Source organism: Candidatus Pyrohabitans sp., from assembly GCF_054014795.1.
Genome location: NZ_JBPMGE010000093.1, coordinates 1 through 53,909, shown reverse-complemented (window position 1 = coordinate 53,909; position 53,909 = coordinate 1). Strand labels below are relative to the sequence as shown.

Below are 53,909 nucleotides of genomic sequence, written 5' to 3'. Positions count from 1 at the left end.
CCCTGGCGTGGCTGCATGTAGTGTGCCTACAATTGCAACATAGACTACCAAAATGCAGAGATTCTTCGGCGCCATTATATAAGGAAGCTATGAGAGGATGGAATTTATAGTTTATTTTCACAGATGTGTTTCACTTTTTGAAAGATAATAAATAAATTCTGCGGATACTCCTCTTGTACCATGAGAACAGCTGTGATTCTGGTCCTGATTTTTATTTATTCCCTCGCTTCGGCGGTGGTAATGTATGCCGTGGAGGACGGGACAAAGGCAAGGCTTATGACCACCCTGGAGGTGGTCTCAGTGAACAGTACCCATGTGATTGTCAACAACACAGGCAACAACACCGCAAGTATGCTGACCTCCACACCCAGCGCCACCTTTACGCCTCCCACAATAGGGCCTGGTGAGACGGCAGTGGGCAGATTTAACTCCTCCATCCACAGCTACACCACAATTCGCATAGAGAGCAAGGAGGGTTCTTCTGTGGTCTACACCTACAGGGAGGATTAGCTTTTACTTTTCGGGATACTCCACATCCTCGAGGTAGGCTTTAATCTGCTCAATAACTTCGCTGAAATCAACGCCTTCGGCCAGCGAGAGGAGGGAGCCCAGCTCAGCGTAGAACTCCTTAAATAATGGCTTTGACTCCTCTGCAAGGTCAACCATAGCTAGGACGCAGTCCAGTGCTCTGCCTATCTCGTCAGCATTCTGTGCCACCCTGCGAATAAGCCTTACAAGCGCTTCCCTCTCCTCCTCATCCAGTGAGGATAGAGCCTCATCCAGCAGCGAGAGTACCTCCGTGTTATGCATCCCTCATCACCTCTGTATACGGGAAATCTTCACCTCGAAGCCATAGGTGCCAGTAGAACCACCTTGCAAGGTGCTTGGCTATGTGGTTGGTTTTTGTTGTCCTGTTCAGTGAGATGGGGCCTAGCAGGGGCAGAGGAACCCTGCCATGATAGAGCTTTCTCTTATAGTCGAAGCCTACCACCAGTGCCTCGCTGAATCCGGTGAGTATAAAGCAGAAAGCCTCACCGCCGTAATCTGCCTTTATATTGGAGCCCGCAATATCCTCGGCCAGGTTATTTGCCACCACCTTCGCCTGCAAGTGGGTGCTCGACGCTGCCTTTGAGGTTGGCAGGTTTGCGGCATCTCCCAGAGCATAGGTGTTCTGAAAATCTACAGCATTGAGGTGGTGCCTGTCCATACAAACATAGCCCAGAGCGTCGCCCATCCCCGAATTTACAACCGCCTCTGAACCCTGGTGGGGTGGCGTCACCACGAGCAGGTCATAGGGGATTTTCTTTCCTGTGGGGCTCTTTATTTGCTTTGAGGTTGGGTCCACCTCAGCGATGGGGAAGTCAGGGATTATCTCAATGTCCCTCTCCTCTGCCAGGGCTTCCAGGGTTTTAGCAACCCTTGGTTTTGAGAAAGCCTCCGGCTCGCTCGTCGTGAACTTTATCTCAACATTTTTCCTCACACCGCGTCTGCGGAGAAACTCCTCCACAAGAAAGGCGAAGCTGAGGGGCGCTCCCGGGCACTTTATTGGCATACCTGCGATGCTTACCACAAGCTTGCCGGAGGTAAAGCCGCGGAGCACCTGCATCAGCCTTTTTGCACCTTCCAGGGTGTAGAACTCGTGTGCACTCCTGTAGAGCGCTCCGGCGAGGCCTCTAACCTCCTCAAAAGCAGGTCTGCACCCTGTGGCAATCACAAGCCAGTCGTAGCTCAGGACTCTGCCTCCCGCTGTAACTTCCCTCTTCTCGGGGTCTATCCTCTCAATCTCGCCCTGATAAAGGGCTACTCCCTTGGGCAGAAAATTTGCCAGGGGCTTAATGCACCCCTGTGCGGAGTATATCCCAAAGGGTATCAAGGTAAACCCGGGCTGGTATACATGCCTCCTGCTTCGGTCTAGGAGGCTTATCCTTACACTCTCTCCCACCTGTTTTGCAAGCTTGTTGGCGAGAATAAGCCCCCCTGTGCCCGCACCCAGTATTAAAACTTCCTCCATCTCTGATTCTTCTCTAATTCAGAGAAGATAAACTTATCGCTATTTGTACAAAAATTAAAAAGAAGAGGGGGAAAGTTCACTGCATTACAGCAGGAAGCTCATGGCACTTGGTGCAGAATGTCTGGACACTGTGGCAATCCTTACAGAGGTTCTTGTGCCCCTCGAACTTTTCGAAGGCTTCCTTGTGCAACCCTGTGCGCATATCAGCGAATGTAGGGGCATCGTGGCACTGGTCGCACTTGCCCTTACCGTGGATCTCAGCAACCTCCGCATAGCCCGGAGCCTCCTCTCCCACAGGCTCCTTGGGGGCCTCTGTTGCTGGAGGCTGTGTAGTTGCAGGTGCCTTTGTCTCGCCCCCTCCTCCGGTGCAGCCGGCGAAGGCAAGCACCAGCAGCAGAATCCCTGCGACAATTACAAACTTTTTCATGTTTTTCTCCTCCAAATGTTTCGTTCCAACATGGCGAACTTTCCATATAAATAAGTTTCGTGGAATTGCCTTTCTCAATGTTCCATCACAAAATTCCATATTCCACAAACTATATATAGAAGTTCAAAAACACAGGTAACGGAAAAGTTACTTGATGTGACTTTAACCCTTTTATGGGTAAACTAGGAGGTGAAGAAATGGTAGCACAGTTAGGCGGACAGCCTGTTTTGATACTCTCTGACAAGGCGCAGAGAACCTACGGCAGAGATGCGCAGCGCACCAACATACTTGCGGCGCGTATAATTGCCGAGATAGTGAAATCCACGCTTGGTCCGAGAGGAATGGACAAGATGCTCGTGGACAGCATAGGTGACGTCGTGGTTACCAATGACGGCGTAACCATACTCAAGGAGATGGAGGTCGAGCACCCCGCGGCCAAGATGATGGTTGAGGTGGCAAAGACCCAGGAAGATGAGGTTGGCGATGGCACAACCACAAGCGTTGTAATTGCCGGCGAACTTCTCAAGAGGGCTGAGGAACTCTTAGACCAGGATGTGCATCCAACAGTCATAGCCAAGGGCTATAGGATGGCGGCAGAGAAGGCAGAGGAGATTCTGCAGAGCATGGCGGCAGATATCGACATAAACGACGATGAGCTTCTGAAGAAGGTCGCGGAGACGGCGATGACAGGCAAAGGCGCTGAGAAGGCTAAGGACTACCTGGCAGAGCTGGTTGTAAAGGCGGTTAAGGCGGTTGCCGAGGAGATGAACGGCGAGATCAGCATCAACGCCGACCATGTCAAAATTGAGAAGAAGGTGGGCGGAGGAATAGAGGATACACAGCTCATACAGGGTGTGATTATCGACAAGGAGCGCGTTCATCCCGGGATGCCCCGAAGTGTTAAGGATGCGAAGATTGCACTCATAAATGCTCCCATTGAGATTGAGAAGACGGAGTTCGACGCAGAGATTCGCATCACTGCACCTGATCAGCTTCAGGCCTTCCTCGATGAGGAGGAGCGCATGCTTCGTGATATGGTGGAGAAGGTCAAAGCCGCCGGGGCAAATGTGCTCTTCTGCCAGAAGGGTATAGACGACCTGGCGCAGCACTTCCTCGCAAAAGAGGGAATCTTCGCGGTGCGCAGGGTGAAGAAGAGCGATATGGAGAAGTTATCCCGTGCCACCGGGGCGAGGATAGTCACCAGCATCGATGACCTGAGCAGCGACGACCTGGGATATGCGGGCGTCGTTGAAGAGGTGAAGATAGGCGATGATGAGATGGTGTTTGTGCGCAAATGCCACGACCCGAAGTCTGTGAGCATCCTCATCCGCGGAGGAAGTGAGCACATAACCAGTGAGGTGGAGCGTGCCATTGAGGACTGCCTCGGTGTTGTGCCGGCGGCAATCAGGGACAAGAAGATAGTGCCTGGCGGCGGCGCACCAGAGATAGAGGTGGCGCGCGGGCTGCGCGACTACGCAAAGACCGTTGGCGGACGTGAGCAGCTTGCCATAGAGTCCTTTGCAGATGCCCTTGAAGTGGTGCCTCGTGCGTTAGCAGAGAACGCGGGTCTGGACCCAATCGATATGCTGGTTGAGCTGCGCTCAAAGCATGAGAAGGACGGCGCAAACTACGGGTTGAATGTCTATACCGGCGAGGCCGTGGACATGCTAAAAGATGGGGTTGTTGAGCCCCTGCGCGTCAAGACGCAGGCGATTGCCAGTGCCAGTGAGGTTGCGGTGATGATTCTCCGTATCGACGACGTTATCGCGGCCAAGGGACTGAGCAGCAGCGGAGAAGGCGCCGAAGGCGGTGAGATGGGAGGCATGCCCGGCGGAATGGGCGGAATGCCCATGATGTAGTTAGAGCAGTCCCTTATGCAGGGCTGTGCCCACAAGTAAACCGCTTATGCCGAGCTTTTTTAGCTCCGGCATGTCTTCTTTTTTTATTCCCCCGGCGGGATATACCCGCGTTTTTTCTTTTTTTTGCTTGAGCACCTGCTTCAGCGCCTCCCAGGGAGCGCTGCCAAGGGTGCCCACGCGGGAGATGTCGAGGTAGATTATATTCGTCGCGCCGACCTTTTCGAGTACTTTAAAGGCATCTATGGGCGAGGCTGGCAGAAAAGGGGAGAGCACCTCATTATCCTTAACGTCAAGGCTTGCAAATAGCTCCTCTCCCCACACCGCAACGCCCGCCTCAAAAACCTCCATGCTCTGCGCTGTCTCTGTGCCTATCACAGGGATGCATCCCAGCTGGGAGGCAAGTTCCAGCTCGTCCTCGCTTCTAACGCCGTAGTCGAGAAGCACCTTTTTCAGTGAGGCAAGCTTTTCAAGGACCTCGAGGTTTGGCGAGCGGTGCATTATTGCGTCCAGGTCTGCAACGTAGAGCTCCGGGTAGGGCAGGTTCCGGGCTATCTCAACGGGAGAGCTGCTCTCAGCGAAGATGCTTTTAAGCTCCCTGTAGCGGTGGCGCTCCCCCCGCACTGCGTGCACAGCCCTGCCTTGCATTATGTCGAGGACTGGGATTATTTTGAAGTTGCCTATTGGTCTCATATTAACCACATATTTGACCGTTTTAGATTTTTGGAATTTTATCGAGATATACATTACTAGAAAATTTTTTAAATCTGCATGCAAATTCTAAATGTATGAAATTAAAAGACAAGATACATGAAATATATCGACGATTACAGGATTATTTGTCAGAGATAAAGGAAAATAGCTTATTTATTTTGTACATTGTTTCAATTATTATTTTAACAATTTTTAGTTTTTTGTTAGCTACAAACTATTTTTATAATCCCCCTGAAAATCAAAACATAGAAAATGCTAGATATCTTCTAAGTGCAGTTATTCAAGGTTTAGCAGCAATTCTCGCAATAGTTATAACGATAACTTTTGTGTCCGTTCAGCTTGCTTCTCAAAATTATTCACCGAGAGTTGTCAGAATCTTTACCCATTCAAATAGTTTTTGGTATCTCCTATTGCTGTTTACGTTAACGATTTTAATAGCCTCATATTTGTTGACGTATCTTAATACAAAGATTGCTTTTTTAAGCTCATTATCTGTTATAACTCTCACAGCAAGTTGTTTTTTGGTACTTGGAGAATATATTCGATCTATTCCAAAACTACTTTCTTTAGAATTTTTATTACATGAGTCATTCAAAAAATTGATAGAAAATTTTTCGCATATATTACAAAAAGAAGCATAATGAAAAACGATGGAATTTTACTAAATATCCCTGAATCAAAAGATCCTTTTTTGTTATATTTTGATATAACAATTAATGCAATAGAACGAAAAAACTTAGCTGTACTAAGATCTTCAAATGTTCTTTTGAGAAAGGATATAGAACAAAAGATGCACAATAACATTATTAATAAAGATAACGAGAAATTCGTAGCTAGATATTACATGAATCATATTGGAAAAATTTTAGAGTTAGAATTAGATGCCAGAGATGAAAATGCAATAAGATATACATATGAAACAATAGAACATATCGGAAAAATTGCTTGCAAAAAAGGTTTTAAAGAATTTTTAGATGAGATCAGACAAACTATCGATTTTAATGAAAAATTTAATTTAGAAAAAGATAATCCACCAAATATTTGGGCAATAAATATTTTGGATTCAATTTTACATTGTATAATAACTAAAAGCTATTCTGATAATTTGATTTATGATTACATCAATGCAATATTTAATTTAACTTATGATGCTGGAGAAATGGATTGTTATCATTTTCCGTATGAGGGGATCTTGAAATTAAAAGAGATAAGATCTAAATTAACAGAAAAAAGTGAGATATCATCTCATATATTTAAAAAATTGGATCAATTCGTAGAAGAACTAACAGAGTTGGATAAAACATTGCGATAACAATATCTTCAATGACCTGCGCAAGGGTTTTTATCCCAGAAGATAAAACCTGTTTATGCGCACTGAGCAGCTCCTTGAGCATGGCCTGCCGAGGCAGGTGGTTGAGCTTCTGCGCGAGCAGGGTATAGAGCAGCTCTTCCCACCTCAGGAGGAGGCGATTCGCAGAGGGCTGCTCAGCCTGAAGAAAAATTTCGTCGTTGCGGTGCCCACTGCCAGTGGAAAAACGCTCATCGCCGAGCTTCTCATGCTGCGCAGCCTTCTGGAGCGCGGTGGCAAGTGTCTCTACATCGTCCCGCTGAAAGCTCTAGCGTCAGAGAAACTGGAGGAGTTCAGGAAGTATGAAAGGCTGGGGCTGAAGGTGGGCATTGCCACAGGCGACTACGACGCCAGCGATGAGTGGCTCGGGGGCTATGACATAATCGTCACCACAAGCGAGAAGGCGGACTCGCTGATACGCCATCGCAGCTCCTGGCTGGGTGAGATTCGCGTCGTGGTTGCCGACGAGGTGCACCTCATCCACGACCCCTCCCGCGGCCCAACCCTCGAGGTAACCCTCGCCAGGCTGCGCCATCTGTGCGACAATTTAATAATTCTCGCACTGAGTGCGACCATAAACAATGCAAACGAGATTGCCGCCTGGCTGAATGCGGAGCTTGTGGAGAGCAATTGGCGTCCTGTGAAGCTTCGCGAAGGGGTTTATTTCTCTGGTGAGATACTCTTCTCTGATTCCTCCAGGCGGGGCGTCGAGGCACAGTACGCCAATGAGGCGCTCAACCTCGCTCTGGATACGGTGAAGGAGGGTGGTCAGAGCCTGGTTTTTGTGAACACGCGACGGGGTGCTGAGCGCCTTGCCGTGGAGGCTGCGCCCAAGGTGAGGAGGCTGCTAAGCGAGGAAGAGAGGGCAGAGCTCAGAGCCATAGCGGAGCGCGTTCTTCATGTGCTTGCAGAGCCAACGCGCATATGCAGACGTCTTGGCAAAGCTGTGGCAGGAGGTGCGGCGTTTCACCACGCGGGTCTAGCGCCAGAGCAGCGCTCTCTAATTGAGCATGCCTTCAGACACAATTTGATTAAGGTTCTGACGGCAACACCTACGCTTGCCGCCGGTGTGAATCTGCCCGCGCGGAGGGTGGTGGTCCGCGACTACCGCCGCTACGACTCTTCGCTGGGCTATGTGGAGATACCTGTGCTGGAGATAAAGCAGATGTCAGGGCGAGCTGGAAGGCCGCGCTACGACGAGTACGGCGAGGCTGTGCTTGTGGCAAAGAGCGAGGAGGAGCGGGATTTTCTCCTTGAGCGCTATGTGCTCGCTGAACCCGAGCGGGTTTACTCAAAGCTCGCTGCCCTCCCTGCGCTTCGCATGCATGTGCTCGCAAGCATTGCCACGGGCTTTGCGAGCAGCTTCGCCGACCTGGTCAACTTCTTCTCAAAAACTTTCTACGGGTACCAGCAGGAGGCGTACACCCTTGAAAGCTCCCTCTTCAGTGTGCTCGAATTTCTTGAGAATGAGGGTTTCCTGAGGGAGGAAGAGGAGAAAATCCTGCCAACCCCCTTCGGAAAGCGGGTGAGCGAACTCTACATAGACCCACTCAGTGCTGTCACACTGCGCAGTGCTCTTGAGAGGGCAGAGAGCGTAGCTACTGAAGCGATTTCCTATCTTCATGCAATTGCCAGGTGCTCAGAACTTGGCACCCTGTACCTGAGGAAGGGGGAGTATGAGGAGTTCCTCCCAAGGCTTCTGGAGCAGGAGAGTTGCCTTCTATTTGAGCTTCCCTCTCAGTACCATTCGCCCTATGCCTTCGAACACTTCCTTGCAGAATTCAAGACAGCGCTCTTCCTTCAGGACTGGATTGAGGAGAGGAGCGAGGAATACCTGCTGGAGAGGTACAACCTTGCTCCCGGTGATATTCGCAGCAGGGTGGACATAGCCGAGTGGCTTCTCTATGCCATGGAGGAGATAGGCAGGCTCTTCAGATACAGGAAGGGAGGAGAGATTTCAAGGTTGAGGCTGAGGGTTAAGCATGGGATTCGCGAAGAGCTTCTGGAGCTGGTGAGCCTCAAGGGCATTGGAAGGGCAAGGGCGAGGAAGCTTTATGCGAGGGGATTTAAAACCCTCGAAGACCTGCGGAAAGCCGACCTGCAGGCGATTGCAAGGGTTAATGGGATCGGTGCAAAGCTTGCAGCAAAAATAAAGGAACAGCTGGGTGAGAGTGTAGAGGTGGAAGAGATAAGAGAAGGACAGAGAAGTTTGATGGATTTCCAGTAACTTTTTTATTTGGTTACTCTGATACCCCTATCATGCGCCTCGCAGCCTTATTTGCTATCCTTCTGCTGATAACAGTGGCGATGGTGAAGTATGAGGAAAAAAGTGAGGTTGTAGTAGTTCTAACATTTGATTATGAGGATTTAACTGATGATAATGGCACCAGGAATATTCCGCAGGTTTTAAGGCTGCTTGATAAGCACAATGCCCCCGCCACATTTTTTGTGCTGGGGAAGACGGCAAAAATGCATCCCGGGACAGTGAGGATGATTGCAGCTAAAAACCACTCAATAGGGATGCACACCTACTTCCACAATCTTCCGATTTTTTCCCCGGAAAATGCAGGGGTAGTTGGCGAGATATATGGTGTGGATGCAGAGACCGAGTGGAGGAGGAGCTTCAAAACAAAGGAAGCCTTTTTTGAAGACATTGAGAGAACCAAAAGGGAGCTGGAAGGCATTACGGGGATAACACCGCAATTATTTAGATGCCCCTCTCTGGTGGTTAACTGGGCGCCAGATGACGCATATTTTCAGGCACTTCAGGAGGCGGGTGTTGTGATTGACAGCAGCGTATATCAGGGCAACAGCCCCTGGTACAGTGTTGGCTCGGTTGTTGAGATTCCAATTACAGGCGGACATGAGGTGTTCAGCGATACAGAGAACTTCCTCAACGCTGTGGAGCGTCAAAGTAAACATAAACTTCCGCTGGTCATACTTATACATCCCGCAAAACTTGATGACATAGATTTGCTGCTTATTGATGAGGCTCTTACCATAGCAGAGGCCAGGCACAACGTGAGGTACGCAAAGATTGAGGAGATTCCCGGGCTCTTCAGGAAGTAGCAGCCCTGCTCAGCCACCTCACAAAGCGGCGCATCTTCTTCTCCCTGGAAAGCTCGGCATAGAGGTAAGCCTCATCCTTGGTTTCGGAGGCGATCAATATAACCACCTTACCAACATCGCTCCGTCCTGTTCTCCCACGACGCTGAATTGCCCGAATCTCGCTGGGCACTGGCTCGTAGAAGATTACCAGGTCGACGCTGGGTATGTCCAGGCCCTCTTCTGCGACGCTGCTGGCGACGAGCACACTGGCATCGCCCCGCCTGAAGCTCTCCAGCGCTTCGCTCTGGGTGCGCTGGTTCATCCCCTTCTCCTCTCCCCGCGAAGCCTGCCCCACGAAGCGCAGGCAGGCTATCCCCTCGCTGCGAAGCTTCTCGATTACTGTTGCTATCGTATCCCGGTACTGTACAAATACTATAATAAGCGAGTCCGGCTTCGCACGCAGCTGGCTTTTTATGAGTTCTACGAGGGCTTCGAGCTTTGGATGCGAGTCTTCGAAGTTGTGCAGTCTTTCCAGCGCCTCCCTCACCCTCCTGCTGGAGAGGAAATGCTTCTCCCCCCGCGAGAGTCTGGGCTTATTCCTCAGCCTGTCCACATATGCAAGCGCTGGCTTTACCCCCTGAGTCTCTATCAGCTCAAGGAGGTTAAAGGCGTGCAGCGCCTGGGTTTGCAGCGACAGTGCTGAGAAGAGATAACCCTTATTTCTGCTCTTGTTCAGCCTTGCCCTTATCTCACCGCCCATCTCGACTATATCCTTCTTTGAAACATAGCGCGCCTTTTTATAGCTCGCAAAACCCATCCGCTGGAGTTTTGTGACCTTATCTTCAAGCAGGGTTCTCAGGAGCTGTGTAGCTTCCTTCAGCTCCTGAGGCAGATCTACCCTGTACCACTGGATTTTTACATCCTTGACGTAGCTACGCACATCGCCATCGGTGGGTAAACGTGCCTCAACCTGTGTGATTTTGAGGTTTTTCAACACCTCCTTTATCTTCTCCCTGTCTCCGCCGGGCGAGGCGGTAAGTCCGAGGATTAGGCCATTGTAATGCCGGGCGATTTTAACATAGGCGTAGTCGCCCACGCTGCGATGCGCCTCGTCGAAGATGACCAGCGTCACATCGCTGAGGTCGTAGAGCTTTGCCTCAAGGTCGTTGCGCACACTCTGCGGGGTGGCGAAAACAACGCGTGCACACCTCCATGCCTGAGCGCGCTTCTTCGCCGTCTGTTCGCCGGTGAAGACCACCATCTCATCCTCGCGGAGCTTTGTGAAGCGCCTGAAGCTCTCATAGTGCTGCCTCACGAGAGGCTTTGTCGGCGCGAGGAAGAGCACCTTGCCCCTGGAGAGCGCATCCAAGGCAACCAGAAGCGCAATCACAGTCTTTCCGAGCCCCGTTGGGAGCACCACCAGGGTGTTGCCCCTCTTTGCCCTCTCGGTGATGGCAAGCTGATACTCCCTCGCCTGTATTGCGCGCTCTTTGAGGAGGGGGTGCTCTACGTAACCTTCTGCCTTCTTCTCGACCTCCTCCCTGGCCGCAAATCTATCAAGGCGAAGCTGGCGCATAGTATATACTCTGCCGCGGTAAATATAACCCTTGTTAGTCTTCTTTTATATGATGCCGAGCCGGAGGGCAGCCTACGCTCCTCCCTGCGAGGAGTGAGGAAACTCCGCCCATCTCCGCGGGACCCGGGGGGTGCAAGCCCCGCGCCGAGAGGCGCAGCTCTGGAGCAGAAACGATACGCCGTGCAGGCGCGCTGTGAGGCTGCGAAGCTGAGCATGCCCTGCATTGGCGGTGAAACGGCCATCTCCGGGGATGCAAGCCCAAATGGAGGCGCAACGCCCCGCGGCGTGCCTCAGGTAGGGCGCTCAGACGAATGCTGCCGTGGGAACCTGTTCCCATAACAGAAGGCGGGTTACTCCCGGCACGGCAACTTTTTATTTAACCATGCAAAATTACATTCATGGACATAAAGACCCTGAGGGAGGCCCTGCGAAAGGAGAAGATGTCCCCCTATCTTCAGGAGCTCGGCAGGGACTTCTACCACGAAGCCCAAAAGCTCTTTGAAGGAATGCTGGAGGATTATAAGGCTGCAAAGGACTCTGACCTGACGCAGCTATCCCTTATGCTCGCAGAGCTTGAAAACCTCAGGAACATAATAAACGACCTCTATGAAACCCGCGAACGCAAGATAGTGTCCAGTGCTCTTTATTATGTTAAGTCGGGTGAGGAGGTGGAGTTTGACAATCTAACAGAGGAAGAGGAAGCTCTCCTCAGGGAAATTATACGCGTTATCAAGGCCAGCAGGGAACGCGTCCTCAGCGGATTTGTGAAGGGAAAAGCTATCAGGGAAGAAAAAAAAGAAGAAAATCGAGAAGAAAAAGAAGAAAAGCGCGTGGATGTCCCTTTTATTACCGTTAGGGTTCTCAAGGACCTGCCCTCGCTTGTGGGTGTGGATGGTAAAATATACGGTGACTTCAAGGCCGAAGATGTGGCAACTCTACCCGAGCCCAATGCAAAGATTCTTATAAATCGCGGAGATGCTGAGCTGATCTCGCCTGACAGCTCCTGAGGCTCTTTTTATTTTTCAGGCAATCCGCAAACCGATAACTTTATATTTATCCCACATGAAAAATCATGACAAATGTTAATGTAGGCTTAAGCTATTGCTTGCGGTGATACCATGCAGGATGATGAGCTGGGCTATTTTCTCAAAGTGAAAGGAAGGGAGGTCTTCTTCAGACGCGAGTCTGCGCGGGAGACTAGGGAGCTTAGGTACACTGCCGAGGCGTGCATTGGTTGCGGGCTGTGCTACGAGGCGTGTCCTGTCAGGGCGATTAAGCTTGGTGCAACAGGAGCAATAACCCGCAGGTTAATGGATGCACCGCCCATTGAGATAGATGCAGAGCGCTGTGTGCTATGCGGCGTGTGCAGCGCCGTATGCATGTTCAACGCCATAGACGTTCTTGTGGACGACAGCCCTGTGAAGGGCAACCCTGAGTTTCCCAATTTTCTCAGCGCTTTTGTGTTCAACCAGGATGATTGTAAGATGAAGGATGAGGCTAATGGCATAGCCTGCGACGAGTGCAAGCGCGCCTGTCCCAGAGAGGCGATAACCTTCGCCGGTATCGTCGAGAGAGGCGGGAAGAAGATAAACACCATTGAGAGGGACGAGGCAAAGTGTGTTTTCTGCTCCTCCTGCAGTGAGGCGTGCCCCACTCAGGCGATAGCCGTGGAGAAGGTGTTTGAGGGCGAGGTAAAGATAGACCACGACACATGCACCGGCTGCGCTTCCTGTGTTGATATATGCCCCACCCGTGCGATGTACATGCCTCGCGCTGAGCCCTGGGAGAAGCCGGCCAAGGTGGAGGTTCGCGAGCAGGTGTGCATCTACTGCGGGGCATGCGAGCATGTATGCCCAGTAGACGCGATTGATGTGGAACGTACCCGTGTAAACTACTCCAGGGGTGAGGAGCGCTCCTGGACAAAGAAGTGGGAGAAGATATTCCGTGAGCTGTGATAGCATGAGCTTCAAGCTTGAGATAGACCCGGATGTCTGCCAGGGCTGTGGAAACTGCATAGTGGTGTGCCCTGTTAATGCCCTGAGCGACAGCGTGGCAGGTGGGCGTGGAGACAGCGAGGAGCGAAATTTTGGGGTTAAACATGGCGAGGTGCAGATTTATGACCCTGAGTTCTGCACTGGCTGTGGAACCTGTATAAACGCCTGCGGTTATGGGGCGATTACCCTTAAAGCTGAGGTTCCACAGGAGAGCAGAGAGGAGAGGGTCAAGATAGATGCCCTGCCGGCGATGGGCGATAAGGCAGAGGTTTTAAAGCTCATTGAGCAGGAGGGTCCCCTCAGCATAGCTGAAATTGCTGGGAGGCTGGGCATTCAGCCTGCAAAGGCCGCGAGCATGGTTTTCGCCCTCAAGAATGAGAACAGGGTATTTGAGTATGAGAAGCAGAGCGATGGGCTGAGGGTGTGGTACACCTACTCCACAAGGCCGTCTGCAAAGACAGAAGAGGAGAAGGAGGAAGAGGCTGCCGCTGTTATAAAAGTGGATCCGGCCAGGGCAAGGCAGGTGCGGCAGAGCCTCACAGCAACCCTTGATTCCATGGATGTGGTTAAGATAAGGTTTCTGATAGAGACAGGCAAGCTGGACAAGGCAATTGAGGAGCTTGTAAGCAGGGTGAAGGAGGAGTAGGTATGGAGTTCACACTTATAACCGGCAGGACAGTGGCGCAGGGCGAGGCCATGGAAAAGGGAAAGATAAGCGAAGGTTTTACCAGGGCGTGTGCTGTTGTTGAGCTTGACCCCGAGGATATGAGCAAGCTAGGTGCATACGAGGGGGATGAGGTGAAAGTTACTACAGAAGCGGGTGAAGTTGTGGTGATGGCAAGGAAGTCGAGTTCGCCGCCCCACCCTGGCGTCGCCTTTATGCCCATGGGCCCCTGGGCGAATGTGATTGTGGGCGGTGGTACCGCCTCCACGGGTATGCCCCCCTTCAAGGGCATAAAGGCTGAGATAACCCTCGCCAAGGGCGAGCGTGTGCTGAGTGCAGAGGAGCTGGTGGCTATGATTTACACAAAAAAAGAGGAGTGAGGCTTATGCCAGGCTATACAGACGTGATATGCAGCTTCTGCGGCACCTTGTGTGACGACATAGAGGTTGTGGTGGAAGATGATAAGATCGTGGATGTTAAGCACGCATGCAGAATAGGCACCGCCAAGTTCCTGGCGAGCAACGATTATGAGCATCGCCTCCTCAAACCGATGGTGAGAAAGAATGGCAGGCTGATGGAGGTTGACATAGAGGTGGCTATAGAGAGAGCTGCAGAAATTCTCAAGGGTGCGACAAAACCCCTGCTATACGGATGGAGCAGCACCAGCTGCGAGGCTCAGTCGGTGGGCATTGAGCTTGCTGAAGAGCTGGGTGGGGTTATAGACAACACCGGCACAGTATGCCACGGTCCGAGCATTATCGCAATACATGACGCCGGATATATAAGCTGCACCTTGGGCGAAGTTAAAAACCGTGCCGACCTCATAATCTACTGGGGCGCTAATCCGATGCACGGTCATCCGCGCCATCTCTCGCGTTACTCCATCTTTCCCCGGGGCTACTTCCGTGAGCGCGGACAGCAGGACCGTGAACTTGTGGTTATAGATGTACGTAAAACCGATACCGCAAAGATAGCCAACAAGTTCGTAAAGGTGAACTACAACGAGGACTATGAGCTTGTATCCGCGCTGCGCAAGGTTGTCAACGGCGGGGAGCTTCGTGAGGAGAGTGTCGCCGGCGTGCCCAGGGAGGAGATAGTTGCGCTGGCGGAGAAGATGAAGAATGCGCAATTCGGTGTGGTATTCTTTGGTATGGGGCTTACGCAGAGCTACGGCAGGCACCGCAACATAGACAATGCGATTTCTCTGGTGCGCGACCTCAATGCTCACACCAAGTTTGTGCTAATGCCGATGCGCGGACACTACAATGTCGCTGGATTCAACGAGGTACTTAGCTGGCAGGCAGGTTTTCCCTTTGCGGTGGACATGGGTCGAGGCTTTGCCTGGTACAATCCGGGTGAAACCACAACCAACGATCTGCTCCAGCGCGGTGAGTGTGATGCTGCACTTATCATCGCCAGCGACCCGGTGTCCCACTTCCCGAGGAAAAGCATTGAACACCTTACCAGAATACCATCAATAGCCATAGATATCCACCCCACGCCCACGACACAGCTTGCAGATGTGGTTATTCCGAGTGCCATCGCCGGCATAGAGGTGGAGGGCACAGCCTACCGCATGGATGCCGTGCCCCTGAGGCTCAGAAAGGTGAAGGAGCCTCCCGAAGGTGTGCTCAGCGACGTCGAGATACTGCGCCGCATCCTTGCAAGGGTTAGAGATGAGGTGCTCGAGGCCAGGGCGGAGGTGGCGAGATGAGTGGGCTGATCCTGAAGAATGGTTATGTTTACGACCCTCTCAATGGCATTAACGGCGAGAGGATGGACATATGCATAGAGAACGGCAAGATAGTGGAGGAGGTCGGCGACGCAAAGGTTGTTGACTGCTCTGGTAAGGTGGTAATGCCGGGTGGGGTGGAAATACACAGCCACCTGGCGGGAGGTAAGGTTAATGTGGGCAGGCTCCTGCGTCCCGAGGACCACATCAAGAATGTAATGCCCAAGACAAAGCTCACCCGAGCCTGCAACGGCTATTCAACGCCTTCCACCTTCCTTACAGGCTATCTCTACGCAAAGCTTGGCTATACCACCGCCTTCACTGCGGCGATGCCTCCGCTTATGGCGAGACACACCCACGAGGAGCTTCACGATGTCCCCATGCTGGACAAGGGCGCATTCACGCTGATGGGCAACAACTGGTTTGTGATGCGCTATCTGAAGAGGGGCGATGTTGAGCTTGCCGCCGCCTTTGTTGCATGGCTGCTCAGGGCAGCGAAGGGCTATGCGATAAAGGTTGTGAACCCAGGCGGAGGTGAAGCCTGGGGCTGGGGTAGAGATATTCGTAGCCTGGACGAGCCTGTGCCCCACTTTGATATAACATCCCGGGAGATTATCTCCGGCCTCGCAGAGGTTAATGAGATGCTTTCCCTGCCGCACAGTGTGCATCTGCACGCTAACAATCTCGGCAGGGTGGGCAATTTTGCAACTACGCTCGAAACCATGCAGGTGCCCAACGGCACAAAGGCATCGCGGGAAAGGCAGGTGCTACAGCTCACCCATGTGCAGTTCCACTCCTACGGCGGCGATTCCTGGCGCACCTTTGCGTCTGAGGCTGAGAGCATAGCAAAGGCTGTGAACAGCAATGAGAATGTTATCATAGACATAGGTCAGGTGGTCTTTGGCGATACCACCACCATGACCGCCGATGGTCCGATGGAGTACTACCTCTCCTCGCTAACCGGTCTGAAGTGGGCAAACAAGAATATAGAGCTTGAAACATCACCTGGGGTTACGCCCTTCGTGTACTCCAAGCGCAGCCCGGTTGCGGCGGTGCAGTGGGCTGTTGGTCTTGAGCTGGCACTGCATGTCAACGACCCCTTCAAGGTGCTTCTGACCACTGACCACCCCAATGGAGCGCCCTTCTTCAAGTACCCGACGATTATCGCCTGGCTGATGAGCAGCAGGTACAGGGAGGAGACGATGAAGGAGGCTCACAAAGCGGTGGAGAAGAACACCACCCTCGCGACCATAGACAGGGAGTACGACCTGTATGAGATTGCAACAGTAACCCGTGCTGGACAGGCAAAGAGCCTGGGCCTGCAGGAGACAAAAGGACATCTCGGCGTGGGTGCAGATGCGGATGTTGCTGTGTATGACCTCAACCCTGAGAAGGTAAACCCGAGCAGAGACTACAGGCTCATCGAGGAGAAGTTTGCCCGGACTAGCTACACCATAAAGGGCGGCGAGATTGTTGTGAAAGACGGCGAAGTGGTGAAGGTGGTGCAGGGCAGGACGCTCTACGTAGATGCGAAGATAGATGAGAGCCTGGAGCGGGAGCTCATGCGCGACATCGACTACTACTTCAAGCGCTTCTACAGTGTTAACCTGGCCAACTATCCGGTGCAGAAGGTTTACCTCACCAACCCAACGCCATTGCAGATAAACGCCACTAACATAAGGTGATGCAGATGAATGAGGTTGTGCTTACCCCAAAGGAGCAGCCAAGCTATGGATTAATCGCGGAGTGCATAAGCTGCGACGTCTTTGCAGGAAAGAGCATCGACGAGATTAAGGCTCTGCCTGTTTACTACGGCAACAAGCAGGGCAAACTGGGCGACTTTTTTGATGTTGCCGGTGAGTGTGCTGATGCCGCTGAAGAGCAGCGTATAGTCATCGCCGGTGATGTGCCAAAAACGCGCTGGATTGGAAAGGAGATGACTGCCGGTGAGATTGTGATTAAGGGCAGCGCAGAGATGTACGTCGCCGCCTGGATGCGCGGAGGCAGAATTATAGTAGAGGGTGATGTTGGCGCTTTCTCTGGCATGATGATGAAGGGCGGCGAACTTCAGGTTAAGGGCAATGCGGGCGATTGCCTGGGCTGCGCCTATCGCGGTGAGTGGCGCGGTATGCGGGGTGGTACAATAGTCGTTGAGGGCAACGCGGGCATGGAAGTGGGGCAGAATCTAAACGGAGGCAAAATCATCGTAAAGGGCAGCGTGGAGAGCTTTGCCGGCGTGAGGATGAAGAAGGGTTTGCTCGTCGTGGGCTCTGCTACTGACCGCGTGGGTGCGCAGATGGTGGGAGGCACAATTGTGGTACTGGGAAGCGTTCTGAGACTGCTTCCTAGCTTTGACTTTGCGGGCGAGGTGGAGAATCCAGAAATCGACGACGAGAGCTTCACTGGGAAGTTTAAGAAGTATACCGGCGACCACGCCGAGCGAAATGCGAAGGGCGTGCTATACGTCAGGAAGGGATAATAAACCACAGATTTTCAATGTGGCTTGAGATAATCAATAATTCAACAAACCTTTTATTTTATCTCCTTTATTGGCAGTTAGACATACTATGATAGCAGCTGACATGGTCCATTTCCGATTTTGGACCATGTATGAACCTCGCTCTTATATCTCTACATCCTCAATGTAACACCTTCTCATATCTGGTTAACAATGGCATATATCCATTTCACTAATGGAAAAGCGTAATTTGATCTTGGAGAGATCCTTCGTGGCCAATTGTTCATGAATTTTGGATATTTTTAATGAAAATTAATCAAAAAGGTCTGAATACCTTTTAGCCGCTTTTTTATTTATTTCCCTTATTTGATTTATTGCAAAATTTTCGGAAGTTTAGTCATGTAGTTCATTCTCTTTAACTCCTAACTTATTTAATACAAATTCTTTCACATTTCTGGTAATCTTCAGACATTCTTTCGCCTCATCAAAAGTTGGTACATAAAACTCATCGGGATATCTTATCTCTACAGCATAAAATGATAAATCACCCACATCTATATTTTCAAAATCTCTATCTATTTTGGCACATAAATCCAACAGAAATTCCAAGTTATGGGTCTTTTTAAATTCTACATTTTTATTAATTAGATATGCCTTAAGAAATTTCTCAACTGCTTGTTGTGCATGAAAACATATAGCCTCAGTGACTAAATCATCAGGTGACACCTTTATTTCGTTCTCGGCAACTTTAAGATCTTTCACTGCTTTTATTAACCATTTTTTAACATAATCGTCAATCATATAGCAACTCCTTCCTCTAATGCGCTCTTTATCACACTTCCTATCTTATCTCTGTAGTATTCTATTTCATCTTTCGACTTTATGATAATATCAGCATCGATTCCTTCTTTTGCAAATTCCTGCCTTAATTGCTTGGTTAACCCCATTTTTTCTTTGATATTTAGCCTGTCTTTCACAATTATCAGTATGTCATAATCGCTTTCTTCTATAAAATCTCCTCTGGCTCTTGAACCGAATAGTATTACTTTTTCTAATTCAATGTCGGCTAAGACCTTCCTTATTATACTTTGAATGTCTTTAGTCATTCTAACACCTTTATCCCATTATAATTATTAGCCAACTGATTTACATTATTATTGTTATATGCAAATAAAAACCCTATCCACCGATCCTCCTCCTCCTCATAAAGCTCCCTCAGCGCCTCCTCATAATCCATCTCCCCCCTCTCAATGGCATCCATCTCTTCTTCGAGCTGCTTTGTCCTCGCCTCTGATGCGAAGTTTCCATACCTGCGTGATAGGTAGGTGTAGGCCTCCTTACCCAGCAGAGGGCAGTGCTTTTCTTTACGGGTGCAGCCCCGCCGTTAAAAGGCAGCAGCGCTCGAGGCCTGCCTACAGTTTTCTCAAAGAGCCTGAGAAACTCCTCAACCAGCGCCTCCTCATAAACAGCTTTGAGCATTACTTTACCCTGAAGACCTCCAGGTTCTGCACCGCCCGCGTTTCGCTGTAGGTGCGCTTGTACAGCGACGAGGCAAGCTCTATACACTTGCTCTCCTCGCCATGGCACGTAATAATGCGCTCTGGTTTTGGGTTGAGTCTGCGCACATAGTTGATCAGCTGATTGCGGTCGCTGTGACCTGAGAAGCCCTCTATCGTGTGAACCCCCATATTTATGGTAACCACCTTGGTCTTGCCGTTCTCTTTCATTGGAATCTCCTTCCATCCCTTCTGGATACGCCTGCCAAGGCTGCCCTCCGCCTGATAGCCCACGAATATAAGCGAGTTCTTCTCGTCGTCGGCGAGATGGCGCAGATACTCGATACTCGGCCCGCCGGTTAGCATACCCGAGGTGGCAAGTATAACGCTGGGCTCACCGTCAATAACCTCCTTCCGCATTGCAGTGCCAGTGACGCGTTTGAATATCTCTGCGAGGAATGGATTGTGCCCGCGGTGGAATATCTCTGTGCGAAGCATGCGGTTGAGGTACTCGGGATAGGTTGTGTGTATCGCTGTAGCCTCCCATATCATACCGTCAAGGTAAACCGGCATCTCTTCCAGGGCGCCATTGTTCACATAATCCTCAAGGGCGAGCATGAGCTCCTGTGCTCTGCCCACACTGAATACGGGCACAAGAACTTTACCCCCGCGCTCTATGGTGCGCCTTATTATTCTTATAAGCTCCTCCTCAGCTCGTCTCCGGCTCGGTAGGATGTCCCGCTTGCCGCCGTAGGTGCTCTCGATTATAAGCGTCTCGAGCCGGGGGAAGCGGAAGCTCGCTGGCTCAAGCAGACGGGAGCGTTCAAACTTTATGTCGCCTGTATAGGCCAGATTGTAGAGTCCATCGCCTATGTGGAAATGGGGTATTGAAGAGCCCAGGATGTGTCCTGCGTTGTGCAGTGTGAGGCGGATATCCGGGGCAATGTCGGTAACATCACCATACTCCAGAGGGATAACATATTTGAGCATCTCCTTTATGAACTTCCTCGGGTAAGGCGCCTGTCTCCCTTCGCGGTCAACCACATCGAGGTAGTCCCACTGTAGCAGGAACATAAGGTCCCGTGTAGGCGGGGTGCAGTACACCGGGCCCTCGTAGCCCATGTAGTAGAGGAAGGGTACAAAACCGCAGTGGTCAAGGTGAGCGTGGGTAATTACCACCGCATCCAGCTGCTGTATGTCAAACTCAGGTATGTTCAGGTAGGGGTAAGCCTTCTCAGAATCTCCGGCAGCGACATTTACACCGCAGTCTATCAAAACCCTGCTCTCGGGCGTGTGCAGATACATGCAGGTTCTGCCCACCTCACGGAATCCACCCAGGGCGGAGATGCGCACCCAGTATGTATCTCTCGCGCGGGTGGAGCGGTGTATCCTGCGCCCTATCTTGACCAGAATGTCCTTCCGCTTATCGCTGCTTGCCAATAGCTGATGTCTTATGCTCCTTACAATCTTCGAATCAATGGGCGGGGCACGCCTCACGCGGGGCAGCCAGCCTATGACAGAGCGGATTTCGTTCAGTGTTTTCCCGGCTTTTCCTATCACGAGCCCGGGCTTGACAGCCTCTATGAGAACCTCACCGAAAACAGGGTCGAACTTTATGTCAGTTATCCCTGCGTCCTCTGGTACAATCTCCTTTATCTTCTTTATAGCATACTCCTCATCGCTGAGCACGCTCGGATCGGGACGTATAATTATGCGCTTTCGTATTATCTTTGCAAGCTCCTTGACGATATTGTTGTCTGCTGCAAGCACCGCTGGATTTCTGGAGTACAGCACAAGTTCGCTGCCCTCAAAATCAACCTTTGTTATAAGCGCAGAGGCTGGAACATTCTCCTTTACTTTGCTCTTAATTTCCTCTAGTGTGTCTCTGACTCCCATAACTGCTTCCTCTCTCCAGTTGAAAATGTTTAAAATAGTGAGAGATAAGTGAGATTTTAGAGAAGGGGAAGGGATTTAATCCCTTCAGAGAGTTTCGATTAGTTTGTTTACCTCTTCTTCAGAGAGCTTCACAGCTCCTTCTTTTGTTATCTTGATCACATCAATCCCATTCCCTGTCATCGCATCGCGCTCCAGAGCGGAACGTATCGCGCGAACAGCAATCTTTGTTGCTGCATCTATCTCCATGTCCTCCTTGTATACGTCCTCCAGCACGCCGTAGGCATAGGGCGAACCTGAGCCTGTGGCAATGACCTTATCTTCAATGGTACTGCCCAGCGGGTCGAGAGAGTAGAGCCTTGCTCCTGTCCTGTCCACCCCACCTATTATGAGCTGTACTATCAGAGGGAAGTAGCGCGATGAGAACAGCACATTGCCCATGAGCGTTGAAATAGCCTGAACGCCTATCTCTTCGCCCTTGCGCATCCTGTAAAGCTTTGCCTCAGAGCGCATCCATCTTATAAGCGCCTGGGCGTCACCCACCGCTCCCGCTACAGTGGCTGCGATGTGCTTATCTATTATAAAACTCTTCTGCACCATCTTGTGGGCTATCAATGTACCCATGGTAGCGCGCTTGTCGCTGACAAGCACAACTCCATTGCTTGTGGTAAGTCCAACTGTGGTGGTTCCCTTCATGTATTCCTTTACCCTTTCCACGGCCTCCATTAATTAACCTCCAAGAAAAAGGGAGTAAAACCAGTTTTCTACTACTATTGATGGTTTTCTCGTATATAAATATTACTATAAAAATGCGAGAAGTTAGGCGCAAATCTGAAAAACATGAAAAAAATCTTCGGCGAGGCAGCCTGCATTGTGGGCGATGCCCTGGTGGTTGCAGACCTCCACATGGGCTTTGAGAGTGAGCTGCGAAGGGAGGGTTTTGCGGTGCCCTCCCAGAGCGGCAGGATGGAGAGGCGGTTGCTTGAGCTTCTGGAAAAAACCTGCGCAAAAAGGGTGGTGATACTCGGCGACCTTAAGCACAGCATACCAAAGGCAAGCTGGCAGGAGTATGCGGAGGTTCCACAGCTTGTCCATGCTCTTGAATCTAAGGCAGAGGTGATTGTCATAAAGGGGAACCACGATGGGAGTATAGAGAGGCTGCTTCCCTCAACCCAGGTGGTGGACAGCCTTGTTATAGGTGATGTGCTCCTTCTGCACGGGCATCGCCGTACCTCGCGGTTGGACTTCGCGCGGATAGTGCTGGCGCACAACCACCCGGCGGTGGAGTTCGTGGACGAGCTGGGCGCAAGAATGCGCGAAAAGGTGTGGCTGGAGCTGGAGTTCAGAGATGAGGCGCTGCCAGGGCTGGGGCTGAGCAAAAGTCCGCGCATAACAGTCATGCCCGCCTTCAATGAGCTTATTGAGGGGGTGCCCTTCAACCGCGGGGGTGTGATTCATGGGCAGGGCCCTCTGCTGAGGGAGGAGCTGGTCGACATCTCCCGTGCCAGAGCTTACCTCCTGGACGGCACTGAGCTGGGAAGACTTGCACAGCTCTAGCGCACAGCGCCTGCGAGGAAGGAGAGCAGAGCAATGAACATTGCCACCTTTATGTACCTGGCGCTTTTTGCGGCTTCACCACTCTTTAGAAGCACAAGGAGGGAGTAGAGAAAGACAGCATCGGCGATGCCCACAAGGGGCAGGTAGAGGATACCAAGGATATTCATAAGGTATGGGAGGGGGCTGAGAATCACAGCGGCGAGGAGAAAGGCAGCTGCAATGTAGGCACTCTTCTCCACGCCTATCCTCACAGGCAGGGTTCTGCACTCGCCCAGGTCGCCTCTCAGGTCTGCGATGTCCTTTACAATCTCACGGGAGGTATTTGCTAAAGCGGCGAGGGCGACGAATATTAGCGTTGCCCATGGCTGCGAGGTTGCAATGCCGCCGTAGAGAAAGGGCGATGCTACAAGGTAGCTTACAGTGAGGTTCTTGCTCAGCCCGCCTGTGCGTTTTATCCGCCAGGCATATGCGTAGAGGAGCGCTGAGTTAAAGGCAGCGAGAAGGAAGGCGGCTGTGCTTATGAGCAGCGCAAGGGCTGTGCCCAGTGTAAAGAGGAGCAGCGCATAATTCTTCGCCACCCACCTCTTTAGAGCTCCTCTGGGAAGCACCCTGTGGGGGGCGTTTATCCTGTCTATTTCGTAGTCGTAGAAATCGTTTATCACATTGCCGGCGCCGCACACAAGAAAAGCCACAACGCACGCTAGGGCAACATAGTAGATGCTGAAGCTACCCGAGGCTATGGTGGCCCCGAGAAACACTGCAAATGCCGCCATTGCGCAGTTCGCCGGTCTGAGAATCTCCAGATACGCACGCATGTTTGGAGCACCGCCTTGAGGAGTGCTATATAGGTTAAGCCGGGGGTATAAATCCCTTTCTATAATGCTTAAGTCGTTAAAGCTTACATAAAAACTGACAGCCCCGTAGTGTAGCGGTCAATCATGCGGGACTCTGGATCCTGCGACGGCGGTTCGAATCCGCCCGGGGCTATATCATAGCGGTATTGACTGGCGGGAAATACCGCAATATGATGGTGCAACTGTCTGCAGTTGTGTTCAGAATCCATCGGGGCTATTATCTTCTTTCGTCAGAATAAGATTTCAACACATGTAAAAAAGAAAAAATAAGGGGTATCCTTAAACCCCTGGAAGTTTTGGTATTTTTGAGCCGTGACAATCGACACAGTTATTCTGAGAGGGCATCTGGTGTGTCTTGGCTTGAGAGCCATGGACTGGCTTGTACTTGCCATCTGCCCAGTCATTCAAAAGCTCCACCGTTTTCACTGCCACATCTGCCGAAAGTCTGGCACACCTCTCCTTTCTTTCAGGTGAAAAGAATTTAACATCTTCCTTCTCCATCCACCTGCCGACTGAGATGTGACAGAGGGGTGAGTTGCTCGTACTCTTATTTTTGATATTTGCTTTTGGGCTTGCGGGTGTATAAATTGGTAGATTTGTCTGGGTATACCAGGCCATCACGTCATTGAGTATTTTTTCACCTTCTCTACCCGCTATAAGACCAGTGGCAAACCCTGCCCCAAGTAATGTTCCACATATTGTTCCCCAGCCCAGTACACCACCATGCCCCCACCTGGTCGATTCTACAGGGAATGAGGCGTATGGTTCTCCGACTGTTTCCTGAAGTGGAATAAGTATAGCGCTCGCAACTGCATAGCTGCAAAAGTCCTTATACCAGTTCTCATAGGCTATCTTCGCGGCTTTGTTAGGGTCTATTTTTTTGTATGGCCATGGCCATTTATGCTTTTCTTCAGGTTTTGACGTACAGCCTGACAGCAGGCCCAGGCCTCCAGAGCCGACAGCCACCCCAATTGCAAACCCTGTTGTTCCGGCAAGGAATGCTCTACGCGACAACCGATTTTTCTCCATTTCTATCGACTTGCTTTCTCCCACAGTTCTCACCCTCCTATATTTTATTTCCTAGGCGACCTCCTGTTTTATATATCTCCTTTTGAAAGGGAGGTGAACATGTGGCAAAAGCCACACGTTCCGGCATAGAAATGCCAATCTTTTATAAAACAGGGAATATATTTATATTTTTCTGTTGAAATCTGAAATTTTATTTAAATTTACATTCTTTGATTCGCATTTAAAAGAACTATCACCTGAAAAAAAGCGTCACAACACGTTTTCATCTGTTATATAAATTTTATATGTCCTTTTAAAAGGTTCTCTTCTTATTATACCCTTATTTTCCAGCTTAGAAAGCGTCTGACTCACCTTTGGCCTGGAAAATGGGATGCATTCTGCTTTCCAGATGTCATTCTGCAGGGCAACTCCACCTTTCGCCTTAATAAGAGATAGAATAAGCTCTTCATCGTCAGTGAGCTCAATTTTGCGGTTTTTTGATAAAGATGGTGTAATTTTTTTAATTTGTCTCCTATTTATCCTTTTGTAATAAGTTAAGCATATCGCAGAGATCAATACCGCTGCAAAAACAAGAATTGCGTAGTAGTATCCATGTTTGTTCTTTACAGGATAAAAAATCCCTACCTGGAATGATTCGTCTGCCCTTAGACTCCTGTTCCAGATGAGGATAGCCTGTCCGTCTTGGATATTTATGTAGTCCGGTGCAACTGTCACATCCCTCGAAGCTCTAGAGGGGAAATTAGCAGACACAACATCCGGGAAGGAATTCTCAGGCAGCTTAACAGCGAGGAGAAGGTTCTCCACAAAATATGGGAAGCAAATCTCCCTGTAGTAAAAATACTCCTTTCCGATCATCCTGCTCTCCGTCCTGATTAAGGCTCTAATCTCATGCTTCCCAGGAGGAACTAAGATACCCTCTCCCGTAACATCAATATCCTCCCCTACCACCTGCACATCACCTTGGATTGGAATCAGCACCTCTTCGTCAGATTCCACATAAATTAACATTAACTCCTCGCCTTTCTCCAAATCTGCATTGACATCGACCTTCTTCAGTATAGTTTCTCCATGTACCACAGGCATGGTAAAAGCAATCAGCACCACAAACCAGAGAAGTCTCATATCTGAAAAGGCATCTGAAGTGGTATTTATATTTATCAATTGAAAACGTAATATTCAAAATAAAAATTATCTATATTTAACATAAAACCATGTCTATGCAGGGTATATACGTCACTAAACGTTAAGCTTCACCCTGAACGTCTTTTTATAAGGTTCGCGCACTATTAGCCCACGAGACTCAAGTTCAGAGATTATCCTGCTCACTTTAGGTCGCGAGAATGGGAGAATTTCGCTCTTCCAGATGGTCTCCTGGAGCACCTCACCTCCCTGACTGCGGATGAACTCCACTATTGCGCGTTCTTCCTCGTTAAGGAAGATACTGGCAACCTCCACACGCCGCCTGCGTTTTGCATAGTGGAATCCCACGAGGAACGTAAGAGATGCCATAAGTAGTGTTGCTATGAGAAGATAGTTGGCGCGTTCTTTTTCCGGAAGATGTATACCCACCTCAAAGCTCTCTCCCGGCTTCAGGGTTCTTTCCCACATCAGTGCCACCCTGCCGTCCTGAATGGCAACACCATCGGGAGGGATGCTTGTACTCCTCTGGAATGTGTCTGAAGAGCAGCAGTTGGGTATGCTGCGGTTGAAGGTTCTGGTCTCTGGAAAGACGCCCTCCGGGAATATTACAAGAAGACGAAAGGTGTCGATATTATAGGGGGTGGAGAATCCCTTGTAAAAGTATGTACCTTCGTTGAAATTGATCTTATCAACTGCCTTCATGGTGAAGGCGATATCTTCCCCCTCTTTTAGAGGCTGCGGAAAGTACACCCTCTTTTTAACCCCAAACCCTTCGATTTTCAGTTGCTCACCACTTGCATAGGCTTTTAAAGGCAGGTGAAAGGCAAAATCGAAGTATCTCAGCCCCTCTATCTTAGAGGTCAGGTCCACATTAAACTCCTCTTCACCTGTTTGCAGGTCTATAGTCACAGTTATCCTGTTTATATGGTAATCGCCGCCCTCGCGGGCTATACCAGAGGGAAGCATGAGAAGGAAGATACTGAACCACGCCATCTGTATATGCAAAGGTGGTATTTTCATCACATCCTTTAGTATTATCTAACATCTAAACTCCAGTTGTAAGCCTTTGTTATACTGCAAAAATCTGCGAAAATTTTAATACGCATAAAAAACTATGGTTTATTATGCGTTCATTCTTCGTTACTCTGCTTCTGCTTGCGCTTATTACCGGATGCACATCGAGCAGGCCCCTGAAGGACATAAACAGCGAGGGTCCCGGATGGGTCATGTTCCAGCACGACCTCAAGCACAGCGGCGTCGCACAGGAGGAGGAAGTGCCTCCCCTGAAGCTTCTCTGGCAGAGTGCTACACAGGGGCAGATTGGCTATTCTTCTCCAGTGCTGGCTCAGGGCAAGGTGCTCATTGGCAGCACTGACTGGCATCTATACGCCTTCGATGCCAAAAGCGGGAAAGTGCTGTGGAAGTTCCCCACTGGCAGTGAGGTGCACTCCACACCAGCGGTAGCCGGGGGTAAGGTGTACATCGGCAGCTACGACGGCTCACTCTACTGTCTCAACCTAACCACTGGAGAGAAGCTCTGGAGGTACAAGACGAAGGGTGAGATTCTTACATCACCGGCGGTGGCCGGTGGCATAGTGTATTTCGGCTCCTTCGACGGCTCCATAATAGCCCTTAACGCCGAGAACGGCAGGAAGCTGTGGGAGAAGAAGACCAGAGGGCAGGTACACTCCTCGCCGGCAGTTGCCAGCGGCAGGGTGTTTATCTCCTCTTACCATGAGCACAGGGTTTATGCGCTGGATGCAATGACAGGAAAAACGCTGTGGAGCTTTGAAACCGGGGGATTTATACACGCCTCGCCTGCGGTCTATAATAACAGGGTGTACATCCCCTCAAAGGACTCTTTCCTTTACAGCCTGGACGCTGAAACCGGCAGAGAAGTGTGGAGCTTTGAAACCGGCGCACCCATAGATTCCACGCCCGCTATCTCTATGGGCAGGGTTTTCTTTGCAAGCTACGACGGCTATGTGTATGCGGTGGACGCTGAAACCGGCGAAGAGGTGTGGAAAACAGAGGTAGGTTCGCGTTTTATTGGTTCCCCAACTGTCTCGGGCAGGGTGGTGTACATCGGCGCGCTGGATGGAAATCTCTACGCCCTCAGCGCTGAGAGCGGGAAGATGCTATGGAATTACACTGTGGGCAACATGACATACTCCTCAGCAGCCATTGCAGAGGGCAGGGTCTTCATCTCCAGCCTAGACGGCGTCATCTATGCACTGGCCCATGAGTGAGAGAATGGCAATGCTGGTTCTAACCAGAAAGCTGGCGGATGAAATTTTCAGGGACGCTAAGAATAGGGCCCCCCGGGAAGCGTGCGGTATAGTGGCGGGGCATGTTAAGGGTAAGCGCAAGCTTGCGATGGCGGTTTACCCGTGCAGGAATGTCTCCCGCAACCCCCTTGTAAGGTACACCATAGCCCCTGAAGACCTGGTAAAAGCGCTGAGCGACATTGAGGCAAGGGGGATGGAGGTTCTGGGGTTTTACCACTCCCATCCAATGGGAAGCATCACACCCTCTGGTATAGACCAGACAAAGGCGAGCTGGGATAGAGCCTCCTATATTATTGCAAACCTGAAGGGGGAGATAGCCTCCTGGGTCTGGGACGAGGAGGCAAAGAGATTCAGAAGGGAGGAGGTTGAGATTAAGTAGAGCAGGTTTTAAGAGGCGCATCTGCGGTTGAAAAATACCGCAACCTGTAATAAAACATAGCTTAGGCAATGATTTTCCAGTGAAACAGGATAAAATGCATCAGAACGTGAAAAGAGCCCCAGCAGGACTGAACAAAATATTTATTAACTCCTCTCTCCTAAAACAGCATACCCATGAAGATGGACCTACTCTACCTTGCGCTGCAGAACATAAAAAAGAGGAAGTTTCGCACCGTGGGTGTGGTCATAGCTATAGCCATAGCCTCGGCTACGCTCTTCTCCTCAATTATAATTATGAAGAGTATGTCCTCTTCTCTTGAGCTTGGGATAGCTCAACTTGGTGCAGACGTAATGGTGGTGCCTCGCGGCGCGGAAGAGCCCCTCAGCGCAATCCTTCTGGGTAGTGCCCCATCGACGCAGTATATGAGCAGGAAGTACGAGGAACGCATTGCAGCCATAGAGGGCGTGGAGAAGATTGCACCACTCGTATTTCTGGAGACCTCCGACCAGAAATGCTGCTTCAAGCCCGGTATATTCATAATAGGCTTCGATCCAGGAAAGGACTTCATAATAAAGCCTTGGGTGGAGAAACAGCTTGGCAGTCTCAAGGCGTTTGAGACAATCGCGGGCTCCGGCTATGACTGGGTTCCGGGGTTCGAGGTTTACCTTTACGGGTTCCCCTTCACTATTGGTGCGAAGATGCCCAGCACAGGCGTTGCCTATTTTGATAAGGGTATCTTCATGCCCCTTGACCGGCTCTACTGGATGGCGAAGCGCTCTCGGGAGTATGATGATATCGCAGATATTGCGCTGCGCCCGGGGGAGGTTTCTGCGCTTGTTATACAGGTTGCGCCCGGTGCTGATAGTGAGCGCATAGCAAAGGCGATTGAATTCTACTTTCCTGAGCTGAATGCTGTGGTCGCTCAGAAAGCTCTGGGCAACGTAAAGAAGCAGATGCAGGTGCTGCTGCGCAGCCTCCTTGCCCTGAGCGCCTTCACCTGGCTAACGGCGGTGATTCTCGTCTCTGTAATCCTCTCAATGAGTGTCAATGAGCGCCGCCGCGAGTTTGGAATACTGCGCGCCTTAGGCGCGACGAAGCGCTTTATCTTCGGCGAAGTTATCGCGGAGGCGTACATCCTGGCAACATTCGGAAGCGTCCTCGGCATGCTCACGGGCTACGCCTTTCTAACAGGCTTCCAGGACTTCGTGATAAGCTACCTGAACATGCCCTACCTCATACCCAACAAGTTCTACGTGGCTGTGATAAGCTTTGTGATAATCGATGTATCACTGTTCCTGAGCACCCTGGCAAGCTTTTACCCTGCCTACAGGAGTGCAGAGCTTGAGCCCTACGAGGCAATAAGGTCGGGTGAGTAGATGGTTGTCGAGACCCACAGGCTGACCAAGATATACCGGCTGGGTGAGCAGGAGGTTGAGGCGGTTCGTAATGTTAATCTCACCGTAGAAGAGGGTGAGTTCATCTCCATAGTTGGGCACTCCGGCAGTGGGAAGACAACGCTGCTCTCGCTGATAGGCGGACTTACAAAACCCACCTTCGGGGAGGTGCTCATTGATGGTATTGACATCTGGAGCCTGAACGACGAGAAGCTTTCTCGCCTGAGGAATAAGAAGATAGGTTTCATGTTCCAGTTTTCCAGTTTAATTCCGACACTTTCGGTGAGGGACAACATGCTTCTGCCAGCGGCCCTCTCCGGAAAGGTTGGAAGTGAGGAGTCACGAAGAGCGCGGGTACTTCTGGAGCTTGTTGGTCTGCAGGACAAGATAAACGCCTACCCCACGCAGCTCTCCGGTGGACAGCAACGGCGTGTCGCAATTGCGAGGGCATTCATGAACAGCCCGCAGATTATTCTCGCCGATGAGCCAACTGGAGACCTGGACGAGGAGTCTGAGATTCAGGTGATGGACCTGCTCAAAACCATGAATGAATCTGAGGGTACAACCATCCTGCTGGTCACCCACAGCCATGAGCTTGCAGCGCAGACGCAGCGCATGCTTGTGATGAAAAACGGCCAACTTATTGAAAAATGAGATTGTTATATTATAAAAAATATTTCTAAAAGCTTGAGATTATTTAAAATGCCCGCTTTATACTAATTTCGAAAAATCTTAAAGTGGTTATCGAAATAATAAAAAAAGGTGCTGCCGTGTGAAGCTCAGGCTTGATTACCTTCAAACTTTTAAGGAGGTTGTTGAAGAGGGAAGTTTTCTCGGCGCCTCAAAGTCGCAGGGTATGAGTGTGAGCACAATAAGCCTGCATATCGATGCTGTAGAGAAGTTTTTTGAGGCGAGACTTCTTGAGCGAAATGTGAGTGGTGTGAGACTCACCAGGGAGGGAGAAATTGCCTACAACGGCATAAATGAGGTTTTTGCCCTTCTTGAAAAGACGAAGAAGGGGATAAAGAACCTGAGCACAAAGATTGTAAACATAGGTATAGGGTGCGTGGGCGTTCCCATAATTGCAGAGATTCAAATGGGCTACAAGGCTGTCCGTCCTGATGTGGATGTGAGGGTGAAGCTTACCGGCGAGTACACCTGCCTAGAGCTTTTAGAGCACGGGGAGGTAAGCGTTGTTCTCGCAGGTTATCCGACGCTCCTAAAGCTGGGCGATGGCTACCGCGTTGAGGAGATAGGCTACGACCGCTTTGTTCTGATAGTCCCACCCACCCACGAGCTGGCCAAGAAATCAGAGGTCACCGTGGAGGATGTGCTCTCCTATCCCATGGTCACGCTGAATAAGGGCTACAGCAGCACCGCCATCGAGGACACCCTGCGAGAGCTGAAAAACATAGAGAATGAGCAGAAGATTGAGTGCAGTGTAAACGATATATTCTCCCAGATTTATGGCGTCTCCTCGGGACTGGGTACTGCTATCGCAAGTTATGTGCTTTCAAAACGCTACGAAGAGGGAGGTCTTGTTGTAATAAAGGAGATAAAGGACTTCACCGATGAGAGGCCTATATATGCGATAACCACGGAGAAGGCGCTTGAAAATCCGGTCATAGCAGATTTCTATGCATACCTTGTGGACAGAGGGACACTGCTTCTGGAAGGTTACAAGGTGATTAAATGAAGGAGAATTCAAAAAAGTACATCCCATATATATGGCTGGACGACGACACCGGCAACCCCATGATGATGAATGAAAGGTGCACTATAATTTTCAGCGAGGCGCTCAGCACCCTGAGGATAAGTCTCTACAAGATAATCGGCGAAGGTTCTGAGATGCTTCTCCGCCTTATAGGGAGGGATATGGGCAAAAAATATGCACAGCTTGTTCTAAAGCAGTATCCAGAGCTGAAAGAAGTTAGCAAACGCACCCGAATTTATGAACTGTGCTCAATAATACTCAGGAACACGGGTTTCGGGAAGATTAAAATTCTTGAGCTGGACGTGGTTAAACCTGAGATGAAGGCAATAATAGAAGATGCACCTTCTGGTCTGGGTATTAAGTCACTTCCGCCCATATATAACCTGGAGGCCGGGATGCTGTGCGGAATTCTTGAGGAGATTTTTGGGAAGGAGATGATAATTTCTGGCTATAACTTCAATGAGAGCGAGGACAGCTATGAGTTGACAATTACAAAGGTGGAATGAATGCGTATTCTCGACGTACGGGGTGAAATCTGCCCTGTTCCCCTAGTGCGCTGTGTGAATGAGATAAGGAAGATGAAGCCGGGGGAGGTGCTCAGGGTAATTTCAGACCACCCCCCTGCAAAGAAGAGCATTCCCCTGGAGATGGAGGAGCAGGGACATGAGTACACCATAGAGGAAAATGGACCTGAGTTTACTATAACTATAATTGTTAAAGGGTAATAGGATGCGCTACCTTTCGCCAGTTAAAGCGGCACTTCTTCTGGCAATGCTGAATCTTCTTCTGTACATGACGCTTGACCGTCCCTGGAGCATAACCACCGGTGAGAGCAATTTTGTTGCCTATGTTGAAAACTTGTTTGTTCCCGAGCATGTGGCAAACAATGCCTACTTCCAGCGCTATAAACCTGAGCTCAACTGGCGTGTTTACCTGAACCTCGGGATAATCCTGGGTGCATTTGCTGGCGCTTACTTGGGCGGTGATTTTAAGCTGCGCATCCCTCGGATTAAGCTACGCTTTCTTCAGGTTTTTATAGGGGGTTTGCTGATGGGCTATGGTGCTCGCCTAGCTATAGGCTGTAACATCGGCCATATAATGTCGGGTGTACCCCAGCTCGCGATATCCAGTATAATTGCCTTTGCCGCCATAGCCCTCGGTGCCTACATCGGTGGTAAGATATTGATGCGGGTGGTTTGAATGGAGGCTCTGATTGGCTTTGTTTTCGGGGTTGCTATAGGCTTTGTGCTTGAGCGCGGACAGTTCTGTATGGCCTCCGCGTTTAGAGACTTCTTCCTCTTCCGTCATACCCAGATTCTTCGCGCTGTGATGCTCTACCTTGCCCTGCTAACGCCTGCATTCTTCCTCTTTAATCGCATGGGCTTGATTGAAACCTATCCCTACATAAAGGAGGCCGGGCTGTTTACAGTTATGGGAGGGATAATCTTCGGCATAGGTATGGTCCTCGCCGGGGGGTGCGCTTCTGGGACGCTGTACAGGATAGGTGAGGGTTATGTTACCTCGATGGTTGCGCTTCTTGGCATGCTTGTTGGTATTGGTGCCTTCGGTGAGAGTTACATTTTGGTAAAGAAAGTTTTAATGGACACGACAAGTATCGGCAAGCTTACCCTTGCCCAAGCTGTGGATATATCCCAGGGTACGGCGGTGCTCCTGGGCACTATCAGTTTTTTTGCAATTTATCTATGGATGAAGAAGAGCTTCAGGAAGTGATTCATTGAAAATTTTTAAATATAACCTCATGCCTATTGGAATCATGAAATATTTGCCAGTCATCTTAATAATTATAATCTCAGCAGCATGTGTTAAAACTCAGACGGAACTTCCCTTTAATTACAATGAGGAGGATTTCGACATAGCACTAAAGGGTGGTTCACCCGTGATTCTTGAGATAGGTGCCAGCTGGTGCAGGGCGTGCATAGAGCAGCAGCCCATAATTGAAGAACTCAAAAAAGAGCATGAGAATGTAAAATTCTTTCTTGCCAACTATGATACAGAAAAGGAACTTGTGAAAAGATACGGTGTCAGAGGGGTACCATACTTTATTTTCTTTGATTCTGGCGGGAGAGAAGTTATGAGAATTACAGGTTTTCAGGAAAAGGACACGTTAGAAAAGTTTGTTTTTCGAATGCTTTATAAGAATTATACAATAAATGGCACGTATTCCACTTTTGGCGCATTAAAAGAACCAAAGATACATTTGGATAAAGATGCAGTGGTGGTTGAGACGGAAGCTGTGGATAACTTCACAGTGTGGGGTGAAGGTGCTGAGGTGCTTATTAACAATATGACTCTGAGGATTATCAACATTTCACCGGATATATATGGTATCAGAGATTTCGAAACAATGAACATAACCGCAGGCACACCAATAAGGGTTGAAGCGAAGCTACCCGCGAATATTACAGCCTACGAAGCTCTAAACGTTGAGCTCAAGATGGGAATCTGGGATGAGGGGTGCTGCGGAAATTACAGGGAGGTTATCCTGGGAGCAGCCCTTGCCGAAGAACCTGCCCAGTAATATTTGTAGCGTCGTCTTAAATGAAGAGAATTTAAAAGCTGAGCTTGATGCCTTGCCTATGCAGAATTGGTAGTTTCGAATTTAATGTAAGGGCTTTCAGTCTATTTTCGTGGTTTCTGTAAAAGTTTTCGAAAAATTTAAATACATGTTCCTATACCTAATAAATCGGCATGTTTAATGTAAAAACAACAAGGCCTCAGATGTATTAAAAAATAATTTAACAAGAGGAGGTGAAAGTGGTGGAAATTTGCCAACCCGCTAAAATAAGGAGGTGGAGGGTATGAACAAAGGTTTAATGGCGCTGTTTGTAGGAGTGCTGTTTTTTGCCAGTGTTTCGCTGGTAAGTGCAGCAGAGTACCCTGGTCCGCTTGTCTCTATGGACTGGGTTCAGCAGAACCTGGACACAATAAAGAACCCAGACCAGACTGAGATACGCCTTGTTGAAGTGAGCAAGAAGGGATATGACAAGGAGCACATCCCAGGAGCGGTACATGTCAAGTGGAGTAGTGAGGTATTCCCACCCCACACAAACCGTATGGTTCTTGGTCTCGCAGAAATGCAAGTGGTGATGAAGAAACTCGGAGTTACCCCTGATACCCACATAGTGATATACGCTGACAGTCTGACCCAAGCGACACGCTTCTACTGGACGCTGAAGTACTGGAAGGTTGAGAAGGTAAGCGTGATGGACGGCACTAAGAAACTATGGAAGGAAGAGGGACGCCCCTTAACTGCGGATGTACCTGCGGTTGAGCCGCGCGACTACCCTGTTAAGTACCCACCAAACGGAAAGATATACGCCGTGAAAGAGTTTGACGTCATGCGTGGTCTTGCGACAGGCAAGGTTATCTTCGTTGATACTAGGCCTAAGGTTTTCTACGATGGGGAAAAGTTCTCGGTGAGCAAGTGGGTGAGAAGCGGTCACATACCGGGAGCGATTCAGTGGTCAGCCCCTGAGGAAGTCTCCGAAGCTAAGAAGAAGTTCCTTCCCGCCGAAGAGCTAAAGAAGATGGCCGAGGAGAAGGGTATCACTCCCGATAAGGAGATCATAGTGTACTGCAACACTGGTGTTAGGTCTTCGACGACTTGGTTCATACTCCACGAGATCCTGGGGTATCCCAACGTCAAGAACTACGACGGTTCTCTGAGAGAGTGGGCAAACGAGTTATACCTGCCAATGGAGCCAGATAACTTCAACATATACAAGAACTTCCCGAAGACTCCAATGCAGGAAGTAAGAGATGCAGCCTCCGACAACGCCGCTAAGATTGCCGAACTGGAGAAGCAGCTTGCAGAGGTTAAGAAGACCGCTGAAGAGGCAAAAGCCACCGGTAAAGGCGTCTGTGGACCTACCAGCGTTGCTCTCTTGGCCGCACTTCCGCTCGTAGGATATGCGCTCCGCAGGAGGTACATGAAGAGGAACTAAACTCCTCTCTCTTTTTTTATTTTTTATTGTTACTTGACTTCTTATTAAATCTAAAGAAAGAAGGTGCTGTGTGATTTTCTTTGACAATTCCTGGACGTCACTCTGGATAAACATACTGTGCAGGGTGCCGACGTTAAACTCATACCCTTGGTGAGATAAGAAACGAGTAAGAAATCCCTGGAGGTTACCTGAAAGTTGAGTGGAAAATTTGAAACTGCTGTGCTTGGCGCTGGTCTGGCCGGCCTTGCAGCAGCGTATACGCTGGCAAAGGCTAAGAAGCCCGTGATTGTGGTTGAGAAGGGCTCCGAGGCAGGCGGACTTTCACGCACTGTTGTGCACAACGGCTTTCGCTTTGACCTGGGCGGGCACCGCTTCTTCACAAAGAACCAGGAGATAGCTGAGCTTGTGGAAGAGCTGCTCAGCGATGAGCTGGTGGTGTCGAAAAGAAGCAGCAAGATTTTAATGCGGGGTAAGTACTTCGACTATCCCCTTAAACCGGTCAATGCCCTCCTCGGTCTGGGAATGAAGGAGAGTGCAAAGATAGTAATAGACTACTCCCGGGAGAGGCTGCATCCCAGGAAAAGAATAGTCTCCCTGGAGGACTGGGTGGTAGCCCATTTCGGCAGGGAGCTGTTTAACATCTTCTTTAAGGAGTACAGCGAAAAGGTGTGGGGTATAGACTGCAGGCACATAAGTGCAGAGTGGGTGGCTCAGCGCATCCGCGGGCTCTCGCTCAGTGTTGCGCTTAAAGATGCTCTGCTAAAAATCAATCATCGCAAACCAGCGACACTGATAAGGGAGTTCACCTATCCGGCGAAGGGGATAGGAAGGCTGGCAGAGAGATTGAGGGAGGAGATAGCGCCCAACCCAGTGCTTTTGGGCTGTGAGGTAAAGAAGATTATGCATTCACAGGGGAGGATACAGAGTATCACAGCACAGAACTGCGACAGCGAAATTACAATCGAAGCTTCAAACTACATCTCCAGCATTCCCTTCACAAGCATTGTTAGGATGCTCTCCCCCGAGCCGCCTGAAGAGGTGCTCAGCGCAGCCTCCAGGTTGAGGTTCAGAGATACAATTATAGTTGCTGTTATGGTTGACAAACCCAGGGTAACCTCACTGAGCTGGATATATATACCCGAAAAGAAGGTGCCCTTTGGCAGAATACACGAGCCCAACAACTGGAGCCGGGCGATGTCTCCCGAGGGTAAAACCTCCCTTGTGGCTGAGTACTTCTGCTTCTCGGGTGAGAAGCTGTGGAACATGAGCGACCAGGAGCTCGTGCAGCTTACTGTGGAACACCTGGAGGAGCTGGGTTTCCTGAAGGAGGAAGAGGTTATAGATTCCTGCGTGGTACGCGTACCAAAGGCGTACCCGCTGCTTGAGGTGGGATATCACAGGCATTATGAGGTGATATTGGACTATCTCTCAGAATTTGAGAATCTTCAGCTGGTGGGAAGAACAGGGATGTTCCGCTACCATAATATGGACCATGCAATGGAAACAGGGATAAAGGCGGCGAAGAATATCCTAGGCGAGAGACATGACCTGCTCACAGTAAACTGCGTTGCGGAATATATAGAGGAGGTACGTTCGAGGTGAGGGCTGCGCTTGTAATGCCCTCCTGGTTGCCTGAGGAAATATTTCCAACAAAAACCGCAAAGGCGCAGGTGAACTACTGGCAGCCTCTGGGCCTGCTTTATATTGCATCAGCGCTGCGCGAGGCGGGACATGAGGTTAAGTTCCTCGACGGCTCTTTTCTCAATCATGATGAGGTTGTACAGCGCATTAAGGGTTTTGACCCTGATTTTGTCGGGATATATGCGAACACCCCCCTCTGGAAAAAGGCGGTTAAGACGGCAGAGGATGTCAAAAAGGTAAGTGATGCCTTTACCTGCGCCGGTGGACCCTATCCCACGGCGATGGGGGAGAAGGCGCTTGTGGAGGCTGAGGCGGTGGATGCCGTGGTGGTGGGTGAGGGAGAGCTCACCCTGCGCGAGGCTCTGGAAAGGCTGGAAAAGGACAGAAAGCTGGAGGGGGTAAGGGGAATAATTTACAGAGAAGATGGAAGAATCCTGAAAAATCCTCCCCGAAAACCCATCGAAGACCTCGATGCGCTGCCATTCCCTGCGAGGGACCTGCTGGAGGACAAAAACCTCTACATACCGCCAGCCGGAACCTACCGGAGAAAGCCGGTTGCAATAGTTATGACCTCGCGAGGGTGCAATGCGCGCTGCATATACTGCTACCAGCTCACAGGCGAACGCAGGATACGCTACAGAAGTGTTGAGAATGTGCTAGAAGAGATTGAATTCTGCCTGGAGCAGGGTTACCGGGAGATACGCTTCCTGGACGACACCTTTTGCGGTGACTACTCCCGTGCAATGAGAATAGCCGAAGAGATTAAGCGTCGCGGCCTGGATTTCACATGGTTCGTTTCAGCACGCGTGAATCAGGTGGATGAGGCTCTGCTTAAGGCCTTCCGCAGCGCGGGGTGCTGGGCGATTTTCTTCGGCGCAGAGAGCGGGGTGCAGAAGAATCTGAATGCCCTGCGCAAGGGCATAACCCTCGAGCAGACAATGCGAGCAGTTAAGGCTGCGAAGAAGGCGAAGCTGAAGGTGGTCACCGCATTCATCTTTGGCATACCCGGGGAGACCTACGAGGAGGCTTTGAGAACAATCGAGTTTGCCATTGAGCTTGACCCCGACTTTGTGAACTTCCATACGATGACGCCCTTCCCGGGCACAGAGCTCTACGACCGCGTTGATGAGCTCGGAAGGATGTCGGGGCGATGGGAAAATTTCACCTTTGAGGGCGCCGCCTTTATACCTCACACAATGACAAAGGAGGAGATAGAGGAGCTGCGCAGGCTCGCCTTCAAGCGCTTTTACTCCAGACCGCGCTATATCCTGCGCAGACTGCTCGGAATACGCAGCCTGGACGACCTGGGCCTGGTAACCAGAGGCCTGAGAAGCCTGTTCTGGATATGGGTTAAGGAGGACGTGTTTAAAGTAGCGCGTTCAAATAACAATAATGTTAATAAGTAGCCACGGGGAGTATTCAGGATAGCTCGCGGATGAGATATTCTTTAACGATTATTTTGAAGTCCCTGGTATCGTAGGAAACGTAAATCCTATCGTCTACCATGGCAAGATGGGCTCGATTCGCGCTGTTTGCCGGGAGGTCATCTGTAACTTTTGTCTGGCCCAGCAGGTTCCAGTCCTGGTCGAAGGCCTTTAAAATCACATCCCCATAATCCGGGGGTAGCTCGCCCGGTGGGGGTGAGGAGATATCGCCGGTCTGATGGGTGTAGCTCACGAAGTAGCGCCCGTTGCTAAACACAAAGCCCATTGGAAAACGCTCATTTGCCCCTGAAACTGCGGAGATGACCTTTGAATCTATGAAGCTCCAGTCTTCATCATAGCGCATCACGATGAGACTGGAGTCATCCCAGAATCTGTCTGAGGAGACGATGACAAAGGTACCATTTACAAAGAGCATACTTGAACCTATTTCGCTGGGAACATCCATTATCGCAAGCTCGTCCAAAAGCCTCAAATCTGTGCTGTATTTCCATATATGCTGACCAAAGCCAGGAGGAGGTGGTTGTCCCGGCGGCCCAAGTGGCTGTTGCCCTGGTTGTCCCAGCGGTTGGACTGTACCTACATAAAGAAAACCATCAGCATAGGAGAGCAGCATATCATTTATTGGCTCTGGAGCATTGGAAACTACTGTGACGGTTCCTATCTCCTTCCAGTCCCTGTCGAATTTCTTCAGAATTAAATCACCCTTTTCAGGGACGCTGTACACGAGGTAAAAGTGGTTATCTCCGAAGACCATTTGATGGTCCGCCACCCTCTCCCCACTTTTGGTGAGCTGATGTTGTTTCCCGGTGGGAGTGAAATTGCGGTCGTACTCTTTCACGTATACGCGCCCATTATTTTCAAAGGAAACATAAAAGTAGTCGTTGACGGCCAAGATTCCAGAGTAAACCCCATCGCCAACTTCGATTTTCCTCGTCAATCTGAACTCCACAGCAGGTGGGCTTTGGGGAGGCACAGGTGCTGTCGCAGGAGGTGCCTCCAGCCTCGATAGCTGGTTCGGTGGCTGGATGGGAGGTGCCTCTGGCCTCGAGACCTTCTCACCCACGCATCCGCTAATTGCAATTAAAAATATTACACAGAGAATCAAAAAATTTCTCTCCCCTCCAAACATTTTTACCTCCCCTCTTACTATACGTTAGGGTATTTTTCCTCAAACTTAAATCTTACCCATCTTCAAAATCCCCAGCACACTGTCCAGCTCCCTGAGGGTCCTGAGTATCTCTTCTGCATCCTTGCCTCCAACTTCCTTCTCGCGATATGTGTCAACAAAATTAAAAAACGCCCTCAGAGCTTCTTCCACATTGAGGTCGTCATCCATGGCATTTTCAAAGGCGAGCTTCATCCTCCTCAGGTCTTCCCGCACCTCCTCCCGGCTCTCTCCTCCTTCTACCTCTCTAAGCTCCTCGACAAACTCCCTCAGCTCTTCTACCCTTTCTTCAGCCTCTTCCAGCTTCTCAAAGGTGAAGTTGAGCTCCCTGCGGTAGTGCTTTGAAAGGAGCAGGAGTCTAACAGCGATAGGCGAGTATCCCCTTTTAAGCATATCCCTGAGGGTAAAGTAGTTTCTCAGCGTTTTTGACATCTTTTCCCCCTCGATGATTAGGTGCTCGCAGTGAAGCCAGTACCTGGCGAATTGTTTTCCTGTAAGCGCCTCGCAGATACCCTTTCCATTCTCATGATGCGGGAAGATTAGGTCAACACCTCCGGAGTGGATGTCTATGCTCTCCCCCAGGTACTTCAGCGCCATGGCGCTGCACTCGCAGTTCCAGGCGGGTATTCCCCTGCCGAGTTCTGTCTCCCAAGCTACCGCCTGCCTCTCACCCCATGGTATCCATAGAGCGAAGTGGGCAGGCTGTGTATAGTCCTCCCTCTTCGCCCTTCGCCTCACCTTTTTAACAGGTCTTTTTCCTGAAAGGGAGCCATACTCTTTGAAGGAGTTCACATCAAAATATACAGTGCCGTCCTCTGCCCTGAAGGCATAGCCCCTTTCAAGGAGCTCCTTCGCTATCCTCACCATCTCCGGTATGTGCTCACTCGCTCGAGGATAATACTCAGCCCTCTCCATGTTCAGCCTTGCCAGATCCTCAAAAAATGCCCTCTCATAATGAGATGTGATTTCCTTTAATCCAACCCTCTTGCGCTTTGCCCTCTCAATGGTTTTCTCATCCACGTCCGTTATATTCATCACCTGCTTTACCCTGTAGCCCCTGTACCTGAGCCACCTCCTCAGCAAATCCTGAAACACAAAGGTGCGAAAGTTGCCTATATGAGCATAGTCGTGCACAGTGGGACCGCAGGTGTAGATGGAAACCTCTCCCTGTTTTAGAGGTATAAAAGGCTCCTTTTTTCGTGTAGCGGTATTGTAAAGCACAAATACCATGCCGGGAACACCTCACTCTAAACTGCTCTTTGTTTAACCTGCTCAAAGCTTCCATATGCAACAGCCCCTGGCAAAAAGAAAATTTTATATACTCTTGTGCAGAGTAGAAATGGCCTCCAAAATACCAGTAACAAATAGGAGGGAGCAGGGTGAAAATAGACCCTAATAGTGTTGAATTTAAGAGTCTTCCCATTGCAAAGAAGCTGTTTCTAATAGAAGAGAGGAAAAAAGAGATTTACAGGGAAATCGAGAACATCTTTAGGAAGACTTACCCCTGAGCTACTCCCACACTCCGTGAATTTTCACTCCGCATTTTGGGCATTCTATGCTGCATTTGAGGATATCAAAACCATACCTTTTAATTAGAACCTCGCCGCAGCTGTGGCATCGCGTGTCCTCTCCCTCGCCGAGCACATTACCAATATAAACATACATCAGCCCCTCCTCCTCACCTATCTCCCTTGCCCGTCTGAGGGTCTCCAGAGGTGTGGAGGGGACGCCCATAAGCTTGTACTCTGGATGGAAGCGCGTCACATGCCAGGGTATGCTCTCGCCAACGCTCTTTATAAACCTCGCTATTCCCCTCAGCTGTTCCTCATCGTCATTGTAGCCAGGGATTATCAGTGTCGTAACCTCTATCCAGATGCCAAGCTCCTTGTAGAGCCTTATACTCTCCAGCACAGGCTTTAGCCTTGCGCCACAAACCTTGCGATAAAACTCCTCTGTAAAGCCCTTGAGGTCGATGTTCGCAGCATCTAGATAGGGAGCAACCTCGCGAAGGGCTTCGGGGGTTATGTAGCCGTTGGTGACAAATACATTCTTGATTCCCCTTTCCTTTGCGAGCTTTGCGCAGTCCATAGCATACTCTGCGAAGATTGTGGGTTCTGTGTAGGTGTAGGAGATGCTCGCACAGTTGTACTTGGAAGCCTGTTTCACCACCTCTTCAGGCGGAAGGCTTAAACCCGCAATCTCAGCCCTCTCCCTGGGCATCTGGGAAATCTCCCAGTTCTGGCAGTGAAGGCAGCGGAAGTTGCACCCGACTGTGGCGATGGAGTAGCTCGTTGTGCCGGGAAGGAAGTGGTAAAGGGGCTTCTTCTCAATAGGGTCTATGTTGTAGGCTATAGCTTTGCCATAAACAAGCGTATAGAGCTTTCCCTTTTTATTTTCCCTGACACCGCATATGCCACGCTTCCCGGGAGAGATAAGGCATCGGTGATTGCAAAGATAGCACCTGACTTTACCCTCCTCCGCTGGCGTATAGAACCTCGCCTCCATGAAATAAGGTTGTCGTCTGCGCTATTAAACTTTTCCTAGCTCGAGAGGGAGCTTTTAATCTTCGCTACTGTTTTCTTTGCCTGTACGCGTATATAGCCGAGATTTATGTTTGGCTCTGTAAAAAACCAGAAGAAGACGCCATCGGCTGTAATAATAAAGAATTTCCCATTTTCCATCTCAGATATCAGGTCGTGAACATCGCCGAGAGCTGTGGTGGCAGACACCTCCATGGCCGCATTTAGAAGCTGGGCCATCATCCCGCCCACCATCTCCTGCTCCTCATGACTCATGCGTGGGGAATGCGAAGCAACAATAAGCCCATCCATGTCGATTATACCTGCTGCGGTCACACCACCAATTTTAACAAAATCTATGAGAATCCTCTCCAGTATCTCCTGCATTTCACCAATGCCTCCGGGGCTTCTTTTAAATTCAACTACTTATTTTCAGTGATACTCTTTTATAGTTTTCCCAGTTTCCCGGGGCGGCTGCAGGGAGCTCTAGGTTATTGCGGCCATGGATTTAATATCATCAATCAGCGCACCAGCTTTCTTTTTTCCCACCTGGAAAGCTATTGCCTTATAAACCCTGTTTAAAAGCCTCTCCACATCGTCCATCCGTATTCCGCCCTCACTGCCCAGCTTTTTCATCTCGCTATATACGAGCTTCTCAGCCATCTTTGGGCCCATCAGCTTTGACAGTGATTCCTTCATGGTGATAATAATATGGTCCGCCTCTTCCTCCTGCCTGAATCCCTCTATTAGAAACTGAATCTCTTCCTCATTTACCCTTATTCTGTACTTCTTCAGCAGGGCCTCTCTGTCCTCAATAGGAGTCTCAACCACCTCTTCGGTTTTTACCTCCTGTGTTACGGCAGGACTGTACTCTTCCAGAATCTCCTCCACAGTTCTCCTCACACTGTCAGGAAACTCGATAATCTCGGCTGCACCATCTCTGGCTTTAATCTCGTCCAGTATCTCCAATTCAGGCACGAGTGCTGCGACATCCCTCTCATAAACCACCACCTTTAGTTCTCCGTCACAGAATATAAGCCACTCAGAGTGGAGCTTTCCATTACTTCTGAAGCTGATGCGCAGGGCGCCGGAGAAGCCCTGTACCCTGAATCTTTCAAGCTCTCTATCGAACTCCTCTTCGCTGAACATCACTACCCCTGAGAACTTCCCGCCGCTGCACAGGTTTATTAAATTTCTGAGCATCTTGTCATCCAGCATACCGCTATTCTTCTCCTTTAAGCATTCTCCACATAGCATAATAGGCAACCCCCATCATAAATCCTGAGCCGCCCTCGCCAATCAGCTCCCTAATCAGCTCGGCCTCTATACCGTAGACGCGTTGAATAACACCGAGGAACTTCCATAACATCATGAGACCAAAGGCAAGGGTAAATAGGGTGAAGGTCTTTTCCATGGCACCGCCTGCATAAATTTTTCTGAGCTGATAGGAGAAGAACACCAGAAAAACTGAAGCAAAGAGCCATATAGAATCTTCCATGAGTCTGACCCTTTCAATTGTTGCCTTCTCCTCAGAGGTTAAAGCAAATACAGGTGCTGTGAGGAATATAAGGACAATTATGGTCAGAATAACCCCGCGCATCTACTCCACCTCCATAATCCTGCTTGCTGTAATATAGTAGTCAATAAAACCCAGCATTATGAGCCCTGCTGCAAAGATGCCCAGGAAATATCTTATCTCCTGAAGCAGAAAGGACTCACCGTAGCCAGGTACAAACTTCCAGTATACTCTGAGAGCAAAAAGGAGTGTGCCCACGAATACGGTGTTCCATGCTCTTGTGGCGCCCTCCACCATCCCTCTGAATTTCCAGGCAAAGATAACAGCAACTCCCCAGCCCATCATCTGAATGATGTGGAGAGGACTTGCACCCAGAACAAGAGGTCTGTCGTAGAAGGGCTTTACTTCAGCTGCATAAACACCCGAAACCAGAAAAAGAGCCAAAATTAACACAATTCCCAGACTGGCACTTTTCATCCTTATCACCATTAAAATATATTTAATGTTCATTATATAAAATTTTAACGGTGAAGCGGAAGATGTCCAGAATCCAACGCAGAAATTGCCTAGCTACTCCTCAGCTATCTTCGCAAGCCTCCACAGCATTCTGTCAGCCACCCTATCTGCTTCTTCCCTCCCCAGTTTGTTCTTAAGGGCGGTATTCCTGAAGTAGTTTATAAGTTCAACCACCGCCGCGCAGGAGGCTTCCTCTTCATTAAACCTCATCTCTGTAAGCCTGAGCCTGAGAAGGTTCCTGCCCTTTACCTCCCCGAAAGTTGTCCTGAGCTCCCTTTCGATAATATCCAAAATCTCTCTGCACTTCTCACCGGAGAGCTCCTTCTTTCTTAGGTGCTCCACGCTCGCCCTTGGCCTGAGCTCATCCAGGGCTTTCCGGGCCGCCTTCTCGGCATCGGCCATGATTCTCTGCTTAAACTTCAGAATCTCATCAGGTATCTCTGGAGATGCCGCTCGCGAGGGGGCTTCGACTTCAACGCTGGCGGCCTCTGGTAGCTTCTCGGCCACCCTCTTAATTGCCGTCTCTTCCACAAGCAAAATTTCAAGGGCACCCTCCCTCAGCCCTGCTTCAGAGACGGCATAGAAGGTGGAATCGCCGGAGGGGGAAACCACCTCCTTCATCACCAGAACTCTTGTGCCGCAGAGAAAGAGGAAGTACAGGGAGACGAGCTTTTCTCCCTCCTTAAAGCTGAGCCTCAGCACCCCTGTAAAGCCTCGTCCCTGCCTCTCTTCAATCTCACCCTTCAGCGCCTCTGCGTCCACCTTCTTAATCGACTCCAGCTTTGCCGAGGTGCAGAGGGAACATACTGTTCTAGCCACCTCTTCCGGGATTCCTCCCATCAGCTTATTCCTCGCTCATATAAAGAGGGTTATATCGGCGTCGCTGGCGATGTCGAGGAAACCCGCTGCACCCAGGCATGCGTCCACCACAGGCAGGAGGTCGCTCTCTGGGCAGCCCATCACATCCATTGTCATCTGACACCCATAGAACTTAACGCCCATCTCCTTGCACATATTTATTAAGTCCTCGATGCCGGGCACATTGCTCTTCTTCATCATGCTCTTCATCATCATCGTGGCCATGGCGGTCATGCCGGGCAGCATGCCTACAATGTTTGGCACGGGCATTGGCATCGCCGGGTTTGCTATGGGTGCAACCTTTAGGCTCTTGTACTTCTTCTTGTTGATTATATCCAGGCCATAGAAGGTGAAGAACAGGTGTGCATCCCAGTCCATGCTCGCGGCGGTGCTTGCAAGTATAAGCGCCGGGTATGCAGAATCCATGGTCCCTTTGCTAACAATTATACACAGTTTTTTTTTCTCATTCTCCTTTCCCATTTTCACCAGCTCCCTTTTTGACATAGAATATAAACTTCTCGCCTTCCTCGCTCATCTCCAACACCTCAAATCCCATGTTCTTTGCCCACGCAGGTATGTCGCCCTTTGAGCCCTTGTCTGTGGCTATTATCTTCAGGACCTTTCCAGGGGCGAGGTTGTCCATTGCTTTCTTGGCCTTGAGCACCGGCATTGGACAGCTTAAGCCACTGGTATCCAGAACCTCATCAGCCTCGACCACAGTCACACCTCCAATTTTTTTACTTGATTTTAAGTAAATAATATATATAAAGTTTTCCCACTATATTAGAGTGAGGTATGCAAATGCTGGATGAGAGGTTGATAGAGAATCTCAGGCTGATGAATCTCACAGAATACGAATCGCGAACCTACCTGGCGCTCGTGGCGAAAGGCACCGCGACTGTCAAAGAGATACGCGAGATTGCTCAGATTCCTTACTCCAGAGAGTATGATATCCTGGAAAACCTGGAGCGCCGTGGGTATGTGGTGGTCCAGCCCGGGAGGCCAAGAAGATACCGCGCAGTTGACCCGCGGGAGATACTGTCAAAGGAACTCGGGCTCCGCGTAAAGGCGGTTGAGGAGCTGATAAAAAAACTCACACCTGTGTACAGGAAGCACATGGATGAGGTCTCCTTCAATGAGGTAATCTGGATGCTCAAGGGCAGAGGTAATATCCGCGACAGGCTGATTAAAATGCTGGAGAGTGCTCAGCGTGAGGTGCTCATCATGGGGATAAAGCCTGTTACCAGCGATGCTATCGCCAGGGCGCTGGAAGATGCGCATAAGCGGGGCGTGGTTATAAAGGCACTGGGAGAGTTCAGCGATAGCACAGTAGAGCTATTTGACAGGATAGGCGTGGAATACAGGCGCTACCCCCATGACCACTCTCGCTTCGTTGTGGTCGACGACAGAGAGCTTATCCTTGCCAGCGAAGACCCTGCAAACTACTTTTTTGCACTCTACAACCGCAATCCGGGCTGCATAAAGCTGTACAGAAACTACTTCAAGCACATCTGGGAGGAAACCTCTGCGCAAGATTTAAAACCTCGCGAATAGAATCACAGGTATGGAGAGAATAAGCATCTCACTACCTGAAAAACTTCTGGAAGAGTTTGACAGAATTCTGGAAGAGAAGGGGTATGTGTCAAGAAGCGAAGGGATACGCGATGCTATAAGGAGTTATATTATAGAACATGGAGTTATCAGTCAGATTTCCGGTGAAATCGCCGGCACCATCTCAATAATATACGACCACGACGAGAGCAATGTGCTCGACAGGCTTACCGATGCGCAGCACGACTTCTCTGAGCTAATAGATTCCTCACTCCACATCCACCTGGACAGGCACCACTGCCTCGAGGTTATAGTTGTGCGCGGGAAGAGCAACGCTATAAAGCAGCTTCTAAATCGACTGACCGCGATTAAGGGCGTGAAGTACGCCAAGCTCACAACCAATGTGGCAGAGATACCCAGGTAGGTGTTCCGGTTTCCTACCGCCAGAGGGGGTAGAAAGTAAGATAAAGCAATAGCCTATATTAACAGGAGATGATAACCCTACTTTCAGGCGGAACAGGTACGCCGAAACTGCTTCAGGGGTTTATGCAGCTCCTGCCTCAGGAAGAGATGGCGGTTATTGTAAACACCGCCGAAGACATCTGGCTGCCCCACGGTTACCTCTCGCCAGATATAGACACGGTGATTTACACCCTCGCAGGCATTGTGAATGAAGAGACCTGGTATGGAATCAGGGGCGACAGCTTCGCAACCCATGAACAGCTTCTTAAGCTGGGCTTTGGGGAATTCATGAACATAGGCGACCTGGATAGAGCCACGCACATCTTCAGGGGCGAATACCTTAGGCGGGGTCTGAGCCTGGAGGAGGTAACACAGAGGCTGTGCAGAGCTCTCGGTGTAAAAGCCAAGGTTCTGCCAATGAGCAACCAGCGCCTCAGCACTGTGGTGGTCACCCCCCTGGGGGAGATGAATCTCCACGAGTACCTCATAAAGCACCGCTCCATGCCTGAGATAGAGAGGGTGCGCTTCGAGGGCGAGGCTGAGCCGTGTGATGCCTGTATCAGCGCCATTGAGCAGGCGGAGTTTATTGTGATAGGGCCCAGCAACCCTGTTACCAGCATACTTCCAATACTTTCTCTTAAGGGGCTGAAAAGGGCTATTAAAAAGAGGCGTGATAGCGTAGTTGCTGTCTCGCCCATAGTGGGAGGAAGACCCGTAAGCGGGCCTGCTGACAAATTTTTAAGGGCCGCCGGCATAGAGCCAGCTTCGCGGGGCGTGGCGCACTTCTACAGCGAGGTTGCCGCAAACTTTGTGGTTGATGCCAGAGAGGAGGAGTTTGTGGTTGAGGGTGTGGAGATATATAGGACCAATACGATAATGAAGACCCCTGAGGACAGCAGAGCCCTTGCCAGGTTTTTAATGGAAATTATGGGGTAGTCCGATGGTAATCCTCGAAACGCTGGTGCTTTTCTCGATTATAGTGTTTGCCGCAGCGCTGCTCAGCCACGGTGCGGAGATGATAGCAGAGAAGTACGGGCCAAACTTCGCCGGAAGCATCATGGACGAGTACGATGTCGCTCTGGGAAGCGCCGTGGGTGCAGCGATTGTGCACCTCGCCATGGCCGCGAGGGAATTTGGCAGGAAGCACAGGATTAAGATTACAAGGGAGAGATTTATCAAGGGTGCGGGCTACTTAATAATAGGCGCTGCTGTAAAAGTCCGGTCACAATAGCCATAACCATAGGTCCCCTGCGTGGCAAACTTTATTGGTTCCAAGGTCAACCACAACTCTGTCCTCCTTGGTACGATGCCCTTGATAGCCTTCATCACAGGAAATGGGAGCGTCTCAGGCATTATCTCACCCCAGTTTACAGCGATGACACTTCTCACCTTCATCGCAGGCATAAGCGTGGCGAGGCGAAGGCTTGAGAGGTGGCAGGGATTCTTCTTCACAGCCCTGTACGCGGTGCCTGTTTACATTGCTTACACAATAAGGTGAATAAGATGAGAATAAAGGATATCGCCACTGCGGCACAGCTTGCGCTGCTGCTGGAGGTCTCTTCACCCAAGCCCGGGAATGTGACCTGCGGCAGAGACTTTGAGGACACGCGCTATGAACACTTTCTGGCGAGCGCCGCCGCTTTTGGTCATGTGGCAGAGGAGGCAGCGCAGCGAGGCCACAGCGCAGCCAGAGGTAAGCTGGCGATTGAAAAGATAGGCATGGGGAGGCTGATCAAGAAAGCCGTGGCTCAGGCAAAGCGCTGGCACCGCGGAGGTAACACAATTCTTGGCGAGGCGATGCTTCTCCTGCCCCTTTGCGCAGGCGCCGGCTATGTGCTCGGAGGAACAGGGAAGGTTGAGCTCGGCGCCCTGAGGGAGAGCACCCGCATGCTGGTGAGAGCAACGACCTACAGGGACACCCTGAATCTGTATGAGGGTATAAGGATAGCTTCGCCAAGGCTGCGTAGCACCTCAAGCCTGGATGTCTTTGACCCTCGCAGCCTTGCTGAAATCTCAAGTCGAGGGGTAACCCTGCACCAAGTCATGGCTATGAGCAGCGACGATGCCGTTGCAGCTGAGCTCACGCGTGGCTACCCTGTAACCTTTGAGCTGGGCTACCCTGCCCTGAGGCGAGCATATGAAACCTCGGGGGATATACGCAGCGCCACAGTGGAGTGCTTTCTGCAAATCCTCTCCAGGGTTCCGGATTCACTTATAATAAAGAAAGCCGGCAGGCGGGCGGCGGAGGAGGTATCAAAACGCGCTCGCTCGGTGCTGGAGGCAGGGATTACGCAACAGGCTCTGGAAGAGCTGGATGAATACCTTCGCAGCGAGGGCAACACGCTGAACCCGGGCACAACCGCAGACCTTGTCGGCGGGGCGCTTTTCGTCGGGCTTATCAGCGGAATTAAACCGTAGGTGATTGCATGCTAGGTCCACTGGGCTTTAAGAAAGGGGGAGTGGTGGAATGCATAGTTACCACATACAACAGCGACGGCTCTGCGAATGCCGCACCCATGGGGATTTATACGCTTGGGGAGGCTGAGGTGGTACTCAAAATACACGAGAAAAGCGACACCCTCGCAAATATAACCCGCGAGGGGTGTGCAGTGCTGAACATAATCTACGACCCGCTGCTTTTTCTCAAATCGGCGCTCCTGAAGCATGTGCCTGAAGTCAGTTTGGAGGAAGTCGAGAGGTCAAAGGTCAAGGCACCCTATTTAAAAGCTGCCCATGCTTATGCTGCCCTTGAGACGAGGGTGGTTAGAAGCTATTCACTGAGTGATTCGCTGGGCATGAGCAGGGTAAGCGTTGTGAAGGGCAGGGTGAAAGAAGTTAAGGTGCTCAAGCCCCTGCCCCAGGCACCATGCCGCGGTTTCTTCGCGGCGGTTGAGCTTGCTATAGATCTGAGCAGGGGCAGGAGGGACAGAGAAGGGCATCTCAAAAAAGTAATGCGCCGAACAATGCCCGCAGGGGAATACAGGGCGATAGAGGAGTTTTTGAGTAGTTTAAGCTTCTAGCTGTGCAGTCTCCTGGAGCCGGTACTCCCACTGCGCCCGGGAGCCGCGCCTCTGCAAAAGACCCGACTCATAAAATCGCGAGAGATATGTTGAGAGGCTGCTCAGCTTTATCCTCTCTCCAAATAATATCTCGTACTCCTCCTGTATCTCCTGAGAGCGAACCCACTCCCCGGGGTGGCTGTGCCTGAGCAGCAGAAGGAGCTTCTCTTTCTGCGTCATGGTTTCTATGTTGTATCTGCTCAGCCAGTTTTCCACCGCAGGAGCGAATTCCTCCTCAAATTCAGGCTCCACACCGTATATATAGGACAGAAAATCAAGCACCTTTTCCAGCGCCGTTCTGTGACTCAGCCTTTTGAATTCCCTCTCCACCTCTTTGTCTTCGCCCCTCGCCCAGATTTTTATTCCGACAAACCTTTCACTGTGGAATATGTAGTTGAGATGTTCCTTGACCTTTTCCTTTACCTCGGTGTAATCCAGGCCCTCAAGCTTCAGGCGTGAAGTACCGCTGCTCTCTTTTGTCTCCAGGGAGATTTCAAAGTACTCCATCTTCACCAACTTATTCACATTCACAGATGTTAACATTATTCAGTGAATACCTGCATATATAAAGCTTGTGCATATCCTTTAAATATGAGCAACAACGATAGATATCCACAACAATAATGATAAAGAATATATCTACAGCTATTTTTGTTGAAAGATGTTTCAAAATTCAAATCGAAAGGTTTATATATGTGTTTTGTGAACAAGTGAATAAAGATGAATACCGGGGGGTAAGAAAAAAATGAGAAGCATCCTGGAAAAAGCGAAGGAAAACACCGAGAAGATGCAGATGTTAGATGCCATGGAAAAGGAGATCGGCGAAGCTAAAATCGTCGTGGTGGGGTGTGGCGGTGCCGGAAACAACACCATAAACCGCCTTGCCCACATTGGAATTAACGGTGCCCAGCTGATAGCAATAAATACCGATAAGCAGCACCTCTCTGTTATAAAGGCCGACAAAAAGGTGCTCATAGGTTATGAAATCACCAAAGGCCTGGGAGCGGGTGGCTATCCGGAGGTGGGGGAGCAGGCGGCAATCGAAGCCACGCCCGCACTGAAGGACCTCCTCAACGGTGCTGACCTGGTTTTCGTAACCGGCGGTCTTGGTGGCGGCACTGGTACGGGCTCACTTCCTGTGGTTGCGGAGGTTGCCAAGGACCTGGGGGCGGTTGTTGTCGGCGCAGTTACAATGCCCTTCAAGATAGAGCGCGCGCGCATCGGCAAGGCAAAGAATGCCCTGGTGAAGCTGCGCACCAATGCCGACAGTGTGGTTGTTATAGACAACAACAAGCTTCTCGGCTATGTGCCCGATCTGCCCATGAACGACGCCTTCGCTGTGGCTGACGAGGTGCTCGCGCGGATGGTCAAGGGTATTACAGAGACCATATCCATGCCCAGCCTTGTCAACCTCGACTTTGCTGATGTTCGCGCTGTCATGCGCGAGGGCTCGAGGAATGGCATTGCCATGATAGGCCTGGGTGAGAGTGACACCCGTAACCGCGCTGAGGAGGCGGTGCTCCATGCGCTTGAAAATCCTCTGCTGGAGGTGGACTACCGCGGCGCCACAGGTGCACTGGTGCACATCACCGGCGGCGAGGATCTGACGCTTGCGGAGGCTACCAGAATAGGCGAGATTGCCACGAGCTATCTGCGAGAGGATTCCAATGTTATCTGGGGCGCTCGCATCGACCCCGAATACAATGGCATGATCCAGGTCATGGTGATTATGACAGGTGTTCATTCACCTGACATAATGGGTCCTGAGAGCAGCGATATTCAGATACCCCAGCGGGCGCAGATATCTCACTTCGCCCGCCCCAAGCAGCACAGAATCCCATCCCGACCGGCGATGCAGACAGAGCGCGAAGTGCCTGCGATGATAGCAAATCTGGGCATCGACTACATCTTCTAACCCCTTCCCCCCCTTTTGGAGGGTGGCGAAATGTCTGAGGTCTGTGTTCCCCACAATGTCGGTACCCATGAACTGGGTTCGCATCAGCATTATCCATCGAGGACATATTCCCTGCTGTGCTTCTCTGAGAAGCGCGATATCTCCAATTATGTCCTCATACCCATTGAAGGTGCCGGTTTTGTGGTAATTAAACACGAAATAGATGCGGAGGAGTAGATTATGCTCAGCAAGGAGTTTTTAAAGGAGGTGGCCGGGAATGTCTCAACCAAAGGCGACTTCCTCATGCTCAATGTGGAATTCATTGAAAACAGTGACCTCGAGCATCTGCCCGGGGTGGTGGATAGGCTGCTGAAGATGGAGGGCGTATCTACGGTGCTGGTTTATGGGATTAAGGGAAGTGTTGTCTACCTTGCAGGCAGGAGCACAAGGGGGCTTGAGCTCGCAAACAAGCTGAAGCATGCATTTCCGGGTCTCTGCAGGGTAAAGGAGACCAATGGGTATGTTCTTGCGGTTATCCCTCTGGGGATGCTGGGATACTTCAACAGCCAGGAGAAGGTCCTGCAGGTTGTGGACGAGCTTATGAACGATGCTCTTGCGGGTGGTGCAGCTACACGGGGTTTTGGCACTGTGTTTGAAAGAGTTGCCGGTATAAAGAATCTTGTAAACCTTTCAGACCGAAAACAGGAGGTTGTATGGTAATGGGGGTGATGCGTGTGAAGAAGTTTGGAAATGTCTCGCACAAGGTGAATGTGATTTTGGGTGTTTTTAAAGAGGGAGAGAAGCTCAATGGCAAGCAGATTGTGGAGAGGGTTCGCCAGCAGGGTTACAGGGTCACGGATTCGCACCTGAAGATGTTTATATACTACAACATGCTGTACAAGCACCTCAGGAAAGAAGAGATAAACGGCGTAAACTACTACTATCCAATAAACAGGTAATCCCCTCTTTTTGTTTTTTGAAACTTTTTGCAGATACATTTTTAATAATATAAAGCGATAGAATTTTCTACTCTCATATGGATTTTTTATGGTGATTGCTAAATGGGTGATGGAAAAATAAGAGAGATAACAGTCGAAGATGCAATAGAGATGATTAGGGACGGGGACGCTGTGCTGCTTGATGTCCGTACATCCGAGGAATACCATGCCGAGCACGTGGAAGATGCAAAGTGGGTTCGCTGGATGAACTTCCAGAAAGATTAGATGAGCTGGACAAGGAGAAGGCGATATTGGCCTGCTTCTGCAGAAGCGGGGCCCGGAGCTCCCGTGCCTGCCAGATACTCCAGAAACATGGCTTTAAGGAACTCTACAATGTTCGAGGGGGTATTCTCGCATGGAAAAAGGCGGGTTTTAGGACTGTCTCTGGCCCATAAGTTTTTATTAAGCAAAGCAAGCACGCAGGTGGCATGCGCACCAGTTGGAAAGGATTAAGTAGGTGAATGCAGAGTAATATCAATGGATGTTGGCGAAGCTCAGAGGGGGATTAAATGACCCAAGAGCATTCAGGACATGATGAGAAAGGTGAGAGTGGAGATACACACGCGCAGCATGCTCCTGCGAAGCACACCCACGAGCACCACATAGTTGAGTTCAGGAAGCGCTTCTTCGTCTGCCTCGCTCTGACGATACCCATCCTCGCGCTCTCCGAGATGATTCAGCTCTGGTTTGGCTTCCGCATAGAGATACCATTCCAGAAGGAGATTCTGTTTCTGCTCTCCTCTGCGGT

At 50.3% G+C, this 53,909-nt stretch carries 65 protein-coding genes, 1 tRNA gene, 1 other RNA gene and 2 pseudogenes (1 of these 69 running past the window's edge); 43 read left to right on the top strand and 26 right to left on the bottom strand.

Annotation, left to right across the window (positions count from 1 at the left end):
* Positions 1-75, bottom strand: the 5' end (the start) of a protein-coding gene (locus ACXJJW_RS10040) for a hypothetical protein (protein WP_456475609.1). Its footprint begins 2,037 nt before the window's first position; only the first 75 of its 2,112 coding nucleotides appear in the window; its start codon is at positions 73-75; its stop codon lies beyond the left edge, outside the window.
* Between the two features lie 105 nt (positions 76-180).
* Here ACXJJW_RS10040 and ACXJJW_RS10035 point away from each other — a divergent pair, with 105 nt between their 5' ends.
* Entirely contained in the window at positions 181-510 is a 330-nt protein-coding gene (locus tag ACXJJW_RS10035) for a hypothetical protein (RefSeq protein ID WP_456475608.1), read from the top strand.
* Positions 511-513: 3 nt separating this feature from the next.
* Here the strand turns inward: ACXJJW_RS10035 and ACXJJW_RS10030 are convergent, their stop codons facing one another.
* The 3 genes from ACXJJW_RS10030 to ACXJJW_RS10020 form a co-directional block, all read right to left on the bottom strand.
* On the bottom strand, positions 514-810 hold the full coding sequence (locus tag ACXJJW_RS10030) for a hypothetical protein (protein WP_456475607.1): 297 nt from the start codon (positions 808-810) through the stop codon (positions 514-516).
* Entirely contained in the window at positions 803-2,011 is a 1,209-nt protein-coding gene (locus ACXJJW_RS10025; RefSeq protein WP_456475606.1) for an NAD(P)/FAD-dependent oxidoreductase, read from the bottom strand. The genes ACXJJW_RS10030 and ACXJJW_RS10025 overlap by 8 nt, the downstream gene beginning before the upstream one ends.
* 76 nt (positions 2,012-2,087) lie before the next feature.
* Positions 2,088-2,438, bottom strand: coding sequence for a hypothetical protein (locus ACXJJW_RS10020; RefSeq protein ID WP_456475605.1), 351 nt, complete (start codon positions 2,436-2,438; stop codon positions 2,088-2,090).
* A 197-nt stretch (positions 2,439-2,635) separates the two neighbouring features.
* Between ACXJJW_RS10020 and thsB the strand changes: the two genes are divergently transcribed.
* Positions 2,636-4,297 (top strand): thermosome subunit beta, encoded by a 1,662-nt coding sequence (thsB, locus tag ACXJJW_RS10015; RefSeq protein WP_456475604.1) that lies wholly within the window; start codon positions 2,636-2,638, stop codon positions 4,295-4,297.
* Here thsB and ACXJJW_RS10010 read toward each other — a convergent pair whose 3' ends face one another.
* Positions 4,298-4,987 carry a HisA/HisF-related TIM barrel protein gene (locus ACXJJW_RS10010; RefSeq protein ID WP_456475603.1) on the bottom strand — a complete coding sequence of 230 codons (690 nt, stop codon included), beginning with the start codon at positions 4,985-4,987 and terminating at the stop codon, positions 4,298-4,300.
* Between the two features lie 95 nt (positions 4,988-5,082).
* Between ACXJJW_RS10010 and ACXJJW_RS10005 the strand changes: the two genes are divergently transcribed.
* From ACXJJW_RS10005 to ACXJJW_RS09990, 4 genes are read left to right on the top strand one after another with little or no spacing between them, the layout of a single operon-like run.
* Positions 5,083-5,649 (top strand): DUF2254 family protein, encoded by a 567-nt coding sequence (locus tag ACXJJW_RS10005; protein ID WP_456475602.1) that lies wholly within the window; start codon positions 5,083-5,085, stop codon positions 5,647-5,649.
* Complete coding sequence (locus ACXJJW_RS10000; RefSeq protein ID WP_456475601.1) at positions 5,649-6,320, top strand: hypothetical protein; 672 nt, start codon at positions 5,649-5,651, stop codon at positions 6,318-6,320. Before ACXJJW_RS10005 ends, ACXJJW_RS10000 begins: the two co-directional genes overlap by 1 nt.
* 55 nt (positions 6,321-6,375) lie before the next feature.
* Positions 6,376-8,583: an ATP-dependent DNA helicase gene (locus ACXJJW_RS09995; protein WP_456475600.1), complete on the top strand. Its 2,208-nt coding sequence runs from the start codon at positions 6,376-6,378 to the stop codon at positions 8,581-8,583.
* Between the two features lie 32 nt (positions 8,584-8,615).
* Positions 8,616-9,425 (top strand): polysaccharide deacetylase family protein, encoded by an 810-nt coding sequence (locus ACXJJW_RS09990; RefSeq protein ID WP_456475599.1) that lies wholly within the window; start codon positions 8,616-8,618, stop codon positions 9,423-9,425.
* Here ACXJJW_RS09990 and ACXJJW_RS09985 read toward each other — a convergent pair.
* Complete coding sequence (locus tag ACXJJW_RS09985; protein ID WP_456475598.1) at positions 9,415-10,980, bottom strand: DEAD/DEAH box helicase; 1,566 nt, start codon at positions 10,978-10,980, stop codon at positions 9,415-9,417. The two genes, ACXJJW_RS09990 and ACXJJW_RS09985, sit on opposite strands and share 11 nt — an antisense overlap.
* Positions 10,981-11,035: 55 nt before the next feature.
* On the opposite strand from ACXJJW_RS09985, the gene rnpB reads away from it, so the two are divergent.
* The 8 genes from rnpB to ACXJJW_RS09945 all read left to right on the top strand — a co-directional run bounded on the left by rnpB (position 11,036) and on the right by ACXJJW_RS09945 (position 17,849).
* An RNA gene (gene rnpB, locus ACXJJW_RS09980) (RNase P RNA component) lies at positions 11,036-11,345 on the top strand.
* 33 nt (positions 11,346-11,378) lie between these two features.
* A complete protein-coding gene (locus ACXJJW_RS09975; RefSeq protein ID WP_456475597.1) occupies positions 11,379-11,987 on the top strand; it encodes a DNA replication complex subunit Gins51 in 609 nt (202 codons plus the stop codon).
* A gap of 111 nt (positions 11,988-12,098) precedes the next feature.
* Entirely contained in the window at positions 12,099-12,935 is an 837-nt protein-coding gene (locus ACXJJW_RS09970; RefSeq protein WP_456475596.1) for a 4Fe-4S binding protein, read from the top strand.
* 4 nt (positions 12,936-12,939) lie between these two features.
* Entirely contained in the window at positions 12,940-13,620 is a 681-nt protein-coding gene (locus ACXJJW_RS09965; RefSeq protein ID WP_456475595.1) for a ferredoxin family protein, read from the top strand.
* 2 nt (positions 13,621-13,622) lie between these two features.
* On the top strand, positions 13,623-14,018 hold the full coding sequence (locus ACXJJW_RS09960; protein ID WP_456475594.1) for a molybdopterin dinucleotide binding domain-containing protein: 396 nt from the start codon (positions 13,623-13,625) through the stop codon (positions 14,016-14,018).
* 5 nt (positions 14,019-14,023) lie between these two features.
* Positions 14,024-15,352, top strand: a complete 1,329-nt coding sequence (locus ACXJJW_RS09955) for a formylmethanofuran dehydrogenase subunit B (RefSeq protein WP_456475593.1) — start codon at positions 14,024-14,026, stop codon at positions 15,350-15,352.
* Positions 15,349-17,055 carry a formylmethanofuran dehydrogenase subunit A gene (locus ACXJJW_RS09950; RefSeq protein ID WP_456475592.1) on the top strand — a complete coding sequence of 569 codons (1,707 nt, stop codon included), beginning with the start codon at positions 15,349-15,351 and terminating at the stop codon, positions 17,053-17,055. Before ACXJJW_RS09955 ends, ACXJJW_RS09950 begins: the two co-directional genes overlap by 4 nt.
* A 5-nt stretch (positions 17,056-17,060) precedes the next feature.
* Entirely contained in the window at positions 17,061-17,849 is a 789-nt protein-coding gene (locus tag ACXJJW_RS09945) for a formylmethanofuran dehydrogenase subunit C (protein WP_456475617.1), read from the top strand.
* Positions 17,850-18,221: 372 nt separating this feature from the next.
* Here ACXJJW_RS09945 and ACXJJW_RS09940 read toward each other — a convergent pair whose 3' ends face one another.
* The 5 genes from ACXJJW_RS09940 to psmB all read right to left on the bottom strand — a co-directional run bounded on the left by ACXJJW_RS09940 (position 18,222) and on the right by psmB (position 21,943).
* On the bottom strand, positions 18,222-18,629 hold the full coding sequence (locus tag ACXJJW_RS09940; RefSeq protein WP_456475591.1) for a HEPN domain-containing protein: 408 nt from the start codon (positions 18,627-18,629) through the stop codon (positions 18,222-18,224).
* Positions 18,626-18,934, bottom strand: coding sequence for a nucleotidyltransferase domain-containing protein (locus ACXJJW_RS09935; RefSeq protein ID WP_456475590.1), 309 nt, complete (start codon positions 18,932-18,934; stop codon positions 18,626-18,628). The genes ACXJJW_RS09940 and ACXJJW_RS09935 overlap by 4 nt, the downstream gene beginning before the upstream one ends.
* A complete protein-coding gene (locus tag ACXJJW_RS09930; RefSeq protein ID WP_456475589.1) occupies positions 18,931-19,089 on the bottom strand; it encodes a hypothetical protein in 159 nt (52 codons plus the stop codon). The genes ACXJJW_RS09935 and ACXJJW_RS09930 overlap by 4 nt, the downstream gene beginning before the upstream one ends.
* A gap of 217 nt (positions 19,090-19,306) precedes the next feature.
* The gene (locus tag ACXJJW_RS09925) at positions 19,307-21,220 is read right to left on the bottom strand and encodes a beta-CASP ribonuclease aCPSF1 (protein WP_456475588.1); all 1,914 of its coding nucleotides are present in this window, start codon (positions 21,218-21,220) and stop codon (positions 19,307-19,309) included.
* Between the two features lie 84 nt (positions 21,221-21,304).
* Positions 21,305-21,943: an archaeal proteasome endopeptidase complex subunit beta gene (gene psmB, locus ACXJJW_RS09920; protein ID WP_456475587.1), complete on the bottom strand. Its 639-nt coding sequence runs from the start codon at positions 21,941-21,943 to the stop codon at positions 21,305-21,307.
* 114 nt (positions 21,944-22,057) lie between these two features.
* Between psmB and ACXJJW_RS09915 the strand changes: the two genes are divergently transcribed.
* Complete coding sequence (locus tag ACXJJW_RS09915) at positions 22,058-22,774, top strand: metallophosphoesterase (RefSeq protein WP_456475586.1); 717 nt, start codon at positions 22,058-22,060, stop codon at positions 22,772-22,774.
* Here the strand turns inward: ACXJJW_RS09915 and ACXJJW_RS09910 are convergent.
* Positions 22,771-23,589, bottom strand: a complete 819-nt coding sequence (locus tag ACXJJW_RS09910; protein ID WP_456475585.1) for a UbiA family prenyltransferase — start codon at positions 23,587-23,589, stop codon at positions 22,771-22,773. The genes ACXJJW_RS09915 and ACXJJW_RS09910 overlap by 4 nt on opposite strands.
* Before the next feature lie 99 nt (positions 23,590-23,688).
* On the opposite strand from ACXJJW_RS09910, the gene ACXJJW_RS09905 reads away from it, so the two are divergent.
* Positions 23,689-23,761: transfer RNA gene (locus tag ACXJJW_RS09905), tRNA-Gln, on the top strand.
* Positions 23,762-23,907: 146 nt separating this feature from the next.
* Here the strand turns inward: ACXJJW_RS09905 and ACXJJW_RS09900 are convergent.
* The 3 genes from ACXJJW_RS09900 to ACXJJW_RS09890 all read right to left on the bottom strand — a co-directional run bounded on the left by ACXJJW_RS09900 (position 23,908) and on the right by ACXJJW_RS09890 (position 26,790).
* A complete protein-coding gene (locus tag ACXJJW_RS09900; RefSeq protein WP_456475584.1) occupies positions 23,908-24,681 on the bottom strand; it encodes a C-GCAxxG-C-C family protein in 774 nt (257 codons plus the stop codon).
* Between the two features lie 225 nt (positions 24,682-24,906).
* Positions 24,907-25,779 carry a helix-turn-helix transcriptional regulator gene (locus tag ACXJJW_RS09895; RefSeq protein ID WP_456475583.1) on the bottom strand — a complete coding sequence of 291 codons (873 nt, stop codon included), beginning with the start codon at positions 25,777-25,779 and terminating at the stop codon, positions 24,907-24,909.
* A 114-nt stretch (positions 25,780-25,893) separates the two neighbouring features.
* The gene (locus tag ACXJJW_RS09890) at positions 25,894-26,790 is read right to left on the bottom strand and encodes a helix-turn-helix transcriptional regulator (protein WP_456475582.1); all 897 of its coding nucleotides are present in this window, start codon (positions 26,788-26,790) and stop codon (positions 25,894-25,896) included.
* A 131-nt stretch (positions 26,791-26,921) separates the two neighbouring features.
* On the opposite strand from ACXJJW_RS09890, the gene ACXJJW_RS09885 reads away from it, so the two are divergent.
* The 13 genes from ACXJJW_RS09885 (at position 26,922) to ACXJJW_RS09825 (ending at position 38,584) form a co-directional block, all read left to right on the top strand.
* Positions 26,922-28,046, top strand: a complete 1,125-nt coding sequence (locus tag ACXJJW_RS09885; protein ID WP_456475581.1) for an outer membrane protein assembly factor BamB family protein — start codon at positions 26,922-26,924, stop codon at positions 28,044-28,046.
* Positions 28,027-28,464: a M67 family metallopeptidase gene (locus ACXJJW_RS09880; protein WP_456475580.1), complete on the top strand. Its 438-nt coding sequence runs from the start codon at positions 28,027-28,029 to the stop codon at positions 28,462-28,464. The genes ACXJJW_RS09885 and ACXJJW_RS09880 overlap by 20 nt, the downstream gene beginning before the upstream one ends.
* 173 nt (positions 28,465-28,637) lie before the next feature.
* Complete coding sequence (locus ACXJJW_RS09875; protein WP_456475579.1) at positions 28,638-29,840, top strand: ABC transporter permease; 1,203 nt, start codon at positions 28,638-28,640, stop codon at positions 29,838-29,840.
* Entirely contained in the window at positions 29,841-30,512 is a 672-nt protein-coding gene (locus tag ACXJJW_RS09870) for an ABC transporter ATP-binding protein (RefSeq protein ID WP_456475578.1), read from the top strand. It begins immediately after the preceding gene.
* 118 nt (positions 30,513-30,630) lie between these two features.
* A complete protein-coding gene (locus ACXJJW_RS09865; protein ID WP_456475577.1) occupies positions 30,631-31,554 on the top strand; it encodes a LysR family transcriptional regulator in 924 nt (307 codons plus the stop codon).
* Positions 31,551-32,078, top strand: coding sequence for a hypothetical protein (locus tag ACXJJW_RS09860; RefSeq protein ID WP_456475576.1), 528 nt, complete (start codon positions 31,551-31,553; stop codon positions 32,076-32,078). The genes ACXJJW_RS09865 and ACXJJW_RS09860 overlap by 4 nt, the downstream gene beginning before the upstream one ends.
* Positions 32,079-32,297: a sulfurtransferase TusA family protein gene (locus tag ACXJJW_RS09855; protein WP_456475575.1), complete on the top strand. Its 219-nt coding sequence runs from the start codon at positions 32,079-32,081 to the stop codon at positions 32,295-32,297.
* A gap of 4 nt (positions 32,298-32,301) precedes the next feature.
* On the top strand, positions 32,302-32,772 hold the full coding sequence (locus ACXJJW_RS09850) for a YeeE/YedE thiosulfate transporter family protein (RefSeq protein ID WP_456475574.1): 471 nt from the start codon (positions 32,302-32,304) through the stop codon (positions 32,770-32,772).
* Positions 32,773-33,303, top strand: coding sequence for a YeeE/YedE thiosulfate transporter family protein (locus ACXJJW_RS09845; protein WP_456475573.1), 531 nt, complete (start codon positions 32,773-32,775; stop codon positions 33,301-33,303).
* A 43-nt stretch (positions 33,304-33,346) separates the two neighbouring features.
* Positions 33,347-34,111 (top strand): thioredoxin family protein, encoded by a 765-nt coding sequence (locus tag ACXJJW_RS09840; RefSeq protein ID WP_456475572.1) that lies wholly within the window; start codon positions 33,347-33,349, stop codon positions 34,109-34,111.
* 280 nt (positions 34,112-34,391) lie between these two features.
* Positions 34,392-35,537: a sulfurtransferase gene (locus ACXJJW_RS09835; RefSeq protein WP_456475571.1), complete on the top strand. Its 1,146-nt coding sequence runs from the start codon at positions 34,392-34,394 to the stop codon at positions 35,535-35,537.
* A gap of 195 nt (positions 35,538-35,732) precedes the next feature.
* A complete protein-coding gene (locus ACXJJW_RS09830) occupies positions 35,733-37,139 on the top strand; it encodes an FAD-dependent oxidoreductase (protein ID WP_456475570.1) in 1,407 nt (468 codons plus the stop codon).
* Positions 37,136-38,584, top strand: coding sequence for a B12-binding domain-containing radical SAM protein (locus ACXJJW_RS09825; RefSeq protein ID WP_456475569.1), 1,449 nt, complete (start codon positions 37,136-37,138; stop codon positions 38,582-38,584). The genes ACXJJW_RS09830 and ACXJJW_RS09825 overlap by 4 nt, the downstream gene beginning before the upstream one ends.
* A gap of 13 nt (positions 38,585-38,597) precedes the next feature.
* On the opposite strand, the gene ACXJJW_RS09820 is transcribed toward ACXJJW_RS09825, so the two are convergent.
* Both ACXJJW_RS09820 and cysS read right to left on the bottom strand, forming a co-directional pair.
* Positions 38,598-39,752, bottom strand: a complete 1,155-nt coding sequence (locus ACXJJW_RS09820; protein ID WP_456475568.1) for a hypothetical protein — start codon at positions 39,750-39,752, stop codon at positions 38,598-38,600.
* A 45-nt stretch (positions 39,753-39,797) separates the two neighbouring features.
* Entirely contained in the window at positions 39,798-41,018 is a 1,221-nt protein-coding gene (gene cysS / locus ACXJJW_RS09815; protein ID WP_456475567.1) for a cysteine--tRNA ligase, read from the bottom strand.
* 149 nt (positions 41,019-41,167) lie between these two features.
* On the opposite strand from cysS, the gene ACXJJW_RS09810 reads away from it, so the two are divergent.
* On the top strand, positions 41,168-41,296 hold the full coding sequence (locus ACXJJW_RS09810; protein ID WP_456475566.1) for a hypothetical protein: 129 nt from the start codon (positions 41,168-41,170) through the stop codon (positions 41,294-41,296).
* A gap of 1 nt (position 41,297) precedes the next feature.
* On the opposite strand, the gene amrS is transcribed toward ACXJJW_RS09810, so the two are convergent.
* The 8 genes from amrS to ACXJJW_RS09770 all read right to left on the bottom strand — a co-directional run bounded on the left by amrS (position 41,298) and on the right by ACXJJW_RS09770 (position 45,915).
* On the bottom strand, positions 41,298-42,293 hold the full coding sequence (gene amrS / locus ACXJJW_RS09805) for an AmmeMemoRadiSam system radical SAM enzyme (protein ID WP_456475565.1): 996 nt from the start codon (positions 42,291-42,293) through the stop codon (positions 41,298-41,300).
* Between the two features lie 35 nt (positions 42,294-42,328).
* Positions 42,329-42,694, bottom strand: coding sequence for a roadblock/LC7 domain-containing protein (locus ACXJJW_RS09800; protein ID WP_456475564.1), 366 nt, complete (start codon positions 42,692-42,694; stop codon positions 42,329-42,331).
* A gap of 99 nt (positions 42,695-42,793) precedes the next feature.
* Entirely contained in the window at positions 42,794-43,525 is a 732-nt protein-coding gene (locus tag ACXJJW_RS09795) for a hypothetical protein (RefSeq protein ID WP_456475563.1), read from the bottom strand.
* A gap of 4 nt (positions 43,526-43,529) precedes the next feature.
* Positions 43,530-43,907, bottom strand: a complete 378-nt coding sequence (locus tag ACXJJW_RS09790; RefSeq protein ID WP_456475562.1) for a hypothetical protein — start codon at positions 43,905-43,907, stop codon at positions 43,530-43,532.
* Complete coding sequence (locus tag ACXJJW_RS09785) at positions 43,908-44,312, bottom strand: hypothetical protein (RefSeq protein WP_456475561.1); 405 nt, start codon at positions 44,310-44,312, stop codon at positions 43,908-43,910.
* An 81-nt stretch (positions 44,313-44,393) separates the two neighbouring features.
* Complete coding sequence (locus tag ACXJJW_RS09780) at positions 44,394-45,179, bottom strand: hypothetical protein (RefSeq protein ID WP_456475560.1); 786 nt, start codon at positions 45,177-45,179, stop codon at positions 44,394-44,396.
* 15 nt (positions 45,180-45,194) lie between these two features.
* On the bottom strand, positions 45,195-45,677 hold the full coding sequence (locus ACXJJW_RS09775; RefSeq protein WP_456475559.1) for a DsrE/DsrF/DrsH-like family protein: 483 nt from the start codon (positions 45,675-45,677) through the stop codon (positions 45,195-45,197).
* Complete coding sequence (locus tag ACXJJW_RS09770; protein WP_456475558.1) at positions 45,661-45,915, bottom strand: sulfurtransferase TusA family protein; 255 nt, start codon at positions 45,913-45,915, stop codon at positions 45,661-45,663. The genes ACXJJW_RS09775 and ACXJJW_RS09770 overlap by 17 nt, the downstream gene beginning before the upstream one ends.
* 83 nt (positions 45,916-45,998) lie before the next feature.
* Between ACXJJW_RS09770 and ACXJJW_RS09765 the strand changes: the two genes are divergently transcribed.
* The 7 genes from ACXJJW_RS09765 to ACXJJW_RS09735 all read left to right on the top strand — a co-directional run bounded on the left by ACXJJW_RS09765 (position 45,999) and on the right by ACXJJW_RS09735 (position 50,230).
* On the top strand, positions 45,999-46,751 hold the full coding sequence (locus tag ACXJJW_RS09765; protein WP_456475557.1) for a TrmB family transcriptional regulator: 753 nt from the start codon (positions 45,999-46,001) through the stop codon (positions 46,749-46,751).
* 1 nt (position 46,752) lies between these two features.
* Positions 46,753-47,172: a nickel-responsive transcriptional regulator NikR gene (gene nikR, locus ACXJJW_RS09760; RefSeq protein WP_456475616.1), complete on the top strand. Its 420-nt coding sequence runs from the start codon at positions 46,753-46,755 to the stop codon at positions 47,170-47,172.
* 68 nt (positions 47,173-47,240) lie between these two features.
* On the top strand, positions 47,241-48,146 hold the full coding sequence (cofD, locus tag ACXJJW_RS09755; RefSeq protein WP_456475556.1) for a 2-phospho-L-lactate transferase: 906 nt from the start codon (positions 47,241-47,243) through the stop codon (positions 48,144-48,146).
* A 4-nt stretch (positions 48,147-48,150) separates the two neighbouring features.
* Entirely contained in the window at positions 48,151-48,441 is a 291-nt protein-coding gene (locus ACXJJW_RS09750; RefSeq protein WP_456475555.1) for a hypothetical protein, read from the top strand.
* 21 nt (positions 48,442-48,462) lie between these two features.
* Positions 48,463-48,708: a calcium:cation antiporter family protein gene (locus tag ACXJJW_RS09745; RefSeq protein ID WP_456475554.1), complete on the top strand. Its 246-nt coding sequence runs from the start codon at positions 48,463-48,465 to the stop codon at positions 48,706-48,708.
* Between the two features lie 5 nt (positions 48,709-48,713).
* On the top strand, positions 48,714-49,628 hold the full coding sequence (locus tag ACXJJW_RS09740) for a triphosphoribosyl-dephospho-CoA synthase (RefSeq protein WP_456475553.1): 915 nt from the start codon (positions 48,714-48,716) through the stop codon (positions 49,626-49,628).
* 8 nt (positions 49,629-49,636) lie between these two features.
* A complete protein-coding gene (locus tag ACXJJW_RS09735) occupies positions 49,637-50,230 on the top strand; it encodes a DUF447 domain-containing protein (protein WP_456475552.1) in 594 nt (197 codons plus the stop codon).
* Here the strand turns inward: ACXJJW_RS09735 and ACXJJW_RS09730 are convergent.
* A complete protein-coding gene (locus tag ACXJJW_RS09730) occupies positions 50,219-50,812 on the bottom strand; it encodes a hypothetical protein (RefSeq protein WP_456475551.1) in 594 nt (197 codons plus the stop codon). The two genes, ACXJJW_RS09735 and ACXJJW_RS09730, sit on opposite strands and share 12 nt — an antisense overlap.
* A 202-nt stretch (positions 50,813-51,014) precedes the next feature.
* Here ACXJJW_RS09730 and ftsZ point away from each other — a divergent pair, with 202 nt between their 5' ends.
* The 6 genes and pseudogenes from ftsZ to ACXJJW_RS09700 form a co-directional block, all read left to right on the top strand.
* Positions 51,015-52,184 carry a cell division protein FtsZ gene (ftsZ, locus tag ACXJJW_RS09725; protein WP_456475550.1) on the top strand — a complete coding sequence of 390 codons (1,170 nt, stop codon included), beginning with the start codon at positions 51,015-51,017 and terminating at the stop codon, positions 52,182-52,184.
* Between the two features lie 30 nt (positions 52,185-52,214).
* On the top strand, positions 52,215-52,400 hold the full coding sequence (locus tag ACXJJW_RS09720) for a hypothetical protein (protein ID WP_456475549.1): 186 nt from the start codon (positions 52,215-52,217) through the stop codon (positions 52,398-52,400).
* Positions 52,401-52,403: 3 nt separating this feature from the next.
* Entirely contained in the window at positions 52,404-52,883 is a 480-nt protein-coding gene (locus ACXJJW_RS09715) for a hypothetical protein (protein ID WP_456475548.1), read from the top strand.
* Positions 52,877-53,122 (top strand): hypothetical protein, encoded by a 246-nt coding sequence (locus ACXJJW_RS09710; protein ID WP_456475547.1) that lies wholly within the window; start codon positions 52,877-52,879, stop codon positions 53,120-53,122. Before ACXJJW_RS09715 ends, ACXJJW_RS09710 begins: the two co-directional genes overlap by 7 nt.
* A 102-nt stretch (positions 53,123-53,224) precedes the next feature.
* Positions 53,225-53,556, top strand: a pseudogene (locus tag ACXJJW_RS09705) (rhodanese-like domain-containing protein).
* Positions 53,557-53,670: 114 nt separating this feature from the next.
* Positions 53,671-53,909, top strand: a pseudogene (locus ACXJJW_RS09700) (heavy metal translocating P-type ATPase); the annotation flags it as partial.

What these genes read in the sequence shown, in the direction of transcription:
- ACXJJW_RS10035 (WP_456475608.1), top strand. Translation starts at nt 181, where the DNA reads ATGAGAACAGCTGTGATTCTGGTCCTGATTTTTATTTATTCCCTCGCT.
- ACXJJW_RS10030 (WP_456475607.1), bottom strand. Translation starts at nt 810, where the DNA reads ATGCATAACACGGAGGTACTCTCGCTGCTGGATGAGGCTCTATCCTCA.
- ACXJJW_RS10025 (WP_456475606.1), bottom strand. Translation starts at nt 2,011, where the DNA reads ATGGAGGAAGTTTTAATACTGGGTGCGGGCACAGGGGGGCTTATTCTC.
- ACXJJW_RS10020 (WP_456475605.1), bottom strand. Translation starts at nt 2,438, where the DNA reads ATGAAAAAGTTTGTAATTGTCGCAGGGATTCTGCTGCTGGTGCTTGCC.
- thsB (WP_456475604.1), top strand. Translation starts at nt 2,636, where the DNA reads ATGGTAGCACAGTTAGGCGGACAGCCTGTTTTGATACTCTCTGACAAG.
- ACXJJW_RS10010 (WP_456475603.1), bottom strand. Translation starts at nt 4,987, where the DNA reads ATGAGACCAATAGGCAACTTCAAAATAATCCCAGTCCTCGACATAATG.
- ACXJJW_RS10005 (WP_456475602.1), top strand. Translation starts at nt 5,083, where the DNA reads ATGAAATTAAAAGACAAGATACATGAAATATATCGACGATTACAGGAT.
- ACXJJW_RS10000 (WP_456475601.1), top strand. Translation starts at nt 5,649, where the DNA reads ATGAAAAACGATGGAATTTTACTAAATATCCCTGAATCAAAAGATCCT.
- ACXJJW_RS09995 (WP_456475600.1), top strand. Translation starts at nt 6,376, where the DNA reads ATGCGCACTGAGCAGCTCCTTGAGCATGGCCTGCCGAGGCAGGTGGTT.
- ACXJJW_RS09990 (WP_456475599.1), top strand. Translation starts at nt 8,616, where the DNA reads ATGCGCCTCGCAGCCTTATTTGCTATCCTTCTGCTGATAACAGTGGCG.
- ACXJJW_RS09985 (WP_456475598.1), bottom strand. Translation starts at nt 10,980, where the DNA reads ATGCGCCAGCTTCGCCTTGATAGATTTGCGGCCAGGGAGGAGGTCGAG.
- ACXJJW_RS09975 (WP_456475597.1), top strand. Translation starts at nt 11,379, where the DNA reads ATGGACATAAAGACCCTGAGGGAGGCCCTGCGAAAGGAGAAGATGTCC.
- ACXJJW_RS09970 (WP_456475596.1), top strand. Translation starts at nt 12,099, where the DNA reads ATGCAGGATGATGAGCTGGGCTATTTTCTCAAAGTGAAAGGAAGGGAG.
- ACXJJW_RS09965 (WP_456475595.1), top strand. Translation starts at nt 12,940, where the DNA reads ATGAGCTTCAAGCTTGAGATAGACCCGGATGTCTGCCAGGGCTGTGGA.
- ACXJJW_RS09960 (WP_456475594.1), top strand. Translation starts at nt 13,623, where the DNA reads ATGGAGTTCACACTTATAACCGGCAGGACAGTGGCGCAGGGCGAGGCC.
- ACXJJW_RS09955 (WP_456475593.1), top strand. Translation starts at nt 14,024, where the DNA reads ATGCCAGGCTATACAGACGTGATATGCAGCTTCTGCGGCACCTTGTGT.
- ACXJJW_RS09950 (WP_456475592.1), top strand. Translation starts at nt 15,349, where the DNA reads ATGAGTGGGCTGATCCTGAAGAATGGTTATGTTTACGACCCTCTCAAT.
- ACXJJW_RS09945 (WP_456475617.1), top strand. Translation starts at nt 17,061, where the DNA reads ATGAATGAGGTTGTGCTTACCCCAAAGGAGCAGCCAAGCTATGGATTA.
- ACXJJW_RS09940 (WP_456475591.1), bottom strand. Translation starts at nt 18,629, where the DNA reads ATGATTGACGATTATGTTAAAAAATGGTTAATAAAAGCAGTGAAAGAT.
- ACXJJW_RS09935 (WP_456475590.1), bottom strand. Translation starts at nt 18,934, where the DNA reads ATGACTAAAGACATTCAAAGTATAATAAGGAAGGTCTTAGCCGACATT.
- ACXJJW_RS09930 (WP_456475589.1), bottom strand. Translation starts at nt 19,089, where the DNA reads ATGGATGCCATTGAGAGGGGGGAGATGGATTATGAGGAGGCGCTGAGG.
- ACXJJW_RS09925 (WP_456475588.1), bottom strand. Translation starts at nt 21,220, where the DNA reads ATGGGAGTCAGAGACACACTAGAGGAAATTAAGAGCAAAGTAAAGGAG.
- psmB (WP_456475587.1), bottom strand. Translation starts at nt 21,943, where the DNA reads ATGGAGGCCGTGGAAAGGGTAAAGGAATACATGAAGGGAACCACCACA.
- ACXJJW_RS09915 (WP_456475586.1), top strand. Translation starts at nt 22,058, where the DNA reads ATGAAAAAAATCTTCGGCGAGGCAGCCTGCATTGTGGGCGATGCCCTG.
- ACXJJW_RS09910 (WP_456475585.1), bottom strand. Translation starts at nt 23,589, where the DNA reads ATGCGTGCGTATCTGGAGATTCTCAGACCGGCGAACTGCGCAATGGCG.
- ACXJJW_RS09895 (WP_456475583.1), bottom strand. Translation starts at nt 25,779, where the DNA reads ATGAGACTTCTCTGGTTTGTGGTGCTGATTGCTTTTACCATGCCTGTG.
- ACXJJW_RS09890 (WP_456475582.1), bottom strand. Translation starts at nt 26,790, where the DNA reads ATGGCGTGGTTCAGTATCTTCCTTCTCATGCTTCCCTCTGGTATAGCC.
- ACXJJW_RS09885 (WP_456475581.1), top strand. Translation starts at nt 26,922, where the DNA reads ATGCGTTCATTCTTCGTTACTCTGCTTCTGCTTGCGCTTATTACCGGA.
- ACXJJW_RS09880 (WP_456475580.1), top strand. Translation starts at nt 28,027, where the DNA reads ATGCACTGGCCCATGAGTGAGAGAATGGCAATGCTGGTTCTAACCAGA.
- ACXJJW_RS09875 (WP_456475579.1), top strand. Translation starts at nt 28,638, where the DNA reads ATGAAGATGGACCTACTCTACCTTGCGCTGCAGAACATAAAAAAGAGG.
- ACXJJW_RS09870 (WP_456475578.1), top strand. Translation starts at nt 29,841, where the DNA reads ATGGTTGTCGAGACCCACAGGCTGACCAAGATATACCGGCTGGGTGAG.
- ACXJJW_RS09860 (WP_456475576.1), top strand. Translation starts at nt 31,551, where the DNA reads ATGAAGGAGAATTCAAAAAAGTACATCCCATATATATGGCTGGACGAC.
- ACXJJW_RS09855 (WP_456475575.1), top strand. Translation starts at nt 32,079, where the DNA reads ATGCGTATTCTCGACGTACGGGGTGAAATCTGCCCTGTTCCCCTAGTG.
- ACXJJW_RS09850 (WP_456475574.1), top strand. Translation starts at nt 32,302, where the DNA reads ATGCGCTACCTTTCGCCAGTTAAAGCGGCACTTCTTCTGGCAATGCTG.
- ACXJJW_RS09845 (WP_456475573.1), top strand. Translation starts at nt 32,773, where the DNA reads ATGGAGGCTCTGATTGGCTTTGTTTTCGGGGTTGCTATAGGCTTTGTG.
- ACXJJW_RS09840 (WP_456475572.1), top strand. Translation starts at nt 33,347, where the DNA reads ATGAAATATTTGCCAGTCATCTTAATAATTATAATCTCAGCAGCATGT.
- ACXJJW_RS09835 (WP_456475571.1), top strand. Translation starts at nt 34,392, where the DNA reads ATGAACAAAGGTTTAATGGCGCTGTTTGTAGGAGTGCTGTTTTTTGCC.
- ACXJJW_RS09820 (WP_456475568.1), bottom strand. Translation starts at nt 39,752, where the DNA reads ATGTTTGGAGGGGAGAGAAATTTTTTGATTCTCTGTGTAATATTTTTA.
- cysS (WP_456475567.1), bottom strand. Translation starts at nt 41,018, where the DNA reads ATGGTATTTGTGCTTTACAATACCGCTACACGAAAAAAGGAGCCTTTT.
- amrS (WP_456475565.1), bottom strand. Translation starts at nt 42,293, where the DNA reads ATGGAGGCGAGGTTCTATACGCCAGCGGAGGAGGGTAAAGTCAGGTGC.
- ACXJJW_RS09800 (WP_456475564.1), bottom strand. Translation starts at nt 42,694, where the DNA reads ATGCAGGAGATACTGGAGAGGATTCTCATAGATTTTGTTAAAATTGGT.
- ACXJJW_RS09795 (WP_456475563.1), bottom strand. Translation starts at nt 43,525, where the DNA reads ATGCTGGATGACAAGATGCTCAGAAATTTAATAAACCTGTGCAGCGGC.
- ACXJJW_RS09790 (WP_456475562.1), bottom strand. Translation starts at nt 43,907, where the DNA reads ATGCGCGGGGTTATTCTGACCATAATTGTCCTTATATTCCTCACAGCA.
- ACXJJW_RS09785 (WP_456475561.1), bottom strand. Translation starts at nt 44,312, where the DNA reads ATGGTGATAAGGATGAAAAGTGCCAGTCTGGGAATTGTGTTAATTTTG.
- ACXJJW_RS09780 (WP_456475560.1), bottom strand. Translation starts at nt 45,179, where the DNA reads ATGGGAGGAATCCCGGAAGAGGTGGCTAGAACAGTATGTTCCCTCTGC.
- ACXJJW_RS09775 (WP_456475559.1), bottom strand. Translation starts at nt 45,677, where the DNA reads ATGGGAAAGGAGAATGAGAAAAAAAAACTGTGTATAATTGTTAGCAAA.
- ACXJJW_RS09765 (WP_456475557.1), top strand. Translation starts at nt 45,999, where the DNA reads ATGCTGGATGAGAGGTTGATAGAGAATCTCAGGCTGATGAATCTCACA.
- cofD (WP_456475556.1), top strand. Translation starts at nt 47,241, where the DNA reads ATGATAACCCTACTTTCAGGCGGAACAGGTACGCCGAAACTGCTTCAG.
- ACXJJW_RS09750 (WP_456475555.1), top strand. Translation starts at nt 48,151, where the DNA reads ATGGTAATCCTCGAAACGCTGGTGCTTTTCTCGATTATAGTGTTTGCC.
- ACXJJW_RS09740 (WP_456475553.1), top strand. Translation starts at nt 48,714, where the DNA reads ATGAGAATAAAGGATATCGCCACTGCGGCACAGCTTGCGCTGCTGCTG.
- ACXJJW_RS09735 (WP_456475552.1), top strand. Translation starts at nt 49,637, where the DNA reads ATGCTAGGTCCACTGGGCTTTAAGAAAGGGGGAGTGGTGGAATGCATA.
- ACXJJW_RS09730 (WP_456475551.1), bottom strand. Translation starts at nt 50,812, where the DNA reads ATGTTAACATCTGTGAATGTGAATAAGTTGGTGAAGATGGAGTACTTT.
- ftsZ (WP_456475550.1), top strand. Translation starts at nt 51,015, where the DNA reads ATGAGAAGCATCCTGGAAAAAGCGAAGGAAAACACCGAGAAGATGCAG.
- ACXJJW_RS09720 (WP_456475549.1), top strand. Translation starts at nt 52,215, where the DNA reads ATGTCTGAGGTCTGTGTTCCCCACAATGTCGGTACCCATGAACTGGGT.
- ACXJJW_RS09715 (WP_456475548.1), top strand. Translation starts at nt 52,404, where the DNA reads ATGCTCAGCAAGGAGTTTTTAAAGGAGGTGGCCGGGAATGTCTCAACC.
- ACXJJW_RS09710 (WP_456475547.1), top strand. Translation starts at nt 52,877, where the DNA reads ATGGTAATGGGGGTGATGCGTGTGAAGAAGTTTGGAAATGTCTCGCAC.